The organism is Chroococcidiopsis sp. [FACHB-1243] (genome assembly GCF_014696895.1).
GTDB lineage: Bacteria > Cyanobacteriota > Cyanobacteriia > Cyanobacteriales > Chroococcidiopsidaceae > Chroococcidiopsis.
In genome coordinates, this window is the sequence record NZ_JACJQX010000022.1 from 57,672 (window position 1) to 115,342 (window position 57,671).

A 57,671-nucleotide genomic window follows, 5' to 3' on the forward strand; every position below is an offset into this window, starting at 1 on the left:
CACTTTAGTCGTGCCTGAAGACCGCGTTCTACCTGGTCGAGATGAAGCTCTTCGTACTGCCGTTCAAGAAAGCATGATAAAGAATGGTATTCAAATTTTTTGCAATACAAAAGTCAAAAAAATTGAACGAGTACGAGATAGTTTACGTTTGAGTTTGTCGGGAGACGATCGAGACACCATAACTGTAGATACCGTCCTTTGTGTCATGGGTCGCATCCCTAATTTAAGCGGACTCGATCTGGAGAAGGCAGGCGTTGCAGTCAATCGAGGAGCGATCGCTGTAGACGAGTACAGCTATACCAACAAAGCAAATATATATGCAGTCGGAGATTGTACGAACCGTCCTCACTGGACTCCAGTTGCTATTGCTTCTGGTCGCGCTTTTGCCGATACCGTCTTTGGCAAACAACCCCGAACTGTGAGTTTTGAGTGCATTCCCTCAGCAGTTTCTTCTAAACCCGAAGCTGCTACTGTGGGTTTGACTGAAGCGGAGGCACGGGAAAAATTTGGGGAAGCTGTATGCTGCTATTCTCAAAAATTTCAACCCCTTTTCGACAGTATTGCCGAACCAGAACAGAAAACTCTAATCAAATTAGTGGTCGATCGCAACACAGACCGAGTGTTGGGCGCTCATATGGTAGGTGAATATGCTGCCGAGATTATTCAATGTCTTGGACTTGCTATTCGCACGGGTGCGACCAAGAAAGACTTTGATGCAACAATTGGCATTCATCCTTCGGCTGCGGAAGAGTTTTTCACCCTACGCTGAATTGTTGCTACTGCGTGAAGTACATTCAGCTAGAACTCATCAGATGTAAAAAATCTGGCTCCAGCTAATTTAAAGGTAGATATGCGTTTTAAACCAGTTTTATGGATAGTGACGTTTGCACTAACTCTGGGACTAGTACTCTTAACGCCCCAGTTGGGAATCAGTCAAAATTTACCTAATACTCAACAGAGCGATCGCAATTTCATTGCCCAAAACTCTCCTCCATCTCAGCCTGCAACGAACTCAAATATGCCTGGGATGAATATGTCTGTCACGAATGAGGCAGCTCTCGGAAGCCTTGCACTAATTGATTTTGTTCTAATCGTTTGGTTCAGCCTGACAGCTGTTTCAGTAGTCTACGTAGCTTGGGGCGCATTCACCAGTAACCCTGAGTTAACAGTGATGAAGTGGGGGTGGTTGTTGGTAACTCTCTACACGGGAGCGATTGGTGCGGCGCTGTACGTTCTGTCCTGTCAGGAACCAGAACCGATGCAGCATGAAGAGTTTGTCAAACCGCTGTGGAAGCAGACCTTGGGTTCGACGATTCACTGTTTGGCAGGGGACGCAACGGGAATCATTGTCGCTGCGGCAATTACAATGACGCTCGGACTCCCGATGTGGCTTGATATTACCTCCGAGTATGTTTTCGGCTTTGCCTTTGGGCTGTTCGTGTTTCAGTCTCTATTTATGAAAGATATGCTGGGTGGCTCGTACTTCAAAGCCGTCCGGCGTTCCTTCATACCGGAATGGCTTTCCATGAATGCGGTGATGGCAGGCATGATTCCAGTAATGGTAATTTTGATGAGCCGCGACATGACTGCGATGGAAGCAACCTCAATCCGCTTTTGGGGTGTCATGTCTCTTGCAACTTTAGTGGGATTTGTCGTTGCTTTTCCAGTCAATATGTGGCTCGTAGCAGTGGGTTTAAAGCATGGCATGGGTACGGTGAGGGCATTAGGTAGAGGCGGTCACAGTTTGGCTGCTGAGGCAGAACGGATTGCAGCAATTTCAGGCGAAGTGCCTGCGCCCAATGCTTCTACACATCAGGTTATCAAAGGAATGTAAGCATGAAAACCCATAAAAATAGGGATATGAATTCGTCTGCTGCTAATTCGCACGCGGGTATGACAATGAAATCCAAAGCGACGCGATCGCAGCTTCTAGCAGTAACGATTTTGACGCTATTAGCACTGGCATTTGGCATTCTGATTGCCGCACTCTACGGCAACTTCACGATGAGCGCTAGGAATATGCAGCAAGGATCGATGCCTGGGATGAATAGGGACAACGAGCGAGCCATACCTGGAATGAATATGAGTGGCATGAAATCCCCAGCACCAGTGTCATCGTTACCGCCCGCACCTATGAGTAGCGTTGCTCAGATGAACGGTCTAGTCATGCCGCCTGGAATGATTATGACTGCCGATACGAGCATGGAAGCAATGGAAGACATGGCAGCAGTAGACCTAACCAAGATAGCCTACACTGCACCTGTTGAGGCGCGGGGCGATCGAGTTCTTCAGCCCAAGCTAGAGAATGGGGTGAAGGTATTCAACCTTGATGTCTCCCTAATTAAGTGGAACATTCTACCGAATGTCCAGGTAGCTGCTTATGCCTTTAACCGTCAAGTTCCAGGACCGCGTATTCGGGTAACTGAGGGCGATCGCGTGCGAATTGTAGTCAAGAATAATTTACCAGAACCAACTACAGTCCACTGGCATGGCATGATTCTACCCAACAAAATGGATGGTCCAGCCGATATTACCCAGAAGCCGATTGACCCAGGTGCAAGCTATACATACGAGTTCGCTGTCAAGCAAGCAGGCACGTACTTCTATCACTCGCACAAGGATATAGACCGCCAGCAAACGTTAGGAATGTACGGCGCGTTGATCGTCGATCCTCAGAATCAACCCAAAACTCCTGTTTACGACCGAGAGGTTGTAGTTCAACTTCAAGAATGGACGGTCAAGCAAGGCTATACCTTTCCAGCAATGCCGATGGAAGGATTGTTACCGAACTTTTTCACAATCAACGGCAAAGCTTACCCTGCTACAGAAATCGTCAATGCTAAGGTAGGCGAAAAAATCCGTTTCCGCTTTATTGGCTCAAATAATGCTTTCATCCATCCAATGCATATTCACGGCGGTCCGTTTAAGCTCGTTGAGACAGACGGCAATCCCGTACCTGTCGCTGCCCAAATTGAAAAAGATACGATTAATGTAGCTCCTGGCGAGCGCTACGATGTAATCTGGACAGCACGCAATAAGGGAAAGTGGTTGCTACACTGTCACATTGCCCATCATGCGACAAACGATAATGTTGAGGTACAAGGTGCAGGGGGGTTAACGATGCTGATTAATGTTGCCTAAAATTAAGAAAGCCAAACTCATGCTTAGTTAGTTACAGTCACTCAAAACAAATAAGACAGCTTAACTCATTCGGGTTCTTACGATGCGATTGTAGTGGGGTTACAATTATCTAACGTCAATTTTTTAGCAATCTTAAACCACTTAGAGTCACAAGTACGGTTGACCCCTCGTGACCAACCACGCCGAGTGGCAGAGTAATGTGGCTGACAAAGTTTGCAATCAATAACAGCACAATGAAGCCGAGCGCGAACGCAATGTTTTGCTTCACAACACGTTGAGAGCGGCGACCCAGACGAATCGCAGTGACCAACCGTTCCAGACGGTCTGCCATTAATACGATATCGGCAGTATCCAGCGCCACATCACTGCCTGCGGTTCCCATCGCAATTCCGACCGAGGCTTGAGCAAGCGCAGGGGCATCGTTGATGCCATCTCCAACCATCGCAACCGTTTGATATCGTCGTTGTAACGATCGCACCACATCCACTTTGTTTTCAGGCAGAAGTTCTGAGTACACCTGGTCGATGCCAATTTCTCTGGCGATACTGCGGGCAGTACGCTCGTTGTCCCCCGTCAGCATCGCAATTTCCTGAATACCCAATTGTTTTAATCGGGCGATTGTACTTTTTGCCTCTGGACGAACCGTATCTGCAACCGCGATCGCTCCTAAAGGTTCCCCCGCATAGGCAACCCATACCACGGTTTTTCCTGCGCCTTCCAACTGCTGCACCGATGCAATCAGCCAATCTGACCAGCCGTTAACTCGTTCTCGAACAAAGGCTGCATTACCAACCAGTGCCAGTTTTTGAGCAATTTCCCCCGTAATTCCTTGTCCAGCATGAGCTTGAACGTTCGTTGCTTTCTTCCATTCAACCTGTTGCTGTCGAGCAAACTGGAAAATTGACTCGCCGATGGGATGCTCGGACAAGCTCTCCAAGGCAGCCGCAACTTGTAGCAATTGAGTTTTAGCCCTTGGCATAGCTATTACTTCAATCACTTGAGGTTTACCGATCGTTAGCGTACCAGTTTTGTCAAAGGCGATCGCTCGGACTCGTCCAATCAGTTCTAACTGAGCGCCATTCTTAAACAAAATGCCCTGCCGCGCCCCATTTGCAATACCCGATAGCAGTGTTGGCATAATCGCTGCCATCAGCGCACAAGGAGACGCAACGACTAGAAAAATCAGTGTACGGTAGATGGTTGTTTCCCAACTCCAGCCCCAGAAAAAAGGCGGTAAAATGGCGAGCAGAATGCCTGCAACTACGATCGCCTTGGCATAACTCCGCTCAAACCGCTCGATAAACTGCTGAGACGGAGGGGTTTCGGTTTGCGCCTGCTCGACGAGGCGAATCACTCGCCCAATTAAGCTACTTTCGGGTGGCTGGTGAATCTTCAGCTTTAGAGCACCGTTGCCGTTAATCGTCCCTGCAAAGACTTCATCACCCACCGTTTTCTCAACAGGCATCGATTCTCCAGTAATCGGAGCCTGGTTGAGGGTACTGAAGCCTTCGACAATCAAACCATCGGTCGGAACCAGTTCTCCAGGTTTGACCAACACTTCATCGCCGATTTGAAGTTGCGCGATTGCAACTGACTGCTCTTGTCCATTTCGCAGCAGTCGTGCAGTATCCAAAGTCAAATTCATGAGGCTACGGATACTGCGCTCGGTTCGCCGCATTGCATAGCCTTCTAACGCACCACTAATCGAGAAAATCAGGATTAAGATCGCTCCATCCACAATCAGGTTGTACTCCTGCCGCCACAATCCCAGACCTGCCGCTCCTAGAGCTGCCACAATCATTAACAGGTCTACATCGAGTTCTTTTTCTTTAAAAAGAGTGGTCAAGCCTTCACGAGCGCTTTCATAGCCCCCGATCGCGTAGGCAGCAGGAAGAATCAACAGCGCGAGTCCCAGCCAACCAGATTGCAGCGCCAGCCAGCCCAGTAGGACAAGGACACCGCAGAGAATTGCCGCGAGCGCATCTGGATGCTCCTTTAGGAAAGCAGGAGAGCGAGGCACGATCGGTGAAGACATAGGGCAATTGGTAGAAATCGAATGACTCTTCTACCCTAAACCTTGACATTAATAGCAATGTCAAGGTTTTACTTTAGACTAGAGATATGAAAATGCAGGATTTAACGATCAAAGAACTGACAGAAGCAGTTGGAAATGGGATTACGCCTCGAATGGTGCGGCATTACCACACTCTAGGGCTGTTGCCCCAACCCCAACGTTCAGCCAGCAACTATCGCCTTTACACTCAGCGCGACGTGCAGCAACTGCGGCAGGTTGTGGCGCTAAAGCAGCAGGGTTTTCAGCTATCCCACATTCAGCAGCTACTCAAAAGCGATTTAGAAACCGAGATCGATCCAACCCTCGTCACGCAACTACAACGGCAATACCACACCATTATCCAGCAATTAGCCCGTCTACGGCAGACTGCCGCCGCACTTGAAGGAGTTTTGGGACGCGATCGCGATTGTCAAACGATCCAGGCAGAAGCCCTTGCCCAATTGAGACGATTGGAAGTCGAAACCAAAAATGGGGTTGGAGACTTGGAAAAACTTTGGCATCGCCTAGATGCAGAAACCACTGCCCATCCAGAAGCCTTTCAGGAATCCTTGCAGCGTTTATTACCCGATTTGACTGACCGTTCCGAGATTGAAGCCGATTTACTTTCCAAGCTCGTACTTGCGTGTGGCGATGTCAGTCTAGTACAGTTTGTCCGGCAGAGTCGAGACGCGATCGCTGCTGCTCGCGATGCCCTCAAAACAGAGTGTCAAGTCGTAGGCGATGTTACACCTGTAGTTGCCGCTCTCGATCGAACCCGCTTAGCGCATCTGAAATGTCCTGTTGAAACCTTAATCTCTGACCCGCATATCATCAGTGCAGTAGAGGCAGAGCAAGCCTTCTGGAACGACGAACAATGGAAAGATCGCTTGCAGCAGCTCGCAATTGGCTGTATCCTGGTCATCGGGTATGCTCCTTCGGTCTTGATGTCTGCTTGTGAATCGATCGAACAAGGTCAGCTTCAACCTGCACTTGTCGTTGCAATGCCGATTGGCTTTAGTCACGCACCTGCTGCTAAACGACGGCTGATCCGATCCGGCGTTCCTTATATCACGATAGAGGGAACGTTGGGCGGTGGACTGTTAGCAGCAGTGGCATTGAATGCGCTAGTGGAGTCTCTGATCGAGAAGCCAGACTGTCACTGCTACTTATCATCACTGTGAGGCAAGACGAATCGAGAGACTGTCACCATCAACCCCTTGGTCAATCCTAAGAACCTAGAGAATGTCAATCAGAATGTAGCGGGTTAATTCTTCGCTATTCCAGAGACAAGATTCAGCCGCCATTCAAGAACGATTTACTTCCCTGTGTCAGTCAGGAGTTTCAATTCAAACAATGGCAACAGAAACAACGTTGTCACTTTAATCCCGCAAAATAAAACCTGCTCGATAGTTGAATCGATTGCTATTTTTTGCCATCATTCTTAGCAATACTCTTAGTGGCGAGCGTTTTGAATAAATATTTGCCAGGGTTATCCCATAAGTTTACTGGTACAAGTGGTGCTAAAACACTAGACCTCTTGCAAAAGGGGTTTAAGCTGCGTCAAGCTTGGGAAGCCGTAGCTCGTAATTGTACAAAGCAGCAATGAGATTAAACCGCAAACCAAATCTTTTTCGTCGGTTTCTATAAGTGAGAGACAAAATTTTAAATACCTTGAGCCTGCGATGTACATGCTCGCCCACTACTCGAATTCTTGCTAACTCACGATTCTTCTTCTTATCGTCTGCACTTAACTTACCTCCTCTTGGTTTCTTTTTAGGAGTTTGACTGAAACTGTGAAGATTTTGAATTCCTTGATAACCTTTATCTCCCAGTAGTTTTGTCTTTGCTTTCAATTGGAGTCTACTAGTTTTATATAATTTAAAATCATGCTGTTTTCCCTTACCATGTGCTGTGCAAATAATTTCTCTAGTACTGAGGTCTGCTACAACTTGAGATTTGAATGTGTGTTTTCTCTTTTTGCCACTGTAAAATCTTTTTTGTTTTTTTTCGGACGTTCTATCGGCGTTTCTGTCACGTCAACTACCACGACTTCTATTTGACTATCAGCCGCAACTAGCTTTTTTTTTCCAGGTAGTGTAAAGGCTCTTGAGGCAATCAGACGATCTTCAGTTCTCTTAATAATTCGGTATGCTGTTGATTCATTCACTCCCCAAGATTGCCCGATATGAAAATAAGTCCGATACTCCCTCCAGTACTCCAATGTCATCAACAATTGATCTTCTAAGCTCAACTTACTTGGTCTACCGATTGGTTTGCCTGCCTCAGCTTGTCTTAAAACTGACATCATTGCCTCAAATGTCTCTCTTCGTACACCACATAAGCGTTTGAACTCTGATGGCTTCAGCTGTTTGACAGTATCGTAGCTCATGGTTTTTGATCTACTTGTCTCACCTTCCTTCCCCTTTTGCAAGAGGTCTACTCTTCAAAAAAAGCTAAATTCTTCACTAAGAACAACGCCAAAAAGTTTAAGTGGCAAACGACGATTGTTGGAATATTAAATTTAGTTTTGCTAATTTTTATTTGGCAGGGATTTTGGCAGCGCAAAACCTCTATCAATAATACTGAATATATTCCACCTAACTTGGTGATGACAGGAGGAAACCCTTACATTCGGGCGCTAATGCGGACTATCTCGACAAGCGAAGCTCAAGATTCTAACCCTTACACTCTGCTTTATGGTGGCGAACACTTTTTCCATCTGAACCGTCATCCCGACCGATGCATCACAATTGTTTCTGGTCCGCATCAAGGTGAGTGTACGACAGCAGCAGGGCGCTATCAATTTCTGACTTCTACGTGGCAGAAAAAAGTTCGACAGTACCACCCAAAACACTTGAAAGGGAATAGAATTTCTTACAGCTTTGAGCCAGAGTTACAAGATCGGGTAGTATATGCATGGCTGAGCGATCGCCATGCTTGGGGAAACGATATTGCCGTTCTTCTCAAGCAAGGAAAACTGGAGCAGGTTTTACAACTTCTGTCCGGTACTTGGACGAGTCTCGGCTACGGTATAGAGAATAATTCAATCTCGCCCATATTAACGCGGATTTATCAGAAAATACTTGCTGAAGAATTGGTTCAAGCAAATTCAACTTCCATACAGAAAAAGCAAGATATTCAGCATTAAAGAAACGATTCGCTTACCTGAAATGAAAAATAGTGATGAGCAGGTGTTGAAATGCTGCCACCACTACATTATTTACAGTCTCTAACGGGATGTACCAGGAGCGAGTAGTGAAGGTTCAGGCTTTATAGATGACGAACCTGCTGGCGTTGCACCATTATATTCAATGCCATAATTCTTCGAGAGCATACTTCGCAGCTCAGTAATCTCACCTGCTTGCTGAATGACGACATTCGAGGCAAGTTCTATAAATTCATTATGATAGGCGCGATCGATAATCTCTCCAGCAAACTCAATTGCACCCCAATGATGCGTAGTTAATGTCTTCATAAACTCAATCTCGAACTCGCTACCACTGAGCGACTCTAGCTGTTTAACAACATTTCTGCCAAAATTATTTGCAGTCGGTTGATAATTAATCCCATACCAGTTACTCAGCCAAGACCGCATTTCTTGGATTTCTTGCTGCTGAGCTTCAATCACCTGTTCGCAAATCGATCTTAGTTCGTTGCGTGAAGCTTTCTGCACGCATACTTGCGCCATCTGAACTGCAAAGTTATGACCGTCGATCAGATCTCTGAGCAGGCGGATTTCAACTATTGTCAGCCTGTTTCTTGGTGCAGGTGCGTCTGCCTTAGCTGGTATCTTGGTAGCAACGAGCGTACCAAAAGTAAGTGTTATGGCTATCAACAGATGGGAAGCAAATTTGGCAATCCAGTTGTGTTGCGTGCTACTGTTAAAAAACATAATGGTGTTGATTTAAGTTAAGTAATTAAAATCGCGCAAGTATGAGACGCTCCGCTCGCCATCAAACGAAGCCAAGAACGTAATAATTAAAAGCAATCCCTTCAGAGGATTAGCAATAATAGAGCAAAATCCTTAAAGCTAGCTTTTTAGAACGGTAAATGAGTAACGTTTGTAAAGTTATTCAGGTGGGATACCTGAATCAATTCGTTCACATTAAAGCCGATTTAAGATTTCCAACTTAAACTGCAACTTTTTGGTTAGTTGTAGTTTGTTAAGTTCGTAGATTCAAATGCAAATTCAGCATAAAACGGGGATGCTACTGATACATCGTTCTTAAGTGAGAGTAGCAATTTCTTCCGATTGAAAGACAAGCATTTCATCTCAATTTCATTGACCTGTGCAGTTTCTGCTATAAAAAATCAAAAAGTAGCATTTAATACTCGAAATAGTATCTTCGTTTTCTTAGCAATGCGGGCATCAACGTTGCTTTGTGGAGTCAGAGGCGCGATCGCGTGTAATGGATCGTGTAATGGATAAAGGATTTCATCCAAATTTCATCTCGCTTTGCAATACTTAATATATAGGGCAATTCAATCACTCTATCGAGCGAAACCATTGTCTTGCTATAGCAGTCAGTTATGGTGGCAAACTTAACTGTTGACTCTCCAGCCAACTGGAGATTTCATAATGAGAAAGGAAATTCTTAAGCAATAGATTTATGAGTACAAAGTCGTTTAGGCAACCTACTTCTGTGAAAACTAAGTTTTTGGCGTTAACCCTAGCAACGATCGCCTCAATGACAAGCGGTTTACTCGCTACTGTTTCCGGTGTCTCGGCAAAAGATGGTAAAACTCCAGGCATCACCAATCCTCATGCCAAGCAGAACATGCAACACGGCAGCGGCATGATGAATCACGGCAGCGGCATGATGGGTAGCGGTATGGCGATGGATTTGGGTCCAGCCGATGCTAACTACGATCTGCGGTTTATTGATGCAATGAGAATGCATCACCAAGGAGCGATCGAGATGGCAAAAGAAGCACAGCAGAAATCAAAGCGTTCTGAAATTAAAAAATTAGCGAGTAGCATCATTGCCGATCAAAATCGCGAAATCGGGCAGATGAAACAGTGGCGACAAGCCTGGTATCCCAAAGCAGGAGATAAACCAATGGCTTATGACACTAAGATGGGACGCATGATGCAAATGTCGTCTAACCAAATGCAGGGCATGATGATGATGGGCGAACTGGGAGCAGCCGACTCCCAGTTCGACCTGCGCTTTATCAATGCGATGATTTCTCACCACGAAAGTGCGGTGACAATGGCTCAAGACGCGCTGAAAAAATCGCAGCGACCAGAAATTAAGCAATTGGCACAAGAGATTATCAATGCACAGCAAAAAGAAATTGCTCAAATGAAGCAGTGGCGCAAAGCTTGGTATAACCAGTAGATCGGTAATGCAGTGTAGAGCTTCAAAAGCCTACACTGCATTGTCAGCTCAGAAGTTTTGCGGCGATCGCGCTGAAGGTGAGACAAACTCTCGTCATTTGTCTAATTGCCAGTAGCGATTTCATCTTGATTTCATTTGCATGGGAGAAACTAGATACTTAGTAGTGCAGTTGTAGCGCTGTGCTAGGTTCAGGCAAAAAGTAAATGCCCAGATGCTAACACGGAAAACTTCGCTCCCACGGTACACAAGGACATTTCTAGCGATGCTCAAATCATGCCGTCCCCAATCGTCTGCACCGCTTCGCCGCCTCTCTGGGGCGATCGTCAGCCTCGCAATCCTGCTTGCTCCCATAACTGTGCCTGTAACTGTACTAGCTCACGGCGGACATGGAGATGAATTTCAAGGAGGAGAAAGTGAGGCATCTCAAACAACTGACTCAATTCCAGTCGATGCCGAGACTGCCAAGCGGCTGGGAATCAAAGTAGAGCCAGTGAACCGACAGCGACTAGCAGTAGGGCTAAAAACGACCGGACAAATTGAAACTCTGCCCAACAAGCAAGTAGAAGTCACGACACCGATTTCAGGAGCTAAAGTAGCCCAGTTATTAGTGCAACCTGGCGCTTCCGTGCAAGCAGGTCAACCTGTTGCCGTTATATCCACTCCCGACTTAGTAGAACTGCGCGTCACTTCCCAGGAAAAGCAGGCAGAGGCACGAGCAGATTTACAAAAAGCGCAAGCAGACTTAAGACTAGCGCAACAAAACTATCAACGTTTCTCACAAATTGCCGCAGCCGAGATCGCGCAAGCACAAAGCCAAGTAGACTTTGCTCAAGAAAAGTCCGATAAAGACCAAGTTTTGTTGACTAAAGGTGCAATTCCCCGTCGCCAAGCTCTAGAATCTCAAACTCAGCTAGCTGAAGCTAAAGCTAAACTGACAGCAGCCAACAGCCGCCGAGATGTCATTGCAGCTGAAGCCGATCTCAAACGCGCCCAGTCATCCGTGCAAGTGGCTCAATCCCGTCTCAACCTCAGCGATACTGCATATCAAACTCGACTGCAACAACTGGGTGCAAAAGCCAATGCTCAAGGACTGGTAACAGTGACAGCTCCCATTTCTGGTAGAGTAGCCGATCGCGAAGTCACTATCGGTCAATCCTTCCAAGATGCAGGTGGCAAGCTGATGACAATTGTGAACGACAGTCGGGTTTATGCCACAGCTAACATCTACGAAAAAGATTTAGATAAAGTTAAAAAGGGTCAGCCAGTCAAAGTCACGGTTGCTTCCATGCCCGATCGGACTTTCACAGGACGCATCACCGTAATTGGTTCGGTGGTGGAAGGCGAGACGCGGGTAGTACCTGTCAAAGCCGAGATCGAGAACTCTAGCGGAGTCCTGAAGCCAGGGATGTTTGCCCAACTAGAGGTGCTAACGGATCGGACATCGACAGCACTCCTGGCAATTCCCAGTTCAGCTGTAGTGGAAGCCAATGGCAAACAAATGGTTTACATCCAAAATGGTAACGCTTATCAACCAGCTGAAGTGATGTTAGGGCAAACATCTGGGGATATGGTTGAGGTCAAGAGTGGCTTATTTGAGGGAGATGAGATCGTCACCCAACGCGCCCCCCAGCTTTACGCTCAGTCTTTACGGGGAGGCTCAAAAGAAGTCCCAGCAGAGTCCGCCGGAGGAGCTGAAGCACCCAAGGCAAGTAACGAAGGCACAACTCCCAGTGCTACAACAGCGGGAGTGCAATTTCCCTGGTGGTTGACAGGAGCAGTAGGGGGATTGGCGATCGGTACTGCTGCTTTCGCAGCGGGTGCTTTTTGGTCCGGTCGTCGCACCAAGTCTCAACTAGTCCCAGCATCAACAGGACCCGCATACGAAGAACCCGCATACGAACCCCATGAATATCCTAATGGTAATGGTTCTACCAAATCGACGACTTACTATGCATCCAAAGGGGGCGATCGCGTAGAATCTGTTTCTGGTGACGAATCATCCTCTATGAACGACAACTATCATACAAAGAGCCAGCAGTCAGAAGTCAGAGACCGACAGTAAAAATATTCAACTGTACTGAAAATTCAAGACGACTACAATGCTTAGTGCTATTATTCGGTGGGCGATCGCTCGACGTTGGCTGGTAATTTTGGGTGCAGTTGTCCTCACATTTTGGATATTTCGCACCATAGTTCAGATGCCGCTGGATGTGTTTCCCAGCTTTGCACCCCCGCAAGTGGAAATTCAAACCGAAACCCCTGGACTTGCCCCTGAAGAAGTTGAATCCCTGGTAACTTTGCCAATTGAAAGCGCCATCAATGGGACTCCAGGGGTATCTGCGGTACGTTCTTCTTCGGCAGCGGGAATTTCTGTGGTCAAAGTCATCTTCAACTGGGGAACGGACATTTACCAAGCGCGGCAGTTAGTTACAGAAAGGTTGCAACAAGCTCAGGGCAAACTCCCCGATGGAGTAGAAACACCGCAAATTTCTCCGATTAGTTCTCCCATCGGCACTGTTTTGCAATATGCCTTTACTTCCCAAGCAACTCCCCTGATGGAGGTGCGACGCATTGTCGATTGGCAGGTGACTAACCGCCTCTTAGCCGTTCCTGGCGTGAGTCAAGTGGTGGCGTATGGCGGCGATGTCCGCCAGTATCAAGTGCTAGTCGATCCAGCCAAGCTCAAAGCCTTTAACATCTCCCTAGAAAGTGTTGTCGCAGCTACTCGTGGGGCAAATGTTAACGCTCCTGGCGGCTATTTCATCACTCCCGATCGCGAAAAATTAATCCGAGGTATCGGACGGATTGAATCGATTGAAGATTTGAAAAGATCGGTTGTTACTGCTCGTCAAGGTACTCCCGTCACGATTCAAGATATTGCTGACGTACAAATCGGAGCAGCTATCAAGCGGGGAGATGGCAGCTTTAACGGTCAAAAGGCAGTTATCGTGATGATTAACAAACAGCCGCTTGCCGATACTCCCACTGTCACCCGTGCGATTGAAGCGGCAATGGAGGAGATTAAAGCAGGCTTGCCAAAAGATATTGCAGTAACCGCTACATTTCGTCAAGAAAACTACATTGATTCTTCGATTGAAAACGTCAGATCGGCTTTATTTGAAGGCGCGATTATCGTAGCAATTATTCTGATTCCATTTTTGATGAATTGGCGCAATTTAGTTGTTTGTTTAGTTGCATTGCCTTTATCTTTACTACTAGGAGTGTGGGCGCTTGCTTTACTAGGGCAGGGTTTAAATACAATGACTCTGGGCGGGTTAGCAGTAGCAATTGGCTCAGCAGTTGATGATGCGATCGTCGATGCTGAAAACGTCTACCGTTGTCTGCGAGAAAACAAATACTCCCCCCACCCGCGTCCCGTCCTGAGTGTCGTGTTTGATGGTTGTCAGGAGGTACGAGATTCGGTATTCGGAGCTACTATTATTACGCTGGTTGTCTTCTCCCCAGTTTTTGCCTTGAGTGGTGTGGAAGGCAGCATTTTTATTCCGATGGGTATTGGCTACATAGTTGCGGTTTTAGCTTCTAGCGTCATTGCACTGACAGTCACCCCAGCTTTATGTGCAATTTTACTGCCTTACGGTCGCTTACCAGAACGAGAACCTTGGGTTGCCAGATTTTTTAAACGGCTTTATCAACCTTTATTAAATTTTTCTTTGCGCCGTTCTGGAATTATCTTAGCTTTTGCTGCTGCGAGTCTAGTAGCAGCAGTTATCGTTGTCCCCAGCTTAGGAAGAATATTTTTACCAGAATTTCAAGAGCAAACTCTGGTTAATACCTTGACTCTTTATCCAGGTATATCCCTAGAGACGACTAATCATGCTGGAGAAGCAATTCAAGCAGCGCTCAAGGGCGATCGCCGATTTCCTTTCGTACAGTTGCGATCGGGACGTGCGCCAGGGGATGCGGATGCGGCTGGGGTAAATACAGGGCATCTAGATATAGAGTTGAGCGAAGCGGGAATGAAAAATCGGCAAGAGAGTATTGAGACTCTACGGCAGGAATTTGCTAAATTACCAGGAGTCGCGCCAAATATTGGCGGTTTTATTTCACACCGGATGGATGAAGTGCTGTCGGGAGTCAGGAGCGCGATCGCTGTCAAGATTTTTGGACCCGATTTAGAACAGCTCCGCACCCTTGGCAGCCAGGTGAACGAGGCGATGAAAACCGTTGAGGGAATTGTCGATTTGCAACTCGAACCCCAAGTGCCAGTCGAGCAGATCCAAATTAAGTTCGATCGCAATGCGGCTGCTCGTTACGGTCATACAGTAGGACAGCTTTCCGATCTTGTCGAAACGGCACTCAACGGGCAAGTGGTGTCTCAAGTATTAGAACAGCAACAAACCTTCGATCTCGTTGTGTGGTTGAGACCCGATGCTCGGCAAAATTTAGATGCAATTCGGAATTTATTAATTGATACTCCTGATGGTAATAAAATTCCTCTCGCCCAAGTTGCTGCAATTGATAACGGCACTGGACCAAATACGATCAATCGCGAGAATGTTTCGCGTCTACTTGTCGTTGCTGCTAACGCTAGCGGTAGAGATTTGCGCTCTATAGTCAACGAAATTCAAGCAAAAGTTAGACAACAAGTACAAATCCCTCCTGGTTACTATATTCAGTATGCAGGACAATTTGAAGCAGAGGAAAGAGCCACGCAAAATATCCTCATCTCCAGTGTAATAGCCTTTGTAGTTATTACAGTTATTATGTACCTCTCAGTCAAATCTATTCCTTCTACCGCCACAATTATGATTAATTTACCCTTGGCATTGGTCGGGGGAGTCATTTCAGTAGCTTTAACTGGAGGAGTTATTTCTATTGCTTCCCTTGTTGGCTTTGTTACCCTATTCGGGGTTGCTACCCGTAACGGTCTGCTACTGGTAGATAATTACAATACTAAATTTGGTGAAGGTATGCCTTTTAAAGATGTCCTAATTAAGGGGACAATGGAACGGCTCAATGCCATTTTAATGACGGCTTTCACCTCAGCTTTAGGCTTAGCACCTTTAGTCTTACAAGGCGGAGCAGGGAAGGAAATTTTGCAACCACTTTCTATCGTAGTGCTAGGTGGATTGTTTACTTCTACAGCCCTAACACTGATAGTTTTACCTGCTTTGTACGTCAAGTTTGGTAAGTTTTTGATTCCTAAGCGAAATTCGTCAATTGTAAAGGATAGCAAGGCAATTGGAATTCCTTTTGAGCAGTAAATCTTGAGCCGTATTGCTTGACAACTGATTTTAATTTAGTTTGACTAAGATTTTTGCTTGTAAGTTAAAAAAAGATAAACAAAGTATGGAAAAGTCAACTAAAAAGATAGGTGTTAGTATTTGGCAAACTCGCTTTTATGTTGAAGAATTGCTGACAATTTCATCCCAGTTTCATTTTTAGTCGGAGATTAGTAAGTAGATTCCTCAAATGCGATCGCTACCTATCCTAATTGCATAAGTAGCATCGGTAAGAAGCTATTTCTGGAGAATCTAAAAAAATTATAGGCTCATCTCTCAATCTTGCAGGCTTTGCCCTGTGAAGGACAGATTATGGTAAAAGTTAACCGCCGACAGTTTATTATCCTCAGCACTGCTAGTGCAGTGACTGCATCAGTCGCGAGCATTGCATTGGCACAAAACAACAGGAATCCCTTCAAATCCCAAACCTTGTCTCCCAAACTTTACAGAAGTGCTGACGGTTTACTAGAACTAGAGCTAGAAGCAAGTTCTCGCTCTATAAGTTTGGGAGGCAAACGAGCAACTCTTCTGGGCTACAACGGACAAGTACCCGCTCCTCGGCTCGAAGCTCAAGCAGGAGATACAGTCCGCATCCGCTTCACTAGCAACCTCTCTCAACCTACTAACCTACACTATCATGGGTTGCACGTCACCCCTATAGGCAATGCAGATAATGCTTTCCTCGATATTCCACCGAAAGAGAGTTTGACCTACGAATTTACGCTCCCGAAAAACCACCCATCCGGCACGTTTTGGTATCATCCTCATCGTCACGGTTATGTAGCAGAACAAGTATTTGGTGGGTTAGCAGGTTTATTTATTATTCGGGGTGAGTTGGATGAGATTGCCGAGATCGAAGCTGCGAAAGAGGAATTTTTAGTTTTACAAGATTTTGCTTTAGATCGAAACGGACGGATTCAGTCTCCAAATCATATGGATATGATGATGGGGCGCGAGGGAGAACTACTAAGTGTCAACGGTCAAATCAACCCCATTTTCTCTATTGCTTCTGGGGGCTTACTACGCTTGCGATTTCTTAATGCTTCACCTTCTCGGTTCTACCGCCTCGCTCTCGAAAATCATCCCTTTTACTTAATAGACATCTCCGAAAACTATCAAACCTTCCCTATGACTAGCTTATAAGGCGCAAATGTAAGCAGTACGAATCACCTAGGCTATCTGCTCAAATAAGGATTTGAGATATTTAGTGTTGATAACAAGGCAGAAGCATAGAGTTGTATGCGTTAATTTCAACTTGAGGGCATAGGACTTATTTCTACTGGTAAGATGAGTGCTCCAATGCGGAATCTTACTAATCCACAAACTGCCATTATTACTTGTTCGTATTTTTTGGAATGTAGCCTAAATCTATCTTGAACAACTCGAAATATTTTCACGGAGCGGATGCGGTGTTCCACATATATTCGGTTAGAGGAGAACTGTTTGTTTTCTTCCTTTTGTGCAGTTGTTAACTCTCCATTCCTCGGTTTCTTAATTGGAGTTTCAATTAAATCTTCTCCTTGATCAGCCAAATCCCCTTTAAATTTTTGCTTTGGGTCAAAGCGAGTGCGATTTTCACGGAACAATGTTATATCGCTTTTTGGTCCAGGTTCACCTGCCACAATATCAACGATATCGCTACCATTAGGCAAGATAATCATTTGGCTTTTAAACGTATGATTACTCTTCCTACCTGAAAAATACTTTTCTTGTTTCTCATTGTCTCTAGGTCTCTCTCTAACTTGTTCATAGCTATCTACTATTAATTCATATTCTGTCAGTACTTCTTTTATCGTTTCATAGTCAGCAGCGTTTTTTTTTACTTGTTCGAGTAAGCTAGAGGGCAACAATTCTTGCAAGTTAGGTAACCAGTAGTTAAATGTATCATTGGCTGTTGATTCACTCACTTCAAATAAGATGCCCAAAAGTTGAAATGTCGTTAAATGTCTCAGATATAGCAAAGATAAAATTATCTGTTCTTTGAGGGATAATTTTGGTTTACGTCCTCCTCCACCAGCAATAATTCTAACTTTTTTGGATTCTCTTGCAGCTTGTTTTTCATAATGGAGCCGTTCTGCATTTTGAATTAATTGTTGCAACTGTCCATACTCTAGACCAATTAATCGCTGTGTTTCTTTAGGGTTCTCCTCAATATAATTCAGTATTAAAGCCATATTCTTGTGCCAAAAAACTTATCTTAGTGTTCTTTTACCACAGAACGTTACTATTTTGGAGATGTCTAATTGCTACAGACGGGGGAGCTGTAGCCGAACCTGTGGAACTCAAAGAACTGCTACTTGCGCCTGGAGAACGAGCAGAGGTGTTGGTGCGTGGGGAGAGAGAACCAAAGCAGTACCGCTTGTTAAATTTACCCTATAACCGAGGTGGTATGAAAATGATGGAAGATGAAATGGGTATGATGGGTGGTAGCAGCCACATAATGGGGGGAAGTTCTCAGGGAAATCCTCAAGTTTTAGCAACTCTGACTTATCAGGGTTCTGTCTCTACCTTACCTTTACCCAAACAGCTCATTTCTGTAGAAACTCTACCAGAACCGAAGACAGTCAGACGGTTAGAATTGTCAATGGAGGAGGAAATGACTCCTGGTATGGGGATGAGCTTTACGTTCAACGGGAAAGCTTTCGATCCAAATCGCATTGATGCCCAAGTCAGATTGAATACAGTCGAAGATTGGGAATTAGTTAACGTCGATCCAGACCGCATGGATCATCCTTTCCATTTGCACGTCAATCCTTTTCAAGTCATAACGCGCAACGGAAAACCAGAACCCTACCGCGCTTGGAAAGATACTGTTTTAGTGCGTGGTGGCGAAACTGTCCGCATCCGCATTCCCTTCCGCAATTTTTCTGGTAAGACCGTTTATCACTGCCACGTTCTCGATCATGAAGATCTAGGAATGATGGGGATTGTGAATATACAAGCTTGACGTTAAAACCTACTATAGAAGTTTTTGCCTTCAAGCGTATTGAAATATCGAGATCTCCAGGGGAAAGTCTTGTTATCGTTGCAAACGGGATGAGATTGAGCTAGAACGTCCAGAGTTTATGCAAGTGTTAGCAGAAAATTGTAGGATTAACGACACACTTGAGCAGTAGCAAGCAACCTTTACTATCCTACTAGGATCTTCTTTCCATCTGCTCCAATGCAGTTACGTTAGCCAGCCTTTCGCTCAGTTTAGATATGTATTACAGGACGTTATTACATACTTCAAAAAGCTAACGGACTCGATCGCCCGAACTAACTTGGATGTATAGTGCGATTTACTGCTATCTTCTCGGATATTAATCGCTTCCTGAATTAGACGATGCCACTTGGGTGGCACGCAAGATAAAGCGTACTGTCCTGCTCCAGTCTTTGAAGTTATGTCATTCTCTCTGAGCGTGTAAAACTGTCGCAAGATGCCTAGTATAGACCACTGAATCCCTTCATCTGTCAAGAGATAAGCTATCCTTATAGGCTTCTTTGTCCAGCTCACCCAGTATGTATTGAGATTCTCAAGCATTCTAGAAACAAGCAAGTCCCAATCTACTGTAAAAGCAAGCTCTTTGGGGTCAGTTCCTATGACAGCGATTCCTCGATTCTTCAAAACCCACCAAGTGACCGAGTTCAACTCATGATATCCGTGTGGATGGAGTATATCCTTGTAGTAGTAGGGATAGGGGGTAACTTCTCCCTCGAAATGCCCCAAGTCCTCCCACTGGAGATAGCCTCCTTCCAGTTTCCACTTGGGATACTTTTCCCGCATCTCTCGATGAATGCTTCGCAAGTATTTGATTTCATCTTCCCTAGCTTGATGGATTACAACTGCAATAAAGTCGATATCACTAAACTTCTCATTGAAGGCATTTAGTGCAATTGAACCACAGACGTAGAATGCCACCACAAAGCCAGGGAGCCTTTCCTCCATCATCTGAGTGTAATCTGCTAAAACAGGCTGAATTACTTCAGGAATTCCTTGATGCATACTATCTGCTCCATCAGAACAGATCGGTCTTACTTCATATTAAGCCGCGCTTTGCAACCTAGTACTCGTATTTTGCGTTTCTCGCCACACTTTTGCGATCTAACACTCATATTTTGAATCTTTTGCTGCAAAAGCACAGTTTAACAACAACGATCTGCACCTACATGCTGAATCGAAGGGGTAGAGGAACACGGAGTCTACTTGATTCTTTATAGTGTAGTAACAAAACTTCAACCCGATCGCCCGACAAATTTCATCTCGATTTCATCTGAGTTTGGGACATTAGATACAGTGCCTCACTACAAATACAACGATCGCCAAGCCGCTGTCCCAGCTATGGTCTAGAAAATAATGCTCAACTCTATTGTCAAATGGTCGATCGCTCAACGGTGGCTAGTCGTCATCGCCTCCATCATTATTACCCTATGGGGATTTCGCGTCCTGACTCAAATGCCGCTAGACGTTTTCCCAGCCTTTGCACCCCCGCAAGTAGAAATCCAAACTGAAGCACCTGGACTGGCTCCAGAAGAGGTGGAATCCCTCGTCACTCGACCGATAGAAAGTGCTATTAACGGCACACCTGGAGTCGAAACGGTACGTTCTTCTTCTGCCGTTGGTATTTCTGTAGTGAAAGTGATTTTTGGTTGGGACACTGAAATATATCGCGCCCGCCAGCTAGTTCAGGAGCGATTGCAACAGGCTCAAAGTCAGTTGCCACAGGGAGTAGAGCCACCACAAATTTCTCCGATCAGCTCTCCTCTAGGAGCGGCGATTAAATATGCCTTTACCTCCGAAACTACTCCCTTAATGGAAGTAAGACGGATTGTGGATTGGCAAGTAAAAAACCGTCTTTTGGCTGTGCCAGGGGTGACTCAAGTTGTGATTTTTGGCGGAGACGTGCGCCAGTATCAAGTGCTAGTCGATCCCGACAAGCTGAAAGCTTTCAATGTCTCTTTACAAGAGGTGGCGGAAGCAACGGAAAAAGCCAACGTCAACGCACCTGGCGGATTTTTAATCAACCCAGACCAGGAAATGTTAGTGCGAGGAGTTGGAAGGATTGCGTCGATTGACGAGCTGAAGCAATCGGCAATTACAGCTCGAAATGGTACGCCCGTGCTACTCGGTCAGGTAGCTGATGTCACGATTGGTGCAGAACTCAAACGCGGTGATGCCACTTTCAATGGTAAAAAGGCAATTGTTTTAGTTGTTAATAAACAGCCACAAGCTGACACCCCCACAGTCACCCGTGCAGTAGAAGCGGCAATGGAGGAAATTAAAGCCAGCTTGCCTAAAGATGTGAAAGTAGATGTGACTTTCCGTCAGGAAAATTTCATCGAAGCATCGCTCAAGAATGTAGAGGATGCCTTGCGCGATGGTATTATCATCGTTTCTGTCGTGCTGATTCTGTTTTTGATGAATTGGCGCACCGTGATTATCAGTCTGAGCGCCCTGCCCTTGTCTTTACTACTGGGGATGATGATTTTAAATTGGACTGGACAGGGCATCAATACAATGACATTGGGAGGACTGGCTGTTGCTATTGGTTCGGTAGTAGATGATGCCATTGTGGATATGGAAAACGTCTACCGTCGTTTGCGGGAAAATCAGCAAGCAGGAACGCCAGTCAATCCTTTACAGGTAGTATTTGATGGCTCGATTGAAGTGCGCGTCAGCGTACTGTTTTCAACAGTCATTATTGCTGTTGTCTTTGCCCCGATTTTCGCTCTTTCCGGTGTGGAAGGTCGCATCTTTACACCAATGGGGTTATCTTATCTACTTTCGATCGCGGCTTCAACTCTAGTGGCGCTGACGCTAACTCCAGCTTTGTGCGCGCTATTGTTGGTGAATCGGCGCTTGCCAGATGAGGAAACCTGGGTAGCGCGATTTTCCCATCGAGTTTACCGTCCGGCTTTGAGATTTTCAATTCGATTTCCCCAGATCGTGTTGGTTGCTGCCGTTGCTGGTTTTGTAGCGGCGATGGTGATACTACCATCGTTGGGACGGGTATTTTTACCGGAATTCCAAGAAAGTTCGCTAGTCGTTGCCACTTCTTTGTATCCAGGGGAGTCCCTAGAAGCTACTAATACAGCCGATCTAGCAATTCAGGATGCTCTCAAAAGTGACAAGCGGTTTGAAGCACTGCAATTGCGCTCGGGACGCGCCCCTGGCGATAGCGATGTGGGTGGTGTTAACTTTGGGGAACTAGATGTAGAACTGAGCGAGGAGGGACTGAAAGACCGAGAGGGGAGTATTGAAACTCTGCGACAAGAGTTTGCCAAAATACCAGGAGTAGCGGCTAACATTGGTGGTTTTATTTCACACCGGATGGATGAGGTGCTGTCTGGAGTCAGGAGCGCGATCGCCGTGAAAATTTTTGGACCCGACTTGGAGCAACTCCGCACTATCGGTCAACAAGTGGAGTCAACCATGCGTAACGTTACCGGAGTTGTAGACCTGCAACTAGAACCTCAAGTGCCGATTAAGCAGGTACAAATTCAGTTCGATCGCCCCGCTGCCGCTCGTTACGGTCTAAGCGTAGGCGATTTAGCTCAAACTATTGAAACTGCTTTGAACGGGCGAGTCATTTCCCAAGTTTTAGAAAACCAACAAGTATTCGATCTCGTCGTCTGGTTGCAAGAAAGTTCTAGAAATAACCTAGAAACTATTAGGAATTTATTAGTCGATACTCCCAACGGACAAAAAATTCCTCTAGCTCAGGTTGCCAGAGTTATCTATGGCACGGGTCCGAATACAATCAATCGCGAGAATGTTTCCAGGCTAATCGTTGTTTCTGCTAACGTACAGGGGCGAGACTTGGGTTCTGTCATTAATGATATTCGGAACCAAGTTAAACAACAGGTGCAATTGCCTTCTGGATACTACATTCAATACGGCGGTCAATTTCAGGCGCAAGAGCAGGCTACCCAAACCTTAATTTGGGCTGGCATCTTAGCATTCGTTGCCATTACGATACTGATTTACTTTGCAGTCAAATCAATTCCTGCCACGGCGATGATTATGATTAACTTGCCCTTAGCATTAGTGGGAGGTGTAATTTCTGTTGCCTTGGGTGGCGGTATTATCTCCGTGGCTTCAATGGTAGGGTTTATTACTCTATTCGGTGTAGCCACTCGTAATGGACTACTGCTCGTTGATAACTACAATAACAAGCTGGCAACTGGTATGCCTCTGCGAGAAGTTCTGTTTGATGGATCGATGGAGCGACTTGTCGCGATTCTGATGACTGCTCTATCATCAGCTTTGGGAATGGTGCCGCTGGTAATTGGCACTGGTGCTGGTAAGGAAATCTTGCAGCCATTGGCAGTCGTGGTGCTGGGTGGATTGTTTACCTCAACAGCCTTGACACTATTAGTCATCCCAGCTTTGTATTCTCTATTTGGCAAGTTTTTGGTTCCCAAAAAGACTGTACCAATACAAAATATTGAAGCTGCTCAAGGTTCACCTGTATAAACTTACTTGTCAGCTAATTTTTTCGATCTTTAACCGTTTCAAGTCAGGAGTCAATCAATGAAATTATTGCAATTTGGCGCGATCGCTCTAGGTAGTTTAGGACTGCTTGTTTTAGGAGCTTTTAGCCATAGCGATCGCGCCACTAGTTACGCCAGCAGCTCAAATACTAAAGCTGCGGAAATTGTAGTGGCGAAAACTGAATTAGTCAGCGAGAAAGCAGGTGCATCTAAAGATAGTAAAAGTAAAAAAGGCGGTCAGGTTGTAGAGGCAGGAGCTTACCACCTAGAGCTAGTGCCTGAAAAAGAAGCGAATGGAACTCACTTAGATTTGTATTTACAAAGAGGGGACAATCACGAAGCAATTCCTAATGCTAAAGTCACGGCTCAAGTTCAGTCGCCTGACGGAACCCAAAAAAACTTAAGTTTTAAATACGATCCTAGCGGGAAGCACTATACGACCTTACTGCCTGGGAAAGCAACTGGTCAGTATCAAATGAAAGTTACTGCCGATGTTAAAGGTGAAAAGGTAAACGGACGTTTTAGTTTTAAGCAGTAATCCGATCGGATAGTATCGCTAATTAGACAATCGGTTCTCACACCACAGTCAAGGACACAACTTCTGTGTCCTGACTTAGGTTAGATGTTCAGGTCAAGCGCACTCGACGGAGCAGCATGGCATTGATTGCCACAATGACGGTAGACAGGCTCATGAACAACGCTCCCACGGCAGGAGAAAGCAAAATACCCAATGGAGCGGCAACTCCAGCCGCTAAAGGAATTCCCACCACGTTATAACCCGTAGCCCAAAATAAATTCTGGATCATTTTGTTGTACGTTGCCTTAGCAAGCTTGAGTCCATAGGTGGCATCTAAGGGATTACTGTTAACCAAAACCAAATCGGCTGACTCGATCGCCACGTTAGTTCCTGCTCCAATCGCCAGTCCTAAGTCAGCTTCAGACAGAGCAGCAGCATCGTTAATGCCATCGCCTACGAAAGCTGTAGGCTTTTCAGCTTTCAGCTTGCGGATAATTGCTGCTTTATCTTGGGGCAAAACGCGGGCGTAGTAGCGGTCGATACCTAGCTCCGTGGCAACTGTCTTCGCCACTGCCTCGGCATCTCCAGTAATCATCACAACTTGAATATCCATTTCTTGCAGCCGCTGCACGGCGGTACGCGCCTGTTCCCTTACTCGGTCTGCTAGCCCAAACAGGGCGAGTAATTGTCGATCGTCTAGTAAGGCGATCGCGCTCTCCCCCCGTTCTTCAATGTTTGTCAATCCTGCCTGGAGTTTGTCAGCAAAGATGAGATTCAACTCCTTTGCCCATTCAGGTCTGCCAACTCGGTAACGTTTGCCATTGACTTGACCTTCTACGCCTTTCCCCGCGATCGCCTGAAACTCATTCGCCTTGGGAATCTCCAAATTACGCGCCTCAGCTTCTTGCACAACTGCCTGTGCCAGTGGATGCTCTGACAGCGATTCTAAAGCAGCGGCGATCGAGAGTGCTTCCAACTCGCCAATTCCTTCAGCATAAATTCGCTGTACGCCAAACTCACCTTTAGTCAGAGTTCCAGTTTTGTCAAAGGCAATAGTTTTAATGCTTCTAGCACGCTCGAAGGCTTCTCGCTTGCGTACCAAAATACCGTGTTTTGCAGACATTGATGTTGCATTAACAGTCACGAGTGGAATTGCTAGTCCCAACGCATGGGGACAAGTAATAACCAAGACTGTAACAGCGCGATTGATCGCAAAAGTTAGGGCTGAACCTACTGACAGCCAGACAATAAATGTCAGCGTACCTACCCCGATCGCAATTAAGGTTAACCAATAAGCCAACCGATCTGCCAAAGCTTGATAGCGACTCCGCGAAGTTTGCGCCTCCTCCACCAGCCGCATAATTTGACTGAGTGTTGTTTGTTCGCCCGTGCGCGTGACTTTTACAGTCAGAGCGCCTTCGCCGTTTACAGCCCCCGCTACGACTTCATCGCTGACTTGTTTCGTAACTGGGCGGGATTCGCCAGTGAGAAATGCCTCGTTCACGCTAGAAGCACCTTCAGTTACCTCTCCATCAATCGGCATTTGTTCGCCAGGACGAATTAATATCAAATCCCCCTCGCTTAGCTGACTTACAGGGACATCTTCTATTCTCCCGTTCGCCAACCGATGTGCAGTCGCAGGAACGAGATCGGCTAGATGTTCTAACGCGCGACTGGCTCCCTGAACCGATGCCATTTCAATCCAATGTCCGAGCAGCATCACATCCACCAGAGTTGCTAATTCCCAGTAGAATGGATCGCCCTGCAACCCAAAAGAAACCGCCAAGCTGTAAACAAAGGCGACGGTAATTGCTAAGGCAATTAGGGTCATCATGCCAATTCTAGATCTCAGCTCGCGCCACGCTCCTCGCAGGAAGACCCAACCGCCGTAGAAGTAAATAATGATACTCAAAATGGGCGTAACCCAAGCTGAGCCAGGAAACTGTATTGCCTGATAGTTAAACCACTCTTGAAATGAAGGTGCAAAATACAGTACTGGAAGCGTTAACAGCAAGCAGATGAAAAAGCGTCGCTTGAACATTTCTGGATTGTGTCCGGCGTGCTTGTCGTGTTCGCCATGCCGCTCGTGTCTTTCATGTTCGCTGTAGTTTTTGGGTTTGTCTTGCACGTTTGTAGTACTGCGGTGCTGGTGTTCTGAATGTCCGCGACGATCGCGATCGTGTTGCATTTCTTAATACTCCATCAGTGGAAACAACAAACCCAATGATTTTCGATATCAAAATGTTAAGCTGCCAATCGCTTTTTAACTCTCTTCCTCATGACTGAAACTATGCGATGAATAGAGAAGATTTATAGCAAAATATTAGCTTTAAACCGTTATTTCATCCTGATTTCATCCCGACCTGCAAAAATTTAATATGTGGAGGTATTATCGCGACCAGTTGTAGGGAACGCTGTACTTTCTACTACTTAACATCTGGAATAGGTTGTGAAGATTTTAGTTGTTGAAGATGACGAAGCTGTTGCTAACGTGCTATCTCTACTTCTCTCTAGCCATAACTATGTTGTAGAAGTTGCCGTAGATGGACAAATAGCTTGGGAACTAATTGAAGTTTATGACTACGACCTAATTTTACTTGATGTTTTATTACCTAAACTAGATGGCATTAGTCTTTGCCAGCGACTGCGATCGCACGGCTATCAGATGCCAATTCTGCTGCTTACAGGTCAGGATAACAGCCAAGATAAAGCAATTGGGTTAGATGCTGGAGCAGACGATTATATTGTAAAACCTTTTGAACAGCAGGAGTTACTCGCTCGCATCCGTGCTCTACTACGTCGAGCAAGCGTTAATCCTGCTCCAGTTCTAGAGTGGGGAAGCTTGCAACTAAATCCAGCAACGGGTGAAGTGACGTATGCAGAAAATTTGCTGTCACTCACCCCTAAAGAGTACGCGCTGCTAGAACTATTTTTACGCAATACTCGGCGAGTGTTTAGCTATGGTGCGATCCAAGACCATTTGTGGGCATATGAGGATATTCCTAGTGAAGATGCCGTGAGAACTCATATTAAAACTTTACGACAAAAACTCAGAAAGGCAGGCGCTCCGGCTGATTCGATCGAGACTGTCTATGGCATTGGTTATCGCCTAAAACCCTTGGAGTTGAAAGCTAAAAATCGGCAGTTAGAATCGTTTAATTTGCCATCTACTGCTAAGGACGAACCGATTGAGCAGCAGACGCTAACAGCCCTATCCGAGGTTTGGAATCGATTCAAAGCAAGAGTTAACAAACAGATAGAAATACTCCAACAAGCTGCTACTGCTTTGATGAATCAGGCATTGGATCGGGAGTTGCGGCAGCACGCAGAACAGGAAGCCCACACTTTATCCGGTTCGCTGGGTACGTTTGGCTTTCCCAAAGGTTCTCAACTAGCTAACCGGATTGAACGGATGCTTCAGGTAGGCGAATCGCTAAAGCAAAACGAGATTGTTTGTCTTTGCGAATTGGTGGCTGCTCTGCACCAGGAAGTTAAACAATCCCCTGAAGAATTGAACCTAGAGGCTGATGAGGAACCTATAGATGATAGCGATCCTCGCCCCCTATTGTTGGTAGTGGATCGCAATCGCCCTTGGGCAGAACAAGTCGTGAAGGAAGCCGCTAGCTGGGGATTTCGAGGAGCGATCGCTTCCACCCTCGTTCAAGCAACAACTAGACTGGAAGAACAAATCCCCTCCATTGCTCTGTTCGATCCTACTATTGCCCAACCTACAGAAGACAGCCTAACGTTGCTAGTAAAACTCAAAAACTGGACACCCCCCATACCAGTATTGGTCTGTACTGCCGAAGCTAGTTTAACCGAGCGATTGGAAGTGGCTAGACTCGGTGGACAAGCTTTTTTGCATAAGCCAGTCACTCCAACCCAAGCGTTGGAAGCAGTTGTACAGGTACAGCAACGAGTAGAAATGTTTCGGCAGATAGGAATTAATGGTGGTACAGCAGTCCGCGTCATGGTAGTAGATGACGATCCCCAAATCCTCGCTGCTCTGCGTACTTTATTAGAACCTTGGGGGCTACAAGTCACGACGCTAGAAGATCCACAGCAGTTTTGCCAGACTCTAGAAGCCACGCTACCGGATTTGCTAATTTTGGATGTCGGAATGCCGAATGTCAGCGGCATCGAACTCTGTCAAATTGTCCGCAACGATTCCCGCTGGGGACGTTTGCCGATTATTTTCTTGACAGCTCATACAGATAGCTCCATAGTAAATCAAGTGTTTGCTGTAGGTGCGGACGACTTCGTTAGTAAACCTATTGTGGGTCCAGAATTAATTTCCCGCATCCTCAATCGCTTGGAACGCATTCAACTCCTGCGGAATATGACTGAGATTGACCCGCTGACAATGGTGTACAACCGCCAGAAGTTTGTGCAAGCCACTAGCCAACTGCTTGGCCTAGCTGGTCAACAAGGTCAACCGCTTTGTTTAGCATTTCTAGATATAGATTGTTTGAAGCAAATCAACGACCTCTATAGCTACAGCACTGGAGACATCGTACTGCGTCAATGCGGGCAGTTACTGCGGCAGACTTTTCAACAACAGGCTGTGGTAGCCCGTTGGGTTGGAGAAGAATTTGTCGTCACCCTATACGGCGCAACTAAAGCGGAGGGAATAGAGAGACTTTCTAGAGTATCGCGAATTATCCGCCAACAATGGTTTACGTCAACCGATCGCACTCATCGGTTTCGGGTTACGGTTAGCGCTGGTATTGCTCAATATCCTGATGACGGGATCGATCTAGATTCTCTATGTCGCGCTGCACTAGCCGCCCTCCATCAGTCCAAGTTAGCTGGATGCGATTGCATTTTCTCTGCGGGAGGAACCCCTAGCTCTATTCTCGCTTCCTCATAACTTCCTCAGATTGTCTGCATAAGCTCAGAAAGTAAGGAAAAGCTAGCACTTTGTTCTGGGCGATCGCTCTGGAAGAAGTTGCATTGGATTGAATTGCAGGCTGAAAGATAAGGGAAATAGCTAGCCAATTCACGCTTCTTTTGACATCCTAAATGCTTCTAAATGCTCTATGTTTCAAAAAATCCTCACAGCACTAGACGAATCTGAAATTAGCAAGCATGTTTTTGAGGAAGCTCTTGCTCTGGCAAAAGCTAATGGAGCTAGTTTGCTGCTGTTGCACGTTTTATCAGTTGACGAAGAGGATTATCCTCTTGTCGCCGGACGTAATAGTTGGAACTACGACCCAAAAGCAATCTGTGCCGCTATAGAAGGCTTTCAAAAGCATTGGCAGGAGTACGAACAGCAAGGGCTAGAGTTGTTGCGATCGCGCACTGCCCAAGCAACTGCTGCTGGGGTGAAGGCAGAATTTACCCAAAATCTCGGCGGTCCTGGTGCGTGTATTTGTGCAGTAGCTCGTGCCTGGGGTGCCGATCTGATTGTGGTGGGACGACGGAGACTTTCGGTTTGGCGCGAGTTAGTGCCAGGTAGCGTCAGTAGCTACGTGCTTCACCACGCTCCCTGCACCGTGATGGCAGTGCAGTATCCCGTGAAAAAAAATATACGTACTCTCCACCCGCAGCCATTAAAGTTAGCATCCGAATAAATTTCGACTGAAATTTTTTGAACCCATAATGCCTTTGTTAAATGCGTTACGTTATTGCAACTTACTTTGAGTCTGCGAACGGGTGCTAGGGAAGCCTCTTGTTTACTCGTCCACTCATAACTTCCTCATAGTCTAAAGTTAGGATTGCAACTAAAGACAACATCGGTTATTCATCACGTAAGGTGAAGCCATGAATAAAGCATTAATTTATACTTTCTTAGGATTATTGACCGCTGGCGCGATCGCCAGTATTGCGACAGACAGCACGCAAGCTCAATCTTCAAGAGCGCGGCAAGATCCGCATCACCCTTCTGCTCAAGCTACCCCCTCTCGCAGAGGAATGATGACTCAGGGCGATCGGCACTTCATGACAATGATGATTCATCACCAACAGGAAGGGGTGGAGATGGCTGAGCTAGCTTTAAGCCGTACTAAAAATCCTGACATAAAAAACCTGGCTGAAACGATTAGAAAAGAGCAAACTAGCCAAATTCAACAAATGCGATCTTGGTACAAGCAGTGGTACGGCACAGAAGTACCTACTGCACCAATGGCAGGAATGGGGATGATGAGAACTCAAAACCGCATGGATCGAGGAGATATGAACCAGGACGTGATGAGAACTCAAAATCGTATGGGTCAGGGCATGAACCAAGGCATGATGGGAATGTCTATGCATTTAGAAACTTTACAAAATGCTTCTGACTTTGACCGAGAATTCATTCGCCAAATGTCCCATCACCAGCAAATGGGGGTGATGATGGCACAGATGGCTGCTGATAGCGCCACTAAACCAGAAATTCGCGATCTATCTCAGTCCATTGTCAAAACGCAAACGACTCAAATTGAGCAGATGCAACAATGGTCTCAAGCTAAGTAGCATAGGTTTTTCTTCCCTCTGGGAGAAGGTTAACTATGAGTCAGATAAGAATACTACCAGTTGCCTTAGCAATAGCTATTGGGGCGATCGCCGGACTACTCGTTGCAAGTGCTATACAACCTTATTCTTGGCGGTCATCAAAACATCCTAGCCCCTACCTCCATTCTGTCGGAAGAACTGCACGATGATTCTGAGTTGACAAGGCAGATTTAGAACAAGCATGAATCTCATTTAAATTCTTGATTCGTTGGTAAATCAAATCTTTCTTCTTACATCTGTTCGGGAGATCTATTATGTCTGGATTCTTTGGACGTAAACGCGAACAAAATAGCAAAAAAATGGCGAAAGACCCCATCTGCGGCATGACAGTTGAGAAAGCTACCGCGCTCAAGTCAGAGCGGGATGGGGAGACATATTATTTTTGCAGTCCTCACTGCCAGCGTACTTTTGAGTCACAAACAGCAGAATAAAGCAAAGCCAGAACTCTCTCTAAAACTCATTCAAGGAGCTGACAGAATGGCTACAAACCACTCACATCATGGGCATCGGCATGGAAGCGCAGTAGCACCAAATCCAAATGAGATGGCGAAAGACCCCATCTGCGGCATGGTGATTCCTAAAGCCACATCACTGAAAACAGAACGAAGCGGGCGTGCTTACTATTTTTGCAGTCAAAGTTGCCTGAACACGTTTTTAGATCCTGAAAGAGAACTCAAATCGATGCGGAAGCGCGTCACCATTGCCTTAACGGGAGTGCTGCTACTGGCAATCATGCGTGCCGCTGCTTTCATTGGTCTGGCAGCAGGTGTAACTTTAGTGACTTGGGTTCCCATTCCAGCCCTACCTTGGTTCACTTGGGGCGTGTGGTTATTCATCCTGACTACACCAGTTCAGTTCATCGGCGGGTGGTCGTTTTACGTCGGGTCGTGGAACGCCATTCGCAGCCGCCACATCAATATGGATTTCCTGATCGCGCTCGGCACGACAGTTGCTTACGTCTACAGCGTGGTCGTCATCTTTTTCCCCAACATCCTACCTATCAAAGTTGCCGAGCGCGAAGTCTACTTTGAGGTATCTGCTATTATCATTGCCTTTGTCTTGCTAGGCAAGTACATGGAGGAAATCATCAAAAAGAACTCCTCGGCAGCCATCCGCAAATTATTGGATCTAAAACCTGCAACAGCCAGGGTGGTTCGGGACGGCATGGAAATGGAAATTCCAGCAGAGAGCGTCATGGTTGACGAAACAATTGTCGTTCGCCCAGGAGAGCGAATTCCCACGGATGGAGTTGTTTTAGATGGGGCTTCTTCTGTGGATGAATCGATGCTAACCGGAGAATCAATTCCGGTAGAGAAAGGATCGGGAGCAGAGGTGATTGGTGGAACGCTAAACCGCACGGGACTTTTCCACTTCCGAGCAACCCGCGTAGGGGCAGAAACAGCACTGGCACAAATCATCAGGTTTGTAGAAGAGGCGCAAAACAGTAGTGCTCAAGTTCAACGGCTGGCAGATACAGTGACTGGTTACTTCGTTCCAGCAGTAGTCATTATTGCGGTACTTGCCTTTGTGGGCTGGTTGCTAGTAGGGAATTTCCCGCAAGCCTTACTGTCATTTATTGCGGTACTAATTATCTCCTGTCCTTGTGCTTTAGGGGTAGCAACTCCTGCTGCTCTGATGGTAGGTGTTGGGAAAGGTGCGGAGAACGGCATTTTGATCCGAGGTGGTGAAGTTCTAGAGCGGGCGCAAAAGCTTTCTACTGTAGTTTTTGATAAAACTGGAACGCTGACTAAAGGCGAGCCTAGCGTCACGGACGTGGTTCAGTTGTCAGAACGTCCAAAAGATGAAATTCTGCGGTTGGCGGCTGCGGTGGAAATAGGCTCGGAGCATCCTTTGGGTGAGGCGATCGTGCGGGCAGCTAAACATCAGACGATAGATATTCCTAAAGTCAATAATTTTGAAGCGATTCCCGGACACGGTATTCGAGGAGAAGTCAATGGCGATCGCGTCATCTTGGGCAATCGCCGTTTGTTCCAACAACAAGGCTATTCCTTGACTCCAGAAGTTGAAAGTCGATTGACTCAATTAGAGATAGATGGCAAAACTGCCATGCTGGTTGGTTGCAATGGTCTACTAGTAGGAATTGTTGCAGTAGCCGATACGCTCAAGCCCGAAGCCGAACAAGCAATCGCCGCCCTGCGTCGTGAAAGAGTCAAAGTTGTCTTGTTGACTGGAGACAACCAACGCACTGCGGAGGCGATCGCCCGTCAAGTGGGAATCGATCGGGTTATTGCCGAAGTGTTACCTAGCGACAAAGCCGAAGTTGTGAAGAGAATCCAACAACGCGGCGAAGTAGTTGCAATGGTAGGTGACGGAGTAAACGATGCTCCTGCACTAGCAACCGCTGATATTGGGATTGCTATTGGCTCTGGTGCCGATGTTGCCAAAGAGACAGGGGGCATTATTCTGGTGAAAAATGACGTGCGGGATGTTGTGGCGGCAATTCGCCTTTCCCGCGCCACCATGCGTAAGATTAAACAAAATCTGTTCTGGGCTTTTATCTACAACACGATCGGGCTTCCCATTGCTGCCTTCGGTTACTTAAGTCCAATTATTGCCGCTGCTGCAATGGCTTTAAGTTCTCTATCTGTGATTGTTAATTCGTCTCTGCTCAAAGGATTTAAGTTATCCAACACATAGTCATAGATCGGTAATGAGAGGTTTTTTATGAGTTACCAGCGCAGGCATTATCCCATTTCACTTAATAGCTTATCCGCGAAGCAAGCACTGTTCGTTGCCTTCGCCACCTCCACTTTTTTGCTAGTAGCAGGCTACCGCTTAACTTTAGTTTCTATTTTGCTCTTCGCTTTACCCCTGGTTTTTCTGTTAATGTCCCTTTCTCTGTCAATACCGTCTTTTCATAAAAAGCCAGTCGAAAACCATTCACCCTTGATGCTACCTTCAGCAGATCGCTAACTGGAACTGTAATTGTCGGATCGTACTTTGCTGGAGATTTATAGACAAGTCAAGAATTTCAATTGCTACAACTTGAGAAAACTTTATGGCTCACCAACACGATCGTCAATCCAGTTCTAGAATCTCAATTGTCAAAATCGCCTTGTTTGTCTTCCTCGCTGTTATTGTCTTTCTACTGATAACAGAACATTGGGCGCATATACTCGGTGTCCCACCATTATTCTTACTTCTGGGACTGTGTATACTCATGCATTTATTTATGCATGGCGGACATGGCGGACATGGCGGTGGAAGTGGAAATAGTAATGGTGGTAGCAACATATATCGTCCCTGAAATGCCTGTATGAGTAAGTCAATCTAAATAGTAAGAAAGGTGCAACCATGAGAGATATACCCGCTTACGGACTTTGGCTTTTGGTTATCGTTAATTCACTAGTGTTCATCATTTTTGCTTTCAGCTTTACCAAACCAAAAAATCCCCGCGATTGGCGCTCGTTTGGAGCTTTTTCTGCCTTTATTGTGGCACTATTTACGGAAATGTATGGCTTTCCATTAACTCTTTACTTACTATCGGGTTGGCTGCAAACTCGCTATCCAGGGTTGGATATTTTTTCCCATGATGCCGGACATCTTTGGTGGACGTTGTTGGGGTGGAAAGGCGACCCCCACTGGAACCCAATTCACCTTTTAAGCAACGTACTGATTTTTGGTGGCATTATCTATCTTGGTTCTGCCTGGGAAGTTTTATATAAAGCTCAGCGAACTCACACGCTGGCAATTAGTGGACCCTATGCGACGATTCGCCATCCCCAATATATTGCTTTCATCACTATTATGTTCGGATTTCTGCTCCAGTGGCCCACAATCTTGACGCTACTCATGTTTCCAGTGTTGGTATTGATGTACGTGCGGTTGGCACGTCAGGAAGAGCGCGATGCACTAGCTGAATTTGGCGACGAGTATCGACGCTATGCCGAGAATACACCAGCTTTTTTTCCTCGTTGGGGCAGCAGAAGCGATCGCAGAGACAAACACTCCTAAATTTTGAAGTGCTGTCGGAAGGAATTACAAAAGTGCTGAATCATAAGTCTCGATCGATAACTAGTTTTAAAAAATCAAATTAATTGGAGGTCTACTATGTTATCAAACACTCACGAGCGGGAAGATCGTCACCTGAGTAGGAACTCTACTAAATTAAGAATGCGATCGCTCTCCATTGCCACAGCGATCGTCACGGGTTTAGTCTATACCGTTTGCGTCCTGTTTATTGCTGTAGCGCCGAAAGCAGCAATGGCTTTCTTCAGCTCTATCCTTCATATCGACCTAAGTAGTTTAGCCAGAGTAGTTACCTGGGGAAGCTTTATAGCTGGACTTCTATTTTGGTCTCTTGGATCGGCTCTATACGCTGCCCTATTAGCTCGGCTCTATAACAGTCTTGCACCTAGGTAAACTTTAACTGTATTTCTCTTCAATTGCGAGCAAGCCACACGGAAAAACTGTTGAGAGAAATTACAAAAATCCTGCCATGAAGCCGATCGTACAACTTAAAGAAAGGCAAAGCGATCGCCAGCATTCGCTGATAAAACCAGATCCGCTATCGTTGACTGTTGCTACAAGCAAGATCGTAGCATTACTTTATGTCATCAGTATCTTGTTTTTCATCCTAGTGTCAAAAACAGCGATCGCGTTTTTTAGTTATGTTTCCCGTTCTGAACTCACCCAGATTACCGAGCCGATGGATTGGAAACTCTGTATGGTTGGTTTTCTTCCCTTTTTCCTAGCTATGAGTGCCGCCATTGTTATGGTGGTTCAAATCCACAACTATTTCAAGCAAAGATAATCGAAATTTATTACAGATTGGGAGTGAAACTATGAGCGATTTAATAGTCATCGGTTTCAAAGACGAGTTTAAGGCAGATGAAGTTCTCATCGATTTGATGAAACTACAGCGGGAGTATCTGATCGACTTAGAAGATGCTGCTGTTGTTGTCAGGAATGAAGCAGGCAAAGTCAAAGTTAAGCAAACTCAAGAATTAGTATCTTCTGGGGCACTTAGTGGAGGTTTCTGGGGATTAATATTTGGTTTTTTGTTTTTTCATCCCCTAATTGGTTGGGCGCTTGGGGCTGCTGTTGGAGTGCTTTCAGGAACGCTGACTGATATTGGAATTGACGACAATTTCATTAAAGAAGTTGGCGACACAATTGAACCTGGAACGTCTGCTCTTTTTATACTTGTGAGAAAGTCCACGCCAGATAAGGTTTTAGAAGATTTAAGCAAATTTGAGGGTAAAGTTTTGCGAACTTCTTTATCGAAGGAGGATGAAGCAAAACTGCAAGAGACATTAACAAAAAGCGAAGCAGTTTAACAATACCTTGACATGACCTTGAAATACTCGGTCAAAAGCAGTTTCATCACTGCCTGAATACCCTAGTTGTAGCGATCGCGTTTTCTAAAACTCAGTCTGAAACTGAGGAGGTCTTTATGTTTGACAAAATCATCGCTGCTACAGATAGTTCAAAAGCTGGCAAACGTGTTTTTGAAAAAGCACTTAACCTAGCAAAGCTAACCGGAGCTAGTCTCATGGTATTACACGTTTTATGCCCCGATGAAGAGGGTTATCCAGATCCATTAGATCCCTTAGAGGTTTACTATCCAGGCAAAGATAAAGAAGCTACAGAACGTTACCAAAAGAAGTGGGAGAAGTTCTCTCAGCAAGGATTAGAGATGGTGCAATCGTTTGTAGCAGAAGCAACTGCCGCAGGTGTATCCGCTGAGTGCAGCCAGATTTCCGGCGAACCCGGTCAAACTATTTGTGAGATTGCTCATACGTGGAAAGCAGATCTAATTGTAATCGGGCGGCGGCGATGGCTTTCAGGTTTGGAACGGTTAGTTCTGGGTAGTGTCAGCAACTATGTACTCCGTCATGCTTCTTGTTCGGTGCTAACCGTGCAGTAGTTACTCACTTCAAGATAAAAAAATCAATGGAGGAGGTTATGGCAGAACGATCGGGTATTTTTGGGAAACTCCTTGCACTCGTTCAAGGGGAAGTTGCGGCTGACACTCTAGAAGCCTATCGGCGGGCAGGTCAAGCGGTTTACGATCTCCTCCGGCAAGTGGAGGAACGCCGTTTAGCTCTAAAAATTCAATCCTTAAATCCCTGGACGGTAGATCCTGCAACCCAAGCACAATTTCTTTGTGCCTGGAATGCCTTTGTACTTCAAACCCTTGGGGATCGGTTCTTAGAAGCTGACTACGAAGCAAATCCTGCCACAATGGGTTACGTGCCACCCATAACGGCAGAACAGGCATTGGCTTTTTACAGTCAAGTTGGGAGTTGGTTGAATCGAGCGTATCAAGCTGGAATCAATCCAGATTACCATTTGGATGCGAGCCTGCCAGCAAATTTACCAGCTTGGGGTGAAAATGAGTCTTGTCCAAACACTCATCTAGATGGCACGATCGCTGCAACCCGTTTACTGCGAACTCACGCCGAAGGTGCGATCGCAGCATTTGAATCTGAAATTTTACCAGCAGATAAGCAAGCTGTTGTTAACCAAATCCACCAACTTTTGGCAAGTGCAACCAGCGAGGCGGAGTACGCCGAACAACTCTGGACACCCAACCTACCGCAAGAAGTGCATGAGAAAGTCGAGCAACATGCGAAATCTGCCCTAGAGCAGTACTATCACCTGGGACAAATTCTAGCAATGCCGCAGTTGCTCGATCGCAGCCAGACTTTTGAAACGCGAGCAAGTTCTACCTTTTCTGTCAGTCAGAGATCGCGACCGTTACCAGGAGAAGCTGGATTCGATCCCTGGTGTTTGACCGATCCGGCAGTGCGCGACGACTGGCAACGACCTTCCGAAACGAAAGAGGCGATCGAGCTTCTTTGGAAATACGATTCCGAACCAGAAAAAACGCTAGCGATTCAGGCAGACATTGATTCTGCTCTGGCACGGGACGATATTACTTACGCAACCAATCGTTCTGGCGAACGCTTGGGTCACTACTACTGCTGCCCTTGGGCACCGATTTACGTGGTGAAGCATCCCGTCCAGATTGGCGATCGGCAAATTAACACTTCGCAAGAGTTTACATTAGATGTTTCAGCCGAAGCAGTATTTGACGGTGGCGCTTTCAAACGCCAGATTCTAGTTGGCTCTTTTCAATCCTCGCCGGATTTAGATGACTGCGCTCCTCGTCCTAGCAATCGACATAGAGCATCTCGTCGTCGAGGTTGTTAATCAGAGCGGATGCAACTCAAGCTGACAGAATTAGGAGCGCAAGTAAAGTTATGGAAGCAATGCAAATAGAAGCAAAATCGATAGCAGCTCAGCCATCTAATTCACTTCCTTTAGACTATCGGGGGATTGAAACTTCTCCTGCGCTGAATGCAGCCTTCCCGATCGCGATCGGCTTTACCATCGGCTTTGCGATCGTCTCGGCGGTTGCTGCTTCAATTTATGCCCGTATTCCTAAGCAGATGCAGCAGCGATCGTTCAGCTTCAAACTGCGTCACAAGGTTCCGTGTCATCGCTGTCAGTATTTTAGCAGTAATCCCCATCTCAAATGCGCCGTTCATCCAGTAACCGTGCTAACCGAGAAAGCAATTGACTGTGCGGATTACCGTCCAAATAGCGAGACGGAACGGGTTGCATGAAAGTACCACCCCAGTGGTTAAGACGGTCGATGCTAACGCTATCGTTCTGCTAAATTAGCAATTTTTCAGCTACAGGCGCTATGGCAATACCATAACAAAACAATGTTTATTGTTCGAGGAACGATTTTATGAAACCGGATTACCTGATTGTCGGTAGTGGTTTATCGGCACTGGTCTTTGGTGCTTTGATGGCAAACTCCGGCAAGAGCGTGCAAATCCTTGAAGCTCACGAGCATCCAGGGGGCTTTGGGCACACGTTTACAATGGCTAAAAAATATACGTTTAATGCCCAACTCCACTATGTTTGGGACTGCGGTGAAGGGCAAACGGTTAATCGGGTACTCAAAAAACTGGATTTGGATCGGGACGTGACCTTTGAGCGATATGACCCGAACGGCTTCGATCGTATGCGAATGCCTGGGTATGCGTTGGATATTCCCTCAAAGCCGGAGGAACTGATCCAGCGATTATCCGCGCTGTTTCCTGCTCATAGCGATCGCATTCGCCGATTCGTCAACGAAGTTGAGAAAACTGGCGCGGGCTTGAAAATACTCGCCCCGCCGATCGAACCAACCGAACTCCTCAAACATCCAAATGAAGTATTCTGTGCCGTTCAATATTACAACAGCACGCTCCAGGATGTATTTGACAAGTTTCAACTGCCACAAGCCGCTCAAACCCTATTAGCCCTGCAATGGCTTGATTTTTTACTACCGCCAAATCAACTTTCGTTCTATGCCTGGGTCGCATTGTTCAGGGGCTATCAAGCGGGTGCATTTTACCCAACTCAGCATTTTGAGCATGTAATTAACTCGTTCGTCAACGCGATCGAATCGCGTGGGGGACAAGTGTTGCTCAACCATGAAGTCACGAATTTTAGAGTCACAGACAAAACGGTTACGGGAGTTGAGGTGATGGATCTTACCACCCATCAAACCCATGAATTTGCAGGCAATACCGTAATTTGTAACATTGACCCTAAAAAAGCCGCCAAAATGATTGGCGAGGAAAAGTTCTCCAAAAAAGTGCGCCGAAAACTTAACTACGAGTATTCTGCGTCCAATTTCATGGCTTATTGCGTCGTCCAAGACCTGGATCTTCGAGATTATGGGTTTGGTAAGTGGAATTTCTCGCATACAGGACATCAGGATTTGAATGAAGCCTTCGCTCAAATGTACGAGCGCAATGACTTTTCTAATCCTAGTTTTGCCATCACAACCCCCTCCTTACTCACAGACACACGGCGGGATTGTCCGGAGGATTGTCAAATTGTTGAATTCCTCACTGTTGCCAACTACAACTACTTCAAGCAATTACGGGAAAGCGATCGCAAAGCCTACAACCAAAAAAAACAAGAAATTTTAGATTCCGTTCTGGATGTCGTGGAAGAACACTACGTGCCAAATTTTAGAAAGCACATGGTCTTCCACATCACGGGCAGCCCTACGACCAACGAACGCTTTTGCTGGTGTCCCAATGGAAATTCCTACGGCTCCAGTCTCACTCCACGCAATATGGGTCTGGGGCGACTGAATCACGAAACCTCACTCAACCATTTCTACTTCTGCAATGCCTCATCCGGCTATCCAGGCTTTGCTCCGACCATTTGGACAGGAGCACTGCTGTATCAACGATTGTCTGGCGACGCGATTTTAGGCAACAGCTAAACAGACAGTCACACATATTATTTATTTCATCAACTTAGAGGTCAGATATGAGAATTGCGGTCATCGGTAGTGGAGCCAGCGGTATGGCTACAGCCTATTGGCTCGATAAACAAGGGCATCATGTCACCGTGTTTGAGCGGCAACCCATGTTAGGAGGACACATTCGGACGCTGAACAAAAACGTGAAGCCAAACCAATCTGAGTGCAATGAAATTTTGGAAAGTGGAACACTCGAATTTCCCACTGCATTTCATAACTTTGTCGCTCTTATGCAAGAGCTAGGAGTGGAACTATTACCTGTCGATATCGGTTCAGCGTTGTTTCCCAAAAATGGCACTCACTTTTTATCGGAGGTTGCGATCGAGAAGAACTTCACAGGTATTCAACGCCTGATCGAATATCTTCGATTCGATACTGTCTATGTCCGTTCCGCTGGATTATGGCTGAAAACCCGATTTGCTGACATGGAGGATTTCTACGACCAGCCGCTGTCTCGCTATCTGAAGGACAATAGTACTAGCAGCCTCTGGCTCAAGTTGCTGACGATGTATAGCTACTCGATACCATTTGAACTGATTGATGATTTTCCGGCAGAATTGGCAATTCCGATGTTACGCGACTACCTCGCGGTCAACTGGCTCAGGGTGAAAGGCGGTGTATATACTTACATTGAAAAAATTCTGGAACGCTTTAAAGGTGAGGTCTTGCTGAATGTGGAGATTGCCAGTATTTCCAGAAGCCCAGATGCTGTTAAAATCGAGCGATCGAACGGCGAAATGCAGGAGTTTGATAAAGTCGTATTTGCCACGCCACCCGACCAGGTAATGGCGCTGTTAGCTGACCCAATCGATGCTGAAATTAAACGCTTCTCAGCTTGGAAAGCCAATTATGCAACTACTACAGTTCATAGGGATACTTCCATGTATTTCAACCACGGCATCCGGTATCCCTCAGAATTTGACTTCTTCCAGACAAACACCCGCTGGGGCTATAACGGCTGCTTGAATCAGCTTTGCGGTATCTCGTCGCCACAACATCATTTTCTATCGTTCCAACTAGAGGAGTTGATTGCCAGCGATCGCATCATTCACATTCAGGAACACCACACCCCGTTGTATACCACTGAGTCTTTTCGATACCGAGATGAAGTGGTTGCCACCAATGGAGAGAATAACACTTACCATGCAGGAGCCTACCTTGGAGATGGTTTGCATGAAGGAGCTATTACGTCTGCCCTTCGAGTCGCTCAACTCATCGGTTAAGCTCGACTCGAGCGGTTGAGTAAAGAGGAAAGGCGGCAAGCAGAATGCTAGGTTTTGCGATATTTGCTTCAACTACCAATCCTTTTTCCATTCAAGGTCTTTGGTTGTGCCGATCGACTTAATCATCCCAAACTTCAAAGCTACGTTCAGAACATCCTCACCTCAAGAGACATACAAATTAATGACGATCGCCCTTGCAATCTGCAAGTCTACTTTTTTGAATTTGTTGGTATATCGAGCGCGATCGCACTCGGATGAGGAAAAGTTATTAAGTTAAACGCATTCGGATCGTTGTAATACAGATGCTATTCCCATGAGATGAAGGTCGGTAAAATTAAACTATGGACAAAAATCACAATAAATACATTCCAGCTCTCAAATACGATTGGTTGACTCCTGTGTACGATCCATTACTAAAGTGGACTATGGGTGAGTTCGCTTTCAAGCGCCAATTAGTAAGGCAAGCTGGGATTGAAAAAGGCAATCGAGTCCTCGATCTCGGCTGCGGTACGGCAACGCTGACTTTACTACTCAAAAAATCTCATCCTGAAGCAGAAGTTGTTGGGCTTGATGGCGATCCAAAAGTACTTGAAATTGCTAAAACCAAAGCTGTAAAAACTGGTTTGAAAATTGCTTTAGATCGGGGTATGGCTTTTGAACTTCCTTATCCCGATCGCTCGTTTGACCGAGTTCTTTCAAGTCTTGTGTTTCACCATTTGACGCGAGACAACAAAGTTCGCACCTTAAAAGAAGTGTTTAGAGTCCTAAAACCTGGTGGAGAGTTACATGTAGCTGATTGGGGAAAACCTCAAAACACGTTAATGCGTGTAGCATTCCTGCTCGTACAGATGCTTGATGGCTTTAATACCACAGCAGATAGCGTCAATGGATTACTGCCAGAATTATTTAGTCAAGCTGGATTTGAAGATATTCAGCAAACAGATCGACACATGACCCTATTCGGTACTCTAGCTTTGTATAGAGCGCGGAAAACTAAATAACTTTTGGGCTTTGTTTGTATGGCAATAGGTAAGCAATGCCAGGAGAAAGAATATTAATGAGTACTATCTTAAAAGACCCAGTTTGTGGCATGACCGTTCAGCCTAAGACAGAAGTGACTGCCTTTTACCGAGAGCAAAAAATTCACTTCTGCTCCGATTTCTGTCGTAATAAGTTTTTTGAGTACCCAGAGCGATATACCGCAGCATTAACTACCGCTAACTACGAAGAGGCTCAAGAGAATCGACGGATTGCATATTTTTCAATGGAGGTGGCTATTGGTTCCGCCATGCCAACTTATAGTGGTGGCTTAGGTGTACTGGCTGGCGACACTTTGAAATCTTTTGCCGACCTGCGGGTTCCAGGGGTTGGGGTGAGTCTTCTTTATCGAAAAGGTTACTTTAACCAAAAACTGGATGAGTGGGGCAGACAGCAGGAACACCCCGTCCAGTGGAGTCCCGATCGCTTCCTACATCCTTTGTCTGCAACGATTCAAGTAGACATCGAACAAAGAACCGTGCAAGTTCGAGCTTGGCAGTATGACATTGTTGGTTTGAGTGGCTACAGCGTCCCCTTGATTTTGCTAGATACCGATGTTGAAGGAAACACAGATGGCGATCGCACCCTCACAGATTTCCTTTATGGTGGAGACGAGCCATATCGGCTGGCTCAGGAAATTCTGTTGGGAATTGGCGGAGTCAGAATGCTGCAAATTTTAGGATACAGCAGAATTGAAAGATTTCATATGAACGAAGGACACGCCAGTTTATTGGTTTTGGAGTTGCTGAAAAAACGTAACGGCGCGAATACGGAGGCATGGGACTTTAGCAGCATCAGAAACCAGTGTGTCTTTACCACTCATACCCCCGTGCCAGCAGGACACGACCAATTTGACTATGGTTTGGTGCAGTATAGTTTGGGGCAGATGCTACCGTTCGACGTACTGCAAATGCTGGGGGGACGAGATCGCCTCAACATGACTGTACTAGGACTGAACCTCAGCCACTACGTTAACGGTGTAGCCAAGCGGCACGAGGAAGTATCCCAGGAAATGTTTCCAGGTTATCCTATCCATCACATTACAAATGGAGTCCATTCGTGGACGTGGACTTGCGACAGTTTTAGATCTCTTTACGAGCGATATATTCCTGGCTGGAGCAACGATCCATCGATGCTACGACATGCTATCAGCATTCCTCAAAAAGAGATTTGGTCAGCTCACTTGGCGGCTAAAGCGCGTCTGTTTGCTCTGATTCAGGAACGAACTCATCTTTCGCTATCCGTAGACACTCTCACAGTTGGTTTTGCTCGTAGGGCAACGCTTTACAAAAGAGCGGATTTGATTTTTTCGGAGATCGATCGGCTCGTGGAAGTTGCCAAACAAGTTGGTCCAATACAGTTTGTCTTTGCTGGTAAGGCACACCCTAAAGACAATCCTGGCAAAGAGTTAATTCGACGGATATTTGAAGTGTCGCACCAACTACGGGGGCAAATACCTATAGTTTTTTTGGAAGATTACGACATGGAGCTATCTAAGCTAATTGTGTCTGGAGTGGATCTCTGGCTTAACACGCCGCAACGACCTTTAGAAGCTTCTGGGACATCAGGTATGAAGGCAGCACATAACGGCGTTCCTAGTTTCAGCATACTAGATGGTTGGTGGATTGAAGGGCATATTGAAGGAGTTACTGGCTGGGCGATTGGCAGCAAAGAATCAGAGCTTTCCAGATCGGACGACCTAACCCGCCAAGATGCAGAGGATTTGTATCAAAAACTGAAAAAGGCGATCGCGCCAATGTTTTATCAGGAGCGCGAGCGGTGGGTTGATGTCATGCGACACGCGATCGCGCTGAATGCCTCATTTTTTAATACTCACCGCATGGTACAGCAGTACGTTACGAATGCCTATCTACCTTGACTTTATGAATTACCTGCCATCTCCTTTTTGGAGTATTCCTACTGCGGACTTGCTGAAGGAACTTCAGACGACTTCCCAAGGCTTGACCAAAGCGGAAGCTAAACAGCGACTCATGCAATGTGGATTCAATCTTATCAAGCCAAAGCGAAGATCGGATACCTTGACGCTCTTGCTAGCACAGTTTCAAAGTCCGATCGTCCTAATTTTGATATTTGCTGCTGGATTGTCCTTTTTCGTCCACGACCACGTTGACGGTTCGATTATCTTGGGAATTGTTGGTGTCAGCGGTCTGCTAGGATTTTGGCAGGAACGGGGAGCCGCTAATGCTGTCGAGAAGTTGCTGGCAATTGTTCGAGCTGAAGTCAGCGTGCGGCGCGATGGCGATCGTCAAACCATTCCTGTAGAAGAGATTGTTCCTGGAGATCTAACTATCTTGAATGCTGAGGGAACTATCCCTGGCGATTGCCTGATTTTAAAATCTAAAGACCTCTTTGTGGATGAAGCAGCTTTAACAGGAGAAACTTATCCAGTTGCTAAAAATACTGGGATTTTGCCAATAGAAACTCCTCTAGGTCAGCGTACCAATGTCCTTTTCATCGGAACGCATGTAGTCAGCGGTACGGCTGAAGCAGTGGTGGTACGCACGGGTAAATACACGGAATTCGGTCAAGTCTCCGAGCGGTTGCAACTCAGATCGCCAGAAACAGATTTTGAGCAGGGTATTAGGCATTTTGGCTATTTCTTAATGGAAGTCACGCTAATGCTAGTCATTGCTATCTTTGCGATTAACGTCTACCTGGCACGTCCTATTTTGGATGCCTTTCTCTTTTCGCTAGCCTTAGCAGTTGGATTAACCCCACAACTGCTACCAGCAATTATCAGCGTCAACCTAGCTCACGGTGCCAGACGCATGGCTCGTCAGAGCGTAATTGTCAAACGTTTGGCTGCAATTGAAAACTTTGGCAGTATGAACGTACTTTGCTCTGATAAGACTGGCACTCTAACTGAGGGAGTCATGCAAATACACTCCGCGCTAAATGTAGATGGCAATGAAAACCAGGAAGTCCTCTTCTATGGCTACCTCAATGCCTTCTACGAATCTGGCTATGTAAATCCTATCGATGAAGCAATTCGTAGCCATTATCAGTTCGACCTATCGGGGTATCAAAAACTTGATGAGAGTCCCTATGATTTTATTCGCAAGCGATTGAGCGTTCTGGTTGCTACAAATAGTACCCATTTGCTAGTTACCAAAGGGGCGCTGAAAAATGTACTAGCGGTTTGTTCGTCGGTGCGAAGCCCTAATGGGGAGATCGGCGACATAACTCCCCTGTTGGAATCGATCCAGCAACGTTACGAGGAATTTGGCAGGCAGGGCTTTCGCACTCTAGGAGTAGCTTACCGAGATCTTGGTTCTACTACAAATATCACTAAAGCTCTGGAAACCGAAATGACTTTTCTCGGATTCCTGCTTTTTGCCGACCCAGCCAAGATGGGTATTACTGGCACAATTCAACACCTAGAGAATCTTGGAGTTTCGCTGAAGATTATTACGGGCGACAACCAGCGGGTGGCTGCTAACATCGCTCAACAAATAGGAATGACAAACCCTAATATTCTCACAGGCTTAGACTTACATCAAACCAGCGATGCAGCACTGCTCAAACGAGTCAACGAGGTGAATATCTTTGCCGAAGTCGAACCCAACCAAAAAGAACGTATTATTCTGGCACTTAAAAAAGCTGGCAACGTAGTAGGGTACATGGGAGATGGAATTAATGACGCTTTAGCTCTACACGTTGCCGATGTTGGTATTTCTGTCAACAGTGCCGTGGATGTAGCAAAAAAAGCAGCTGACATCGTGCTACTAGAAAAAGACCTTGGAGTGCTAGTGCAAGGGGTGCAAGAGGGGCGGACGACCTTTGCCAACACGCTCAAGTATGTATTTATGGCAACTAGCGCCAATTTTGGCAATATGTTTAGCATGGCGGGTGCTTCGCTGTTTTTACCCTTTCTCCCCCTGTTACCCAAGCAAATTCTACTGACCAATTTGCTGACGGATTTTCCAGAAATGACAATCGCTACTGACAGCGTAGACCGAGACATGGTTAGTAAACCTCGCCGCTGGAATATCCGATTTATCCGTAACTTCATGCTTGTATTTGGACTGATTAGCTCTGTGTTTGACTACCTCACCTTTGCAACGCTATGGTTTATCTTGCGTGCCACGCCCGATCGATTCAGAACTGGTTGGTTTGTGGAGTCAGTTATTTCTGCTGCGGCGATCGTGTTAGTGATTCGCACCCGCAAGCCTTTCTTCAAAAGTCAACCCAGTAGGTATTTATCGATAACCACGCTAGCGATCGTTGCTATTACTTCCATCCTTCCATACATTCCTGTAGCAAGATTCCTTGGTTTTCAGCCCTTACCTGCTTCATTTCTTTTATTACTAGGAGTAATTGTTACAATTTATATCGTAACAGCGGACAAAATTAAGCAGGTTTTTTACCAGTATGTAAAGTTTTGAAAATTTATCCGAGCGAGAACTTATCTTCATAATTTCCTCATAACTCGAATTTAGCCTAAATAAGAAACGCCATAAATATTTACCGCTTGAAGTAAAATTAAAAGCTTTCATTCTATTGCTTTTACATTTTTACTATAAAAAGCTTGTTGCTCAGACAAATTTATTTTTTAAATAGGTAAATTTTCATGCACGAACACAGAACTGAAGCACAAACTAATTCTGATTCTCAAGCTAGTTATAGCAGCCTGTACAAGCTAGTTAACAATATACTTAGCATGATGGTTATGTTTGCAGCTTGTTTGCTGATTTGGCATACGCCTAGTTTGATAAATGCATTTTTAGGACATTTCTCTCACTAGAGTCATTGCTCTATTCCAGCCAAAACATTCGATCCTTGACAGTTGCACAAATTACTTACTTATGAATGCTCTACGCACAACTTTTTTAATGGTGCTGCTCGTTGTTTTATTTGTCCTGGTTGGACGGGTTCTTGGCGGACAATCTGGGATGGCGATCGCTCTCATTCTGGCATTAGCAATGAACTTCTTTAGTTACTGGTTCTCAGATAAACTTATTCTCAAGCTCTACAACGCTCGAGAAATTCAACAAGCCGATGCCCCTCGGTTATGGGAAATAGTTGCCCACCTTGCTAGCCGTGCTAGATTGCCAATGCCAAAAGTCTACATAATTCCATCAGAGCAGCCCAATGCCTTTGCTACAGGTCGCAACCCTAAACATGCAGCAGTTGCAGTCACAACGGGCATCATAGAGATACTCGACTGGAAGGAGTTGGAAGGGGTAATCGGTCACGAACTGGCACATATCAAGCACAATGACATTCTGACTGGAACAATTGCTGCTACGATCGCTGGAGCAATTACCTATCTGGCTCAAATGGCTTACTGGCTACCTATAGGACGCAGCGACAGTCGCAATGGCAATCCGTTTGTAGCACTGCTTTTGCTAATTACCGCTCCTATTGCAGCTGCGCTAATTCAGATGGCAATCTCGCGATCGCGGGAATTTGAAGCCGACGCGGGGGGCGCTAAAATCTCTAGCAATCCACTAGCATTGGCGAATGCTCTCCGCAAACTTGAAGCAGGTGCGCGGGCAATTCCAATGGATAATGCTACTCCCGCCACAGCACACCTGTTTCAGGTTAGTCCCTTTAGCGGGAGACAGGGTATTTCTAATCTTTTCTCTACCCATCCCTTAACTGTAGAGCGTATTCGCCGACTAGAAGCAATGGCAGGAAGGCTGTAGCAGCAATTGCAAGTTCTAGACAGCCACTACTACAGGATAAAAGTAATATCTCCCCTAATAACTCGCAGGATGCAACAGCAACCAAGACAAATAATACTCTGTCGGATTCTATGTTGGAAAACTTATTTAACTTCAAACGATTAATGGGTTATCTGGCAGTTGGGATTGAAGCAAGTGCTGCGGTACTCATTGGACTGGCTACCATTGAAGCAACTATTCGCGCGATCGATTTGTTTTTCTACAATCGCAATTCATCTGAAGATTTCAAGGAGGTAGTACGGCTGCGTTTTGGTACGTGGCTCTCACTATCTCTTGAGTTTGAGCTTGCATCTGATATTGTTCGCACTACTATTTCCCGTACATGGACTGAGTTGGGTAACTTGGGAACAATTATTATTTTAAGAACTATCTTAAACTTTTTTCTTCAAAAGGAAATTGAGAGAGCGGCAAAAAGAAATTATAAATTAGCTAATGCAAAGCAACTGATAAACAAAGAGTAAAACTTTTAAGAGACAAAGCATTTTATCAAGCAAGAAGAGGTACGATGCTATACAGAAATTTAATTTTGTAAATCAGTCTTATGTTAAGCAAAATTATCTCTAAATGGATTGTTCGTGTCATGGCTACACCGGAAGTAAATCTATTCATATTCGCTTTTCTCCTTAATTTCGTTTATGAAGTTTGGCAAGCTCCTTATTATGAATTCTATGGAAGTCCCTCTTTTTTGGACAAAATTAAAGACCTGACCCACTGCACTTTTGGTGATGGTGTCATTATCCTTATTAGTAATTGGATTGTCAGCGGATTAGCTCGTTCTCGTTACTGGGTACTCAAACCAAGCCGTAAATTAATGCTGCTTTTTACTGGTACGGGCTTGGTTATTACCCTCATTACAGAAACCTATCGGGTGAACGTTTCTAAAACTTACGGAGTTCCAGTTTTAGCCGTACCAGGTCTTGGTATGAGTTCGCTGGCTGTAGTTCAATGGATAATTTTACCGCCTTTAGTACTTTATTTTGCACGCCGCCAGATGATGAGTTGGGAAATGGATGGAAGAAAATGAGCCAGAGCGATATTAATTTTTGTACCGTAGTTCTTGACTCTTCAGCTAAGGAGAGAACTTAAGATCTTGACGAGATTTGATAGAGCTACTATCTAATTTCCAAGTTTACTATTCTATTACTGAATGGAGGTTATTTATGGCTATGGCAACACAAGCAACGACTGATGTCCGGTGGGATCTAAAAGGTGAATGGTTCGATGTTTGTAGCTGCAAACTACCGTGTCCCTGCACGTTTGCTCAAGAGCCAACCTATGGTGACTGCTTATTTACACTGGTATGGCAAGTGCATGAAGGGCAATTTAACGGCATCAAGCTCGACGGTCTGAGTGTCGTTGCCATCGGAGAGGTGGAGGGAAATCAGTGGGTAGAAGACCTCACCCCATCAATGAAATTGCTGTTCTACATTGACGAGCAGGCTGACGAACGCCAGCGCAACGCCCTCAAACAAATCTTTACAGGTAAAGCTGGAGGTTGGCCGAGTCAGTTCGGCAAGCTATTCAGCGAAATTCGCGGGATCGAGTACGCACCGATTGAAGTTAAAATTGCAGATGACCTGAGCTACTGGCGAGCTGTGATTCCTGGGAAAGTTATAGCAGATGTTGAGGCACTCTCTGGACCAACAGCAGACCCGAACCGTCGCGTTCAGTTATACAATCCACCTGGTTCTGAGACGGGACCTGGGCAAGTTGCTACTTGGGGTATTGTAAAAGAGAGTCAAGCCATTGGCTTTGATTATTCCCACCCTTTTGAAGGACAGTCGAGTAAGCATATCCCTTTTGATTGGAGAATGCCCGAATAGAGGGATTAACTTGCGCTCGCTTTAGGGATCGCCTTCTTGACAGAAACACGAGTTCCTCATAACTTCCTCAGAATCTCTCTTTACAGTGAAATCAGCCTGTGACAAGCAATGCTGTCACAACACCATTTGAGGCAGCGATCGAACTAGCCTCAGCAGTCTAGTGAGATTTCAAGTATGGACTGGCGTTTGAAAGATCGGCTATTGAAGAATTCCAGACGATGGCTCGTCATATTGGCGATCGCTACAGGAATTACCTCTACTGTTGCTACAGTTTATACCCTCTCGCGCTATCGCCTCTTACCTTCCAGTCCTGCACCAACTGCTTCACCAGCCGCTCCCATTACTAGGACAGTGACAGCTTTGGGACGTTTAGAACCCCAAGGGGAAGCCGTTCACCCTGCTACAACTGGTTCTATAGAAGGAACTCGGATTCTCCAGATCTCGGTCAAGGAAGGGGATAAAGTTCGAGCTGGACAAGTCCTTGCGATTCTCGACACCCGCGATCGCCGTTTGGCTGCTTTAAAGGAGGCTCAGGAACAAGTCAAAGTTGCCCAAGCACGTTTAGCGCAGGTAAAAGCTGGAGCAAAAGCTGGAGAAATTAACGCTCAAAAAGCAACGATTCAGCGGATGGAAGCGGAGTTACAGGGGAATGTAACAGCTCAGGAAGCAACAGTGAAGCGGTTAGAAGCAGAATTGAGCAATGCTGAAACTGAATACAAACGCTACCAACAGTTGTATCGGGATGGTGCAATTTCAGCATCTACTCTCGACAGCAAACGTTTAGCTGCTGAAACTGCCCTGGAAAGGCTGGAGGAAGGAAGAGCAACCCTAAAGCGAGTTCGAGAGACGGTACAAGCACAACTGAACGAAGCTAGAGCTACCCTCACTCGCATCACTGAAATCCGTCCCACTGACGTACAAACAGCCCAGGCAGAGGTAAACCAAGCGAGCGCGGCGGTGGAAAAAGCAAAAGTAGATCTGGAGTTAGCATACGTGCGCTCGCCCCGAGACGGTCGAGTCCTAAAAATTCATACCCGCGCTGGGGAAGTGGTGAGCAACCAAGGAGAAGGGATTCTCAAACTCGGTCAAACCGATCGAATGTACGTGGTAGCAGAGGTATATGAAACCGACATCGGTAAAGTTCGCTTGGGACAACGTGCCACGATTACCAGCGATGCATTCGCGGAGAAACTACAAGGTACGGTAGACCAGATTGGCTGGGAAGTAGGCAAACAAGACGTTCTCAATACAGACCCAGCCGCTGCTACAGATGTCAGAGTTGTAGAAGTCAAAATTCGTCTCGATTCCGTCGCCAGTCGGCGAGTTGCTGCCCTCAATAACCTGCAAGTGACCGTGGAGCTTGAACCATGAGCCACAAACTGTTTTTAGCTTGGCTGCAACTTACCAGGGAAAGAGCTAGGCTTCTGGTTGCAACAGCAGGGATTGCCTTTGCAGTTATCCTCATGTTCATGCAGCTAGGGTTTCAAGCAGCCTTATACGAGAGTGCAACTCGCGTACATGAAAGCCTCAATGCGGATCTAGTGATGATTAATCCTCGCTCCCGCGCGCTGATGAGTATGAACAATTTCTCTCGACGGCGTTTATATCAAGCTCTCGGTTTTGATGGAGTAGAGTCTATCAACTCCGTATATGTAGGTTTGGGAACTTGGAAAAGTCCTGCAAGTCAGCGCGATCGCGCCATCTTGGTTTTAGGAATCGATCCAAGCAAGACAACCCTACACATTCCAGAAATTAATCAATACTTGAACAAATTAAAACTTGATGATGTTGCGATCCTCGACCGAGTTTCTCGCCCCGAATTTAAGCCATTTATTACTGAAGTGGCTCAAGGAAATGCGATCGCGCCTGAGATCAACGGTCGAAAAATTAAGGTAATAGGTTTATTCACCGTCGGCTCTTCTTTCGGTTCCGATGCACTTTTAATTACTAGTGAAGTGAATTTTTTACGTATTTTCAAAAATCGTACAGCAAGTGAAATTAACATTGGTTTACTCAAGGTCGAGTCCGATCGAGATATTGAAAGAATTGTTCGGGCGATACAAACTAGTTTACCAAAAGATATTCAAGTACTAACTCATAATGAATTCGTACAATTTGAAAAAAACTATTGGCAAAAAAATACAGCAATTGGTTTTGTTTTTACACTAGGAACTATAATGGGTTTTATTGTAGGGAGCGTAATCGTCTATCAAGTTTTATATACAAATGTCTCCGATCATTTGGCTGAATATGCAACATTAAAAGCAATGGGCTACAAGGATAGCTACCTGTTAATCATGGTATTTCAAGAAGCATTGATTTTAGCTATTCTAGGCTATATTCCTGGATTTGCTCTAACGCTAGGTCTGTACGATTTGACTAAGAAGGCTACTAGCTTACCGATGGCAATGGATATAGTACGAGCCTCTTTAGTTTTAAGTTTGACAATCTTAATGTGTTTCATTTCTGGCGCTATTGCCGTACGCAAATTGCAAGCAGCAGATCCGGCTGACATTTTCTAAGTAATATGTTATGAATCAAAAACTAGTTGTTGAAATCCAACACCTCAATCACTACTTTGGTGGTGGTGACTTAAAAAAACAAGTTTTATTTGATATTAATTTAGAAATCTCTGCTGGAGAAATTATTATTATGATGGGACCATCAGGGTCGGGCAAGACTACCCTGCTGACTTTGATTGGTGGTTTGAGATCTATTCAAGCAGGTAGTCTCAAAGTATTTGACCGCGAACTCTATGGAGCAAGCTTAGACCAATTAGTACAAATCCGCCGCCAAATTGGTTATATTTTCCAATCCCATAACTTGCTTAAATTCTTAACTGCTTGGCAAAACGTGCAAACATCTCTGGAACTTCACAAAGATATTCCAGATGAAAAACTCCACTCCCAAGCAGAAGCAATGCTCAAGGCAGTAGGTTTGGAACATCGAGTGAATTACTATCCAGAAAATCTTTCTGGAGGACAGAAACAAAAAGTAGCGATCGCCCGCGCTCTCGTCGGTCATCCCAAACTTGTTTTAGCCGACGAACCGACTGCTGCTTTAGATAGCAAATCAGGACGAGATGTAGTAGAGCTGATGCAGCATCTAGCTCAGAAGCAAGGATGTTCTATCCTCGTTGTAACCCACGACAATCGTATTTTAGATATCGCCGATCGCACTATTTACATGGAAGATGGTCGGCTCGCACCAGAGACAAATTTTGTAAAAAATAATACCTAAAGCATCATCGCATAACAGTTTGAGCTGGGTATTGATATTGGCACAGCTAAAAGAGGGGATGAAAACACATCTACAGAATTGGTATTGCCGCTAGAGCGTCCGATCTCGATAACTTACAGAATCGACGGAGTTAGAAATGCCTAACCAATGCGTAATTGCTGTGTATGACAGCGTATCAAAAGCAAAAGAAGCCTTGCATTTATTGGAGCAAAATGGCTTCCCAATCGATCGCCTAACTCTGATTACCCAGAATCGAGAAATTGAAAAGGAATTGCATCGCCCTACGGATAATGTTGAAAACGCAGCTAAGCTCGGCGCTGTTGCTGGTGGTTCGTTGGGTTGGGTAATTGGAGTTCTTGCTGGTGCAGCCGTTGTTTGGATTCCTGGTGTGGGACCGAGGCTGGCAGTCGGGCACCTGGCTAGCACCGCAATGTTAGGTGGTATTGAGGGTGTCGTAGCTGGTGCAACTGGAGGGGGAGCGCTGGTGACCTTAGTGGACTGGGGTATTTCTCGGCAACACATTCGCAAGTACGAAAAAAAGCTCAAGGACGGTAATTACTTGCTGATGGTTGATGGCAGCACCAAAGAGGTAGCTCGTGCCAAAAATATCTTGAGAAACGCCGATTGGAGGAAATAAACCTCCACAAGAAAATACTCTCGTAAGTTTTGCTTGCAAGGATTTCGAGAAATGGTGAAAATTTTCACGCTGATTTCATTTGGGTCTGAGATTGTTATTAATAGGATTCGTTCTCCACCTAAAACTTCAATAAGGAAGTTCGCAAAGATTTTGAATTTGAACTAGACGTATGATAAGGAGTTGAATTATGGCAACGATGGAAAAATGCATTCAAGATTGTTTGGATTGTCTGCGCGAATGTGAAAACTGTGCCAATGCTTGCTTGAGTAGCGATATGGCGCAGATGATGGCTGAATGTATCAGATTATGTGGTGATTGTGCCGATTTGTGCGCTCTGTGCGCGCGTTTCCTGTCACGAAAATCCAGTCTCTGTTCTGAAGCTTGCCTTGCCTGTGCTAAAGCCTGCGAACTCTGCGCGGCTGAGTGCGAGAAGCACAGCGCCCATGCCGAGCATTGTAAAACCTGTGCCGAGGCTTGCCGTCGTTGTGCTCAGAGCTGCCGCGAAGTAGCACATGCAGCTTAAGAGTTAACAATTGTTCTTGTTTAAAACACTTGGATGGGGCAGATGAATAAGTCTGCCCTTTATGCAATCAACGATTAACTCAGTATCTGACATGCTCAAAAATAGGGGATTAATCTCATGCTATTGATCTTTAGTTTGATTGCAATAGCTGTAGTAGCATTCATTTGGCTGCGTCGTTCTGGACATCATGGTGGAAATCGTGGCGGACACCACGGCAGTCATGGTGGCGATCGCGGCGGGCACGGCAGTCATCAAAGCCGCCATAGAGGAGGTGGAGGTTGTCACTAATCCTTTGTGGACTCTGCAATGAATAAAAAACTACTCCTGCTCCTTTTCTGCGTGTTTGTCGTCTCGATCGGCTTTGGCGTGGCATTGCCAGTGTTACCCTTTTATGCTAAACATCTTCATGCAGCAGGAGTACCTCGTGAAACAATGGCGATTCATATCGGACTTTTGACGAGCGTTTATGCCCTAATGCAGTTCATTTTTGCTCCGTTCTGGGGGCAACGATCGGATCGGGTTGGCAGACGACCCCTGATTTTACTAGGGATTGCAGGTTCTGCCATTACCCAAGTGCTATTTGGCTTCGCCACTTCTTTAGGAATGCTATATGTCGTGCGAGCAGTGGGTGGATTTTTATCTTCTGCCGCGCTACCTGCTGCAACTGCTTACGTATCCGATCTCACGACAGAGAGCGATCGCAGTCGCGGGATGGCGTGGCTCGGTACGGCGGTGAGTCTTGGCGTTATCGCTGGTCCAGCATTCGGAGGACTTACCACCCGCGAAGATATACACTTAGCTGTGGGTTTTGTGGATTTCAAGATTGAAAAGTTCGCACCTCCATTCTTTCTATCAGCGGTGCTAATGCTCCTCATACTCGCGATCGCCATGCGATGGCTGCCTGAATCTCTACCTTCGCGAGCGGTAATGACCTCCAGCAATAAATTAGCCTTCAGGTGGAGACAACTGGAAAGCAGACTGTTGTTGCTTCTGGTTTTAACATCTGTTGCACAGTTCGGACTAACGATTTTTGAAGCCACCTTTGCACTCTATGCTCAGGAAAAGCTAGGTTATGGTCCGGTGCAAACAGGAATTGTTTTTATGATTTGTGGGTTGGTGATGGCTGTGTTTCAGATTATTGCGGTTGGCTATTTTTCAAATAAAATGAACGCAGTTGCTCAAATTGCTTCTGGTTTGAGCTTGATGGGAATTGGTATTATACTCTTGTTGCTAGTGCGGAATATGCTTTTGGTTTTCGGAGTGGTTGGCTTATTGGCACTGGGCATGGCATTGGTTACTCCCAACCTCTCAGCCCTAATTTCAAAACGAAGCGGTCAGCACACAGGTAAAGTGTTAGGAATGCAAAATGCTGCTAACAGTCTCGGACAGGTAGGTGGTCCGATGCTAGGAGGCGTACTATTTGCATGGCGGCCAAATGCACCATACCTATTTGCCGGAGCCTTTTTGGTTAGTGTCAGTCTAGGAGTTATCTGGCAAGCAAAAAGTAGGCGGCATTAATCGATCGGTTATTTAAAAATGTCGTTAGATGAAATTTCTCGTTAGAACATAAATGTGAGCAAAGTTTAGCTTGGAGACTAACAATGCCCGTTGAAAAAGATGGAAAACCTAATACCCCTAATCCTCAGCACTTTGGTAGCAGTCTATTGACGCTCCTGTTTTTCCTTTTTCTCTTCCACTTTTTCATTGCCCCTGGAATGCGTTCTCCAACAACTGAGGTTTTGTACAGCCGATTTCGCAAGGATGTGAAAGATGGCAAAGTTGCTCAAGCACTATTGGCAGAAAACCAGATTCAATATACTCTCAAGGCAGATTTACCCAAACAGCAAAAGCCCCAACCAGACAATTCATCCACGCCTCCACCTAATCTGCAATTTCCTCAGCCGAATAGCCCAACCTCGGCTCCTACCAAAATCTACACGACTACACCTATTCCAGACGATCCGAGCTTGCCTCAACTTTTAGCAGAGAATAATGTAGAATTCGGTGCGCTGCCACCCGATCGCAATGCCTGGATCGGTACGCTTTTAGGGTGGGTGATTCCTCCCTTGATCTTTTTTGGTATCTGGGGCTTGCTGATTAATCGTGCTCAGACAGGTGCAGGTGCAGCCCTAACCGTAGGAAAAAGCAAAGCCCGCATTTATTCGGAAGGACATACTGGAGCCACGTTTGCTGACGTAGCTGGAATCGATGAAGCGAAAGCGGAACTTTGGGAAATAGTAGAGTTTTTGAAAAACTCTGCCAAATATACTCGCGTTGGAGCCAAAATCCCCAAGGGAGTGCTTTTGATTGGCGCACCAGGGACGGGCAAAACTCTCCTAGCTAAAGCTGTAGCTGGGGAAGCGGGAGTTCCTTTCTTCAGTATCTCTGGCTCTGAGTTCATCGAGTTATTTGTCGGTGTTGGCGCGGCACGGGTGCGAGATCTATTTGAGCAGGCGAAGAAACAAGCTCCTTGTATTGTTTTTATCGACGAACTAGATGCTCTAGGTAAATCTAGAGCCGGAGCAGGACCGATGATGGGAGGTAATGACGAGCGGGAGCAAACCCTGAATCAACTATTGACAGAGATGGATGGCTTTGAAGCCAACACAGGAGTCATCATTTTAGCGGCGACTAACCGCCCTGAAGTTTTAGATCCAGCATTGCGCCGTCCTGGTCGTTTCGATCGCCAAGTAGTTATCGATCGCCCAGACAAGCTAGGACGGGAAGCTATCCTCAAAGTACACGTAAACCAAGTTAAGCTAGCAGCTGATATAGACCTAGCTGCGATCTCCGCTCGCACACCAGGATTCGCTGGTGCCGATTTAGCCAATTTAGTGAATGAAGCCGCCCTGCTAGCTGCCCGCCAAGATCGAGAAGCCGTAACGATGGCTGATTTTAACGAGGCGATCGAGCGCGTGATTGCTGGTTTGGAGAAAAAATCTCGCGTTCTCAATGAGACGGAAAAGAGAACTGTTGCTTACCATGAAGCAGGTCATGCCATTGTTGGAGCTTTGATGCCTGGAGCTGGCAAAGTCGAGAAAATTTCTATTGTCCCCAGAGGTGTAGGCGCATTGGGCTATACACTGCAACTGCCTGAAGAAGACCGCTTCTTAATGACAGAAAATGAAATTCGCGGTCGCCTGGCTACGCTTTTGGCAGGGCGCTCCTCAGAGGAAATTGTCTTCCGTATAGTTTCAACGGGAGCTAGTGACGATATCCAAAAAGCAACCGATTTTGCCGAACGCATGGTTACTCTTTACGGCATGAGTCATAAGCTAGGACCTGTGGCACTAGAAAAAGTCCAGCAACAATTTTTGGATGGTTTTTCCAATCCTCGTCGTTCAGTTAGCCCTGCTATTGCAGAAGAGATCGATCGAGAGATCAAGGAAATTGTAGATGGGGCGCATCAGATTGCCTTACGCATTTTAGAAACCAATCGTTCTTTATTAGAAGAAATGACTCAACACTTAATACATGCAGAAGTTCTAGAAGGAGAGCAACTTCGTCGTTATTTAGAGCAAGTTCAAGTACCTAATGATTTAGTAGATTGGCTACGCACAGGTCAGTTGCTATCTAAAAAGATCGGCTGAGATTCTCAGTATATTTTTATCTCTAATATACAAGTGGTTTAAAAATAAAAAATACTGCTCTTGATAGAAATTCTAATCGGGAATTTTTCTGCAAAACATTAGTATTATCATTACTAAAATTAGAGTAAAATTGGAGAACAGAACTGAATTTTCTCGGCAGTTAAAAGTTTTTTCCAATCTAGAATAAATTTCACCTCGATTTCATCTTGCCTTCCATATAATAAAGTTTAATCACTTATACCTCATGCTTAGCTTAGTTTCAGGCTTTTAGTTTACGAGCTTAAAAGCCTGAATTTTTATCACGACAAGAATGAAGTCAAGGTCATC

53 protein-coding genes and 2 pseudogenes (2 of these 55 cut by a window edge) are annotated in these 57,671 nt (G+C 45.7%); 48 read left to right on the plus strand and 7 right to left on the minus strand.

Annotation, left to right across the window (positions count from 1 at the left end; all coding sequences use genetic code 11):
- From gorA to H6G17_RS17450, 3 genes are all read left to right on the plus strand, one after another.
- Positions 1-769, plus strand: partial view of a glutathione-disulfide reductase gene (gene gorA / locus H6G17_RS17440; protein WP_192159258.1) — the 3' portion only. Its footprint begins 575 nt before the window's first position; 769 of the gene's 1,344 nt are visible here — the last part of the coding sequence; its start codon lies beyond the left edge, outside the window; the stop codon is at positions 767-769.
- Between the two features lie 81 nt (positions 770-850).
- Entirely contained in the window at positions 851-1,834 is a 984-nt protein-coding gene (locus tag H6G17_RS17445; protein ID WP_192159260.1) for a DUF4396 domain-containing protein, read from the plus strand.
- 65 nt (positions 1,835-1,899) lie between these two features.
- Positions 1,900-3,141 (plus strand): copper oxidase, encoded by a 1,242-nt coding sequence (locus H6G17_RS17450; RefSeq protein WP_242038453.1) that lies wholly within the window; start codon positions 1,900-1,902, stop codon positions 3,139-3,141.
- Positions 3,142-3,256: 115 nt separating this feature from the next.
- Here the strand turns inward: H6G17_RS17450 and H6G17_RS17455 are convergent, their stop codons facing one another.
- Positions 3,257-5,176 carry a heavy metal translocating P-type ATPase gene (locus H6G17_RS17455; RefSeq protein WP_192159264.1) on the minus strand — a complete coding sequence of 640 codons (1,920 nt, stop codon included), beginning with the start codon at positions 5,174-5,176 and terminating at the stop codon, positions 3,257-3,259.
- 86 nt (positions 5,177-5,262) lie between these two features.
- Here H6G17_RS17455 and H6G17_RS17460 point away from each other — a divergent pair, with 86 nt between their 5' ends.
- Positions 5,263-6,375: a precorrin-8X methylmutase gene (locus H6G17_RS17460; protein ID WP_192159265.1), complete on the plus strand. Its 1,113-nt coding sequence runs from the start codon at positions 5,263-5,265 to the stop codon at positions 6,373-6,375.
- A gap of 369 nt (positions 6,376-6,744) precedes the next feature.
- Here H6G17_RS17460 and H6G17_RS17465 read toward each other — a convergent pair.
- A protein-coding gene (locus H6G17_RS17465; protein ID WP_242038455.1) for an IS5 family transposase occupies positions 6,745-7,583 on the minus strand; the annotation gives its coding sequence in 2 pieces (ribosomal slippage) (positions 6,745-7,202 and positions 7,202-7,583; 840 coding nt in all).
- Positions 7,584-7,619: 36 nt separating this feature from the next.
- Here H6G17_RS17465 and H6G17_RS17470 point away from each other — a divergent pair.
- The gene (locus H6G17_RS17470) at positions 7,620-8,342 is read left to right on the plus strand and encodes a glycoside hydrolase family protein (protein WP_199316807.1); all 723 of its coding nucleotides are present in this window, start codon (positions 7,620-7,622) and stop codon (positions 8,340-8,342) included.
- Positions 8,343-8,423: 81 nt separating this feature from the next.
- On the opposite strand, the gene H6G17_RS17475 is transcribed toward H6G17_RS17470, so the two are convergent.
- Positions 8,424-9,086, minus strand: a complete 663-nt coding sequence (locus H6G17_RS17475; protein ID WP_192159266.1) for a DUF305 domain-containing protein — start codon at positions 9,084-9,086, stop codon at positions 8,424-8,426.
- Positions 9,087-9,505: 419 nt separating this feature from the next.
- Complete coding sequence (locus H6G17_RS34180) at positions 9,506-9,637, minus strand: hypothetical protein (protein ID WP_277876025.1); 132 nt, start codon at positions 9,635-9,637, stop codon at positions 9,506-9,508.
- 167 nt (positions 9,638-9,804) lie between these two features.
- Between H6G17_RS34180 and H6G17_RS17480 the strand changes: the two genes are divergently transcribed.
- The 4 genes and pseudogenes from H6G17_RS17480 to H6G17_RS17495 form a co-directional block, all read left to right on the plus strand.
- Positions 9,805-10,536: a DUF305 domain-containing protein gene (locus H6G17_RS17480; RefSeq protein ID WP_192159267.1), complete on the plus strand. Its 732-nt coding sequence runs from the start codon at positions 9,805-9,807 to the stop codon at positions 10,534-10,536.
- A 262-nt stretch (positions 10,537-10,798) separates the two neighbouring features.
- Positions 10,799-12,598, plus strand: coding sequence for an efflux RND transporter periplasmic adaptor subunit (locus H6G17_RS17485; RefSeq protein WP_192159268.1), 1,800 nt, complete (start codon positions 10,799-10,801; stop codon positions 12,596-12,598).
- 37 nt (positions 12,599-12,635) lie between these two features.
- Entirely contained in the window at positions 12,636-15,761 is a 3,126-nt protein-coding gene (locus H6G17_RS17490) for an efflux RND transporter permease subunit (RefSeq protein ID WP_192159269.1), read from the plus strand.
- A 330-nt stretch (positions 15,762-16,091) separates the two neighbouring features.
- Positions 16,092-16,877, plus strand: a pseudogene (locus H6G17_RS17495) (multicopper oxidase domain-containing protein); the annotation flags it as partial.
- Between the two features lie 152 nt (positions 16,878-17,029).
- Here the strand turns inward: H6G17_RS17495 and H6G17_RS17500 are convergent.
- On the minus strand, positions 17,030-17,953 hold the full coding sequence (locus tag H6G17_RS17500; RefSeq protein WP_192159270.1) for a transposase family protein: 924 nt from the start codon (positions 17,951-17,953) through the stop codon (positions 17,030-17,032).
- Between the two features lie 65 nt (positions 17,954-18,018).
- On the opposite strand from H6G17_RS17500, the pseudogene H6G17_RS34720 reads away from it, so the two are divergent.
- Positions 18,019-18,726, plus strand: a pseudogene (locus H6G17_RS34720) (multicopper oxidase domain-containing protein); the annotation flags it as partial.
- Positions 18,727-18,969: 243 nt separating this feature from the next.
- On the opposite strand, the gene H6G17_RS17510 reads toward H6G17_RS34720, so the two are convergent.
- Positions 18,970-19,764 (minus strand): aminoglycoside adenylyltransferase domain-containing protein, encoded by a 795-nt coding sequence (locus H6G17_RS17510; RefSeq protein ID WP_192159271.1) that lies wholly within the window; start codon positions 19,762-19,764, stop codon positions 18,970-18,972.
- A 201-nt stretch (positions 19,765-19,965) separates the two neighbouring features.
- On the opposite strand from H6G17_RS17510, the gene H6G17_RS17515 reads away from it, so the two are divergent.
- From H6G17_RS17515 to H6G17_RS17525, 3 genes are read left to right on the plus strand one after another with little or no spacing between them, the layout of a single operon-like run.
- Positions 19,966-20,109, plus strand: a complete 144-nt coding sequence (locus H6G17_RS17515) for a hypothetical protein (protein ID WP_192159273.1) — start codon at positions 19,966-19,968, stop codon at positions 20,107-20,109.
- Positions 20,110-20,115: 6 nt separating this feature from the next.
- Positions 20,116-23,235, plus strand: a complete 3,120-nt coding sequence (locus tag H6G17_RS17520; RefSeq protein ID WP_192159275.1) for an efflux RND transporter permease subunit — start codon at positions 20,116-20,118, stop codon at positions 23,233-23,235.
- A gap of 57 nt (positions 23,236-23,292) precedes the next feature.
- A complete protein-coding gene (locus H6G17_RS17525) occupies positions 23,293-23,790 on the plus strand; it encodes a hypothetical protein (RefSeq protein ID WP_192159276.1) in 498 nt (165 codons plus the stop codon).
- A gap of 88 nt (positions 23,791-23,878) precedes the next feature.
- Here the strand turns inward: H6G17_RS17525 and H6G17_RS17530 are convergent, their stop codons facing one another.
- A complete protein-coding gene (locus H6G17_RS17530; protein WP_192159277.1) occupies positions 23,879-25,957 on the minus strand; it encodes a heavy metal translocating P-type ATPase in 2,079 nt (692 codons plus the stop codon).
- Positions 25,958-26,218: 261 nt separating this feature from the next.
- On the opposite strand from H6G17_RS17530, the gene H6G17_RS17535 reads away from it, so the two are divergent.
- From H6G17_RS17535 to H6G17_RS17705, 35 genes are all read left to right on the plus strand, one after another.
- A complete protein-coding gene (locus H6G17_RS17535; RefSeq protein WP_192159278.1) occupies positions 26,219-28,639 on the plus strand; it encodes a response regulator in 2,421 nt (806 codons plus the stop codon).
- A gap of 169 nt (positions 28,640-28,808) precedes the next feature.
- Entirely contained in the window at positions 28,809-29,342 is a 534-nt protein-coding gene (locus H6G17_RS17540) for a universal stress protein (RefSeq protein ID WP_192159279.1), read from the plus strand.
- 190 nt (positions 29,343-29,532) lie between these two features.
- Positions 29,533-30,222: a DUF305 domain-containing protein gene (locus H6G17_RS17545; protein ID WP_192159280.1), complete on the plus strand. Its 690-nt coding sequence runs from the start codon at positions 29,533-29,535 to the stop codon at positions 30,220-30,222.
- A gap of 35 nt (positions 30,223-30,257) precedes the next feature.
- Positions 30,258-30,410, plus strand: coding sequence for a hypothetical protein (locus H6G17_RS17550; protein WP_181245300.1), 153 nt, complete (start codon positions 30,258-30,260; stop codon positions 30,408-30,410).
- Positions 30,411-30,515: 105 nt separating this feature from the next.
- The gene (locus H6G17_RS17555; RefSeq protein ID WP_192159281.1) at positions 30,516-30,692 is read left to right on the plus strand and encodes a YHS domain-containing protein; all 177 of its coding nucleotides are present in this window, start codon (positions 30,516-30,518) and stop codon (positions 30,690-30,692) included.
- A gap of 46 nt (positions 30,693-30,738) precedes the next feature.
- Entirely contained in the window at positions 30,739-32,919 is a 2,181-nt protein-coding gene (locus H6G17_RS17560) for a heavy metal translocating P-type ATPase (protein WP_199316808.1), read from the plus strand.
- Between the two features lie 27 nt (positions 32,920-32,946).
- Positions 32,947-33,195, plus strand: a complete 249-nt coding sequence (locus tag H6G17_RS17565) for a hypothetical protein (protein WP_192159283.1) — start codon at positions 32,947-32,949, stop codon at positions 33,193-33,195.
- 85 nt (positions 33,196-33,280) lie between these two features.
- A complete protein-coding gene (locus tag H6G17_RS17570; RefSeq protein ID WP_192159285.1) occupies positions 33,281-33,529 on the plus strand; it encodes a DUF2933 domain-containing protein in 249 nt (82 codons plus the stop codon).
- Positions 33,530-33,576: 47 nt separating this feature from the next.
- Entirely contained in the window at positions 33,577-34,236 is a 660-nt protein-coding gene (locus H6G17_RS17575) for an isoprenylcysteine carboxylmethyltransferase family protein (RefSeq protein ID WP_192159287.1), read from the plus strand.
- 96 nt (positions 34,237-34,332) lie between these two features.
- Positions 34,333-34,644, plus strand: a complete 312-nt coding sequence (locus H6G17_RS17580) for a DUF5676 family membrane protein (protein WP_106216468.1) — start codon at positions 34,333-34,335, stop codon at positions 34,642-34,644.
- A 76-nt stretch (positions 34,645-34,720) separates the two neighbouring features.
- The gene (locus H6G17_RS17585) at positions 34,721-35,035 is read left to right on the plus strand and encodes a hypothetical protein (protein ID WP_192159289.1); all 315 of its coding nucleotides are present in this window, start codon (positions 34,721-34,723) and stop codon (positions 35,033-35,035) included.
- 31 nt (positions 35,036-35,066) lie between these two features.
- Complete coding sequence (locus H6G17_RS17590) at positions 35,067-35,561, plus strand: DUF1269 domain-containing protein (protein WP_192159291.1); 495 nt, start codon at positions 35,067-35,069, stop codon at positions 35,559-35,561.
- 116 nt (positions 35,562-35,677) lie between these two features.
- On the plus strand, positions 35,678-36,151 hold the full coding sequence (locus tag H6G17_RS17595) for a universal stress protein (protein WP_192159292.1): 474 nt from the start codon (positions 35,678-35,680) through the stop codon (positions 36,149-36,151).
- 38 nt (positions 36,152-36,189) lie between these two features.
- Positions 36,190-37,440, plus strand: coding sequence for a hypothetical protein (locus H6G17_RS17600; protein ID WP_192159294.1), 1,251 nt, complete (start codon positions 36,190-36,192; stop codon positions 37,438-37,440).
- Between the two features lie 50 nt (positions 37,441-37,490).
- Complete coding sequence (locus H6G17_RS17605) at positions 37,491-37,856, plus strand: hypothetical protein (RefSeq protein ID WP_199316809.1); 366 nt, start codon at positions 37,491-37,493, stop codon at positions 37,854-37,856.
- 128 nt (positions 37,857-37,984) lie between these two features.
- The gene (locus H6G17_RS17610) at positions 37,985-39,523 is read left to right on the plus strand and encodes an NAD(P)/FAD-dependent oxidoreductase (RefSeq protein WP_192159296.1); all 1,539 of its coding nucleotides are present in this window, start codon (positions 37,985-37,987) and stop codon (positions 39,521-39,523) included.
- A gap of 47 nt (positions 39,524-39,570) precedes the next feature.
- Positions 39,571-40,785 (plus strand): FAD-dependent oxidoreductase, encoded by a 1,215-nt coding sequence (locus tag H6G17_RS17615; RefSeq protein WP_192159298.1) that lies wholly within the window; start codon positions 39,571-39,573, stop codon positions 40,783-40,785.
- A gap of 106 nt (positions 40,786-40,891) precedes the next feature.
- Entirely contained in the window at positions 40,892-41,062 is a 171-nt protein-coding gene (locus tag H6G17_RS17620) for a hypothetical protein (protein WP_192159300.1), read from the plus strand.
- A 64-nt stretch (positions 41,063-41,126) separates the two neighbouring features.
- Complete coding sequence (locus H6G17_RS17625; RefSeq protein WP_192159302.1) at positions 41,127-41,786, plus strand: class I SAM-dependent methyltransferase; 660 nt, start codon at positions 41,127-41,129, stop codon at positions 41,784-41,786.
- Positions 41,787-41,842: 56 nt separating this feature from the next.
- Complete coding sequence (gene glgP / locus H6G17_RS17630; protein ID WP_192159304.1) at positions 41,843-43,702, plus strand: alpha-glucan family phosphorylase; 1,860 nt, start codon at positions 41,843-41,845, stop codon at positions 43,700-43,702.
- A 4-nt stretch (positions 43,703-43,706) separates the two neighbouring features.
- Complete coding sequence (gene mgtA, locus H6G17_RS17635; protein WP_192159306.1) at positions 43,707-46,229, plus strand: magnesium-translocating P-type ATPase; 2,523 nt, start codon at positions 43,707-43,709, stop codon at positions 46,227-46,229.
- A 185-nt stretch (positions 46,230-46,414) separates the two neighbouring features.
- Positions 46,415-46,588 (plus strand): hypothetical protein, encoded by a 174-nt coding sequence (locus H6G17_RS17640; protein WP_192159308.1) that lies wholly within the window; start codon positions 46,415-46,417, stop codon positions 46,586-46,588.
- Between the two features lie 61 nt (positions 46,589-46,649).
- Positions 46,650-47,492: a zinc metalloprotease HtpX gene (gene htpX / locus H6G17_RS17645; protein WP_192159310.1), complete on the plus strand. Its 843-nt coding sequence runs from the start codon at positions 46,650-46,652 to the stop codon at positions 47,490-47,492.
- A 110-nt stretch (positions 47,493-47,602) separates the two neighbouring features.
- The gene (locus H6G17_RS17650; RefSeq protein ID WP_199316810.1) at positions 47,603-47,992 is read left to right on the plus strand and encodes a DUF1622 domain-containing protein; all 390 of its coding nucleotides are present in this window, start codon (positions 47,603-47,605) and stop codon (positions 47,990-47,992) included.
- Positions 47,993-48,072: 80 nt separating this feature from the next.
- A complete protein-coding gene (locus H6G17_RS17655) occupies positions 48,073-48,555 on the plus strand; it encodes a hypothetical protein (RefSeq protein WP_192159312.1) in 483 nt (160 codons plus the stop codon).
- Positions 48,556-48,691: 136 nt separating this feature from the next.
- Complete coding sequence (locus H6G17_RS17660) at positions 48,692-49,354, plus strand: DUF1326 domain-containing protein (RefSeq protein ID WP_192159314.1); 663 nt, start codon at positions 48,692-48,694, stop codon at positions 49,352-49,354.
- A 174-nt stretch (positions 49,355-49,528) separates the two neighbouring features.
- Complete coding sequence (locus H6G17_RS17665) at positions 49,529-50,725, plus strand: ABC exporter membrane fusion protein (protein WP_192159316.1); 1,197 nt, start codon at positions 49,529-49,531, stop codon at positions 50,723-50,725.
- Complete coding sequence (devC, locus tag H6G17_RS17670) at positions 50,722-51,876, plus strand: ABC transporter permease DevC (protein ID WP_192159318.1); 1,155 nt, start codon at positions 50,722-50,724, stop codon at positions 51,874-51,876. Before H6G17_RS17665 ends, devC begins: the two co-directional genes overlap by 4 nt.
- Positions 51,877-51,886: 10 nt before the next feature.
- Positions 51,887-52,594: a DevA family ABC transporter ATP-binding protein gene (locus tag H6G17_RS17675; RefSeq protein ID WP_192159320.1), complete on the plus strand. Its 708-nt coding sequence runs from the start codon at positions 51,887-51,889 to the stop codon at positions 52,592-52,594.
- A gap of 136 nt (positions 52,595-52,730) precedes the next feature.
- Positions 52,731-53,231: a 2-oxobutyrate oxidase gene (locus H6G17_RS17680; RefSeq protein ID WP_192159322.1), complete on the plus strand. Its 501-nt coding sequence runs from the start codon at positions 52,731-52,733 to the stop codon at positions 53,229-53,231.
- A gap of 187 nt (positions 53,232-53,418) precedes the next feature.
- Positions 53,419-53,754: a four-helix bundle copper-binding protein gene (locus H6G17_RS17685; protein ID WP_192159324.1), complete on the plus strand. Its 336-nt coding sequence runs from the start codon at positions 53,419-53,421 to the stop codon at positions 53,752-53,754.
- 117 nt (positions 53,755-53,871) lie between these two features.
- Complete coding sequence (locus tag H6G17_RS17690; RefSeq protein ID WP_192159326.1) at positions 53,872-54,042, plus strand: hypothetical protein; 171 nt, start codon at positions 53,872-53,874, stop codon at positions 54,040-54,042.
- Positions 54,043-54,060: 18 nt separating this feature from the next.
- Positions 54,061-55,272: an MFS transporter gene (locus H6G17_RS17695; RefSeq protein WP_106216483.1), complete on the plus strand. Its 1,212-nt coding sequence runs from the start codon at positions 54,061-54,063 to the stop codon at positions 55,270-55,272.
- 83 nt (positions 55,273-55,355) lie between these two features.
- Positions 55,356-57,344, plus strand: coding sequence for an ATP-dependent zinc metalloprotease FtsH (ftsH, locus tag H6G17_RS17700; RefSeq protein WP_192159328.1), 1,989 nt, complete (start codon positions 55,356-55,358; stop codon positions 57,342-57,344).
- Positions 57,345-57,654: 310 nt separating this feature from the next.
- Positions 57,655-57,671, plus strand: the start of a protein-coding gene (locus H6G17_RS17705) for a CemA family protein (RefSeq protein WP_192159330.1). 799 nt of this gene lie beyond the right edge of the window; 17 of the gene's 816 nt are visible here — the first part of the coding sequence; it begins with the start codon at positions 57,655-57,657; its stop codon lies beyond the right edge, outside the window.

Bases quoted from the DNA above. Each gene is read 5' to 3' on its own strand.
- H6G17_RS17445 (WP_192159260.1), top strand. From the start codon at position 851: ATGCGTTTTAAACCAGTTTTATGGATAGTGACGTTTGCACTAACTCTG.
- H6G17_RS17450 (WP_242038453.1), top strand. From the start codon at position 1,900: ATGAAATCCAAAGCGACGCGATCGCAGCTTCTAGCAGTAACGATTTTG.
- H6G17_RS17455 (WP_192159264.1), bottom strand. From the start codon at position 5,176: ATGTCTTCACCGATCGTGCCTCGCTCTCCTGCTTTCCTAAAGGAGCAT.
- H6G17_RS17460 (WP_192159265.1), top strand. From the start codon at position 5,263: ATGAAAATGCAGGATTTAACGATCAAAGAACTGACAGAAGCAGTTGGA.
- H6G17_RS17475 (WP_192159266.1), bottom strand. From the start codon at position 9,086: ATGTTTTTTAACAGTAGCACGCAACACAACTGGATTGCCAAATTTGCT.
- H6G17_RS17480 (WP_192159267.1), top strand. From the start codon at position 9,805: ATGAGTACAAAGTCGTTTAGGCAACCTACTTCTGTGAAAACTAAGTTT.
- H6G17_RS17485 (WP_192159268.1), top strand. From the start codon at position 10,799: ATGCTCAAATCATGCCGTCCCCAATCGTCTGCACCGCTTCGCCGCCTC.
- H6G17_RS17490 (WP_192159269.1), top strand. From the start codon at position 12,636: ATGCTTAGTGCTATTATTCGGTGGGCGATCGCTCGACGTTGGCTGGTA.
- H6G17_RS17500 (WP_192159270.1), bottom strand. From the start codon at position 17,953: ATGGCTTTAATACTGAATTATATTGAGGAGAACCCTAAAGAAACACAG.
- H6G17_RS17510 (WP_192159271.1), bottom strand. From the start codon at position 19,764: ATGCATCAAGGAATTCCTGAAGTAATTCAGCCTGTTTTAGCAGATTAC.
- H6G17_RS17520 (WP_192159275.1), top strand. From the start codon at position 20,116: ATGCTCAACTCTATTGTCAAATGGTCGATCGCTCAACGGTGGCTAGTC.
- H6G17_RS17525 (WP_192159276.1), top strand. From the start codon at position 23,293: ATGAAATTATTGCAATTTGGCGCGATCGCTCTAGGTAGTTTAGGACTG.
- H6G17_RS17530 (WP_192159277.1), bottom strand. From the start codon at position 25,957: ATGCAACACGATCGCGATCGTCGCGGACATTCAGAACACCAGCACCGC.
- H6G17_RS17540 (WP_192159279.1), top strand. From the start codon at position 28,809: ATGTTTCAAAAAATCCTCACAGCACTAGACGAATCTGAAATTAGCAAG.
- H6G17_RS17545 (WP_192159280.1), top strand. From the start codon at position 29,533: ATGAATAAAGCATTAATTTATACTTTCTTAGGATTATTGACCGCTGGC.
- H6G17_RS17550 (WP_181245300.1), top strand. From the start codon at position 30,258: ATGAGTCAGATAAGAATACTACCAGTTGCCTTAGCAATAGCTATTGGG.
- H6G17_RS17555 (WP_192159281.1), top strand. From the start codon at position 30,516: ATGTCTGGATTCTTTGGACGTAAACGCGAACAAAATAGCAAAAAAATG.
- H6G17_RS17560 (WP_199316808.1), top strand. From the start codon at position 30,739: ATGGCTACAAACCACTCACATCATGGGCATCGGCATGGAAGCGCAGTA.
- H6G17_RS17565 (WP_192159283.1), top strand. From the start codon at position 32,947: ATGAGTTACCAGCGCAGGCATTATCCCATTTCACTTAATAGCTTATCC.
- H6G17_RS17570 (WP_192159285.1), top strand. From the start codon at position 33,281: ATGGCTCACCAACACGATCGTCAATCCAGTTCTAGAATCTCAATTGTC.
- H6G17_RS17575 (WP_192159287.1), top strand. From the start codon at position 33,577: ATGAGAGATATACCCGCTTACGGACTTTGGCTTTTGGTTATCGTTAAT.
- H6G17_RS17580 (WP_106216468.1), top strand. From the start codon at position 34,333: ATGTTATCAAACACTCACGAGCGGGAAGATCGTCACCTGAGTAGGAAC.
- H6G17_RS17585 (WP_192159289.1), top strand. From the start codon at position 34,721: ATGAAGCCGATCGTACAACTTAAAGAAAGGCAAAGCGATCGCCAGCAT.
- H6G17_RS17590 (WP_192159291.1), top strand. From the start codon at position 35,067: ATGAGCGATTTAATAGTCATCGGTTTCAAAGACGAGTTTAAGGCAGAT.
- H6G17_RS17595 (WP_192159292.1), top strand. From the start codon at position 35,678: ATGTTTGACAAAATCATCGCTGCTACAGATAGTTCAAAAGCTGGCAAA.
- H6G17_RS17600 (WP_192159294.1), top strand. From the start codon at position 36,190: ATGGCAGAACGATCGGGTATTTTTGGGAAACTCCTTGCACTCGTTCAA.
- H6G17_RS17605 (WP_199316809.1), top strand. From the start codon at position 37,491: ATGGAAGCAATGCAAATAGAAGCAAAATCGATAGCAGCTCAGCCATCT.
- H6G17_RS17610 (WP_192159296.1), top strand. From the start codon at position 37,985: ATGAAACCGGATTACCTGATTGTCGGTAGTGGTTTATCGGCACTGGTC.
- H6G17_RS17615 (WP_192159298.1), top strand. From the start codon at position 39,571: ATGAGAATTGCGGTCATCGGTAGTGGAGCCAGCGGTATGGCTACAGCC.
- H6G17_RS17625 (WP_192159302.1), top strand. From the start codon at position 41,127: ATGGACAAAAATCACAATAAATACATTCCAGCTCTCAAATACGATTGG.
- glgP (WP_192159304.1), top strand. From the start codon at position 41,843: ATGAGTACTATCTTAAAAGACCCAGTTTGTGGCATGACCGTTCAGCCT.
- mgtA (WP_192159306.1), top strand. From the start codon at position 43,707: ATGAATTACCTGCCATCTCCTTTTTGGAGTATTCCTACTGCGGACTTG.
- H6G17_RS17640 (WP_192159308.1), top strand. From the start codon at position 46,415: ATGCACGAACACAGAACTGAAGCACAAACTAATTCTGATTCTCAAGCT.
- htpX (WP_192159310.1), top strand. From the start codon at position 46,650: ATGAATGCTCTACGCACAACTTTTTTAATGGTGCTGCTCGTTGTTTTA.
- H6G17_RS17650 (WP_199316810.1), top strand. From the start codon at position 47,603: ATGTTGGAAAACTTATTTAACTTCAAACGATTAATGGGTTATCTGGCA.
- H6G17_RS17655 (WP_192159312.1), top strand. From the start codon at position 48,073: ATGTTAAGCAAAATTATCTCTAAATGGATTGTTCGTGTCATGGCTACA.
- H6G17_RS17660 (WP_192159314.1), top strand. From the start codon at position 48,692: ATGGCTATGGCAACACAAGCAACGACTGATGTCCGGTGGGATCTAAAA.
- H6G17_RS17665 (WP_192159316.1), top strand. From the start codon at position 49,529: ATGGACTGGCGTTTGAAAGATCGGCTATTGAAGAATTCCAGACGATGG.
- devC (WP_192159318.1), top strand. From the start codon at position 50,722: ATGAGCCACAAACTGTTTTTAGCTTGGCTGCAACTTACCAGGGAAAGA.
- H6G17_RS17675 (WP_192159320.1), top strand. From the start codon at position 51,887: ATGAATCAAAAACTAGTTGTTGAAATCCAACACCTCAATCACTACTTT.
- H6G17_RS17680 (WP_192159322.1), top strand. From the start codon at position 52,731: ATGCCTAACCAATGCGTAATTGCTGTGTATGACAGCGTATCAAAAGCA.
- H6G17_RS17685 (WP_192159324.1), top strand. From the start codon at position 53,419: ATGGCAACGATGGAAAAATGCATTCAAGATTGTTTGGATTGTCTGCGC.
- H6G17_RS17690 (WP_192159326.1), top strand. From the start codon at position 53,872: ATGCTATTGATCTTTAGTTTGATTGCAATAGCTGTAGTAGCATTCATT.
- H6G17_RS17695 (WP_106216483.1), top strand. From the start codon at position 54,061: ATGAATAAAAAACTACTCCTGCTCCTTTTCTGCGTGTTTGTCGTCTCG.
- ftsH (WP_192159328.1), top strand. From the start codon at position 55,356: ATGCCCGTTGAAAAAGATGGAAAACCTAATACCCCTAATCCTCAGCAC.